Origin of the sequence: Streptomyces sp. NPDC008137 (genome assembly GCF_042957035.1) — a bacterium.
Classification (GTDB): Bacteria; Actinomycetota; Actinomycetes; order Streptomycetales; family Streptomycetaceae; genus Streptomyces.
The window spans coordinates 1-55,198 of sequence record NZ_JBIBHN010000035.1 but is presented as its reverse complement, the minus strand read 5'-3'; the positions used below and the strand labels follow the sequence as shown (position 1 = coordinate 55,198).

General features: G+C 73.5%; 51 protein-coding genes. 22 read left to right on the top strand and 29 right to left on the bottom strand.

The features are described 5' to 3' along the window. The first annotated feature begins 153 nt into the window (after nucleotides 1-153). On the top strand, nucleotides 154-603 hold the full coding sequence (locus tag ACFZBT_RS35475; protein ID WP_391112815.1) for a hypothetical protein: 450 nt from the start codon (nucleotides 154-156) through the stop codon (nucleotides 601-603). Nucleotides 604-644: 41 nt separating this feature from the next. Further along, the gene (locus ACFZBT_RS35470; RefSeq protein ID WP_391112812.1) at nucleotides 645-992 is read left to right on the top strand and encodes a hypothetical protein; all 348 of its coding nucleotides are present in this window, start codon (nucleotides 645-647) and stop codon (nucleotides 990-992) included. 70 nt (nucleotides 993-1,062) lie between these two features. On the opposite strand, the gene ACFZBT_RS35465 is transcribed toward ACFZBT_RS35470, so the two are convergent. Next, the gene (locus tag ACFZBT_RS35465; RefSeq protein WP_391112809.1) at nucleotides 1,063-1,440 is read right to left on the bottom strand and encodes a peptidase M23; all 378 of its coding nucleotides are present in this window, start codon (nucleotides 1,438-1,440) and stop codon (nucleotides 1,063-1,065) included. A 52-nt stretch (nucleotides 1,441-1,492) separates the two neighbouring features. Next, entirely contained in the window at nucleotides 1,493-1,867 is a 375-nt protein-coding gene (locus ACFZBT_RS35460) for an SH3 domain-containing protein (RefSeq protein WP_189722426.1), read from the bottom strand. Between the two features lie 273 nt (nucleotides 1,868-2,140). Between ACFZBT_RS35460 and ACFZBT_RS35455 the strand changes: the two genes are divergently transcribed. Genes ACFZBT_RS35455 through ACFZBT_RS35445 form a run of 3 tightly spaced genes read left to right on the top strand, consistent with a single transcriptional unit; the run spans nucleotide 2,141 to nucleotide 3,539 of the window. Then, nucleotides 2,141-2,569 carry a VOC family protein gene (locus ACFZBT_RS35455; protein ID WP_391112804.1) on the top strand — a complete coding sequence of 143 codons (429 nt, stop codon included), beginning with the start codon at nucleotides 2,141-2,143 and terminating at the stop codon, nucleotides 2,567-2,569. A gap of 52 nt (nucleotides 2,570-2,621) precedes the next feature. Next, a complete protein-coding gene (locus tag ACFZBT_RS35450; protein WP_391112801.1) occupies nucleotides 2,622-2,975 on the top strand; it encodes a hypothetical protein in 354 nt (117 codons plus the stop codon). Between the two features lie 6 nt (nucleotides 2,976-2,981). Next, the gene (locus ACFZBT_RS35445; RefSeq protein ID WP_391112798.1) at nucleotides 2,982-3,539 is read left to right on the top strand and encodes a hypothetical protein; all 558 of its coding nucleotides are present in this window, start codon (nucleotides 2,982-2,984) and stop codon (nucleotides 3,537-3,539) included. A gap of 9 nt (nucleotides 3,540-3,548) precedes the next feature. Here the strand turns inward: ACFZBT_RS35445 and ACFZBT_RS35440 are convergent, their stop codons facing one another. From ACFZBT_RS35440 to ACFZBT_RS35415, 6 genes are all read right to left on the bottom strand, one after another. Next, a complete protein-coding gene (locus tag ACFZBT_RS35440) occupies nucleotides 3,549-4,814 on the bottom strand; it encodes an MFS transporter (protein ID WP_391112795.1) in 1,266 nt (421 codons plus the stop codon). A 153-nt stretch (nucleotides 4,815-4,967) separates the two neighbouring features. Next, a complete protein-coding gene (locus tag ACFZBT_RS35435; protein WP_391112791.1) occupies nucleotides 4,968-5,420 on the bottom strand; it encodes a YbhB/YbcL family Raf kinase inhibitor-like protein in 453 nt (150 codons plus the stop codon). 87 nt (nucleotides 5,421-5,507) lie between these two features. Next, nucleotides 5,508-6,614: a CapA family protein gene (locus ACFZBT_RS35430; protein ID WP_391112788.1), complete on the bottom strand. Its 1,107-nt coding sequence runs from the start codon at nucleotides 6,612-6,614 to the stop codon at nucleotides 5,508-5,510. Nucleotides 6,615-6,672: 58 nt separating this feature from the next. Beyond that, nucleotides 6,673-7,128: an archease gene (locus ACFZBT_RS35425; RefSeq protein WP_391112785.1), complete on the bottom strand. Its 456-nt coding sequence runs from the start codon at nucleotides 7,126-7,128 to the stop codon at nucleotides 6,673-6,675. A gap of 54 nt (nucleotides 7,129-7,182) precedes the next feature. Further along, on the bottom strand, nucleotides 7,183-7,785 hold the full coding sequence (locus ACFZBT_RS35420) for a DJ-1/PfpI family protein (protein WP_391112782.1): 603 nt from the start codon (nucleotides 7,783-7,785) through the stop codon (nucleotides 7,183-7,185). Continuing rightward, nucleotides 7,782-8,777, bottom strand: coding sequence for a DJ-1/PfpI family protein (locus ACFZBT_RS35415; RefSeq protein ID WP_391112779.1), 996 nt, complete (start codon nucleotides 8,775-8,777; stop codon nucleotides 7,782-7,784). Before ACFZBT_RS35415 ends, ACFZBT_RS35420 begins: the two co-directional genes overlap by 4 nt. A gap of 240 nt (nucleotides 8,778-9,017) precedes the next feature. On the opposite strand from ACFZBT_RS35415, the gene ACFZBT_RS35410 reads away from it, so the two are divergent. The 3 genes from ACFZBT_RS35410 (at nucleotide 9,018) to ACFZBT_RS35400 (ending at nucleotide 11,492) form a co-directional block, all read left to right on the top strand. Next, a complete protein-coding gene (locus ACFZBT_RS35410) occupies nucleotides 9,018-9,674 on the top strand; it encodes an alpha/beta family hydrolase (RefSeq protein WP_391112776.1) in 657 nt (218 codons plus the stop codon). A 107-nt stretch (nucleotides 9,675-9,781) separates the two neighbouring features. After that, entirely contained in the window at nucleotides 9,782-10,426 is a 645-nt protein-coding gene (locus tag ACFZBT_RS35405) for a phosphoribosyltransferase family protein (RefSeq protein ID WP_391112772.1), read from the top strand. A gap of 85 nt (nucleotides 10,427-10,511) precedes the next feature. Then, entirely contained in the window at nucleotides 10,512-11,492 is a 981-nt protein-coding gene (locus tag ACFZBT_RS35400) for a TerC/Alx family metal homeostasis membrane protein (protein WP_391112769.1), read from the top strand. 4 nt (nucleotides 11,493-11,496) lie between these two features. Here ACFZBT_RS35400 and ACFZBT_RS35395 read toward each other — a convergent pair whose 3' ends face one another. The 4 genes from ACFZBT_RS35395 to ACFZBT_RS35380 form a co-directional block, all read right to left on the bottom strand. Beyond that, nucleotides 11,497-12,687, bottom strand: a complete 1,191-nt coding sequence (locus ACFZBT_RS35395; protein WP_391112766.1) for a CoA transferase — start codon at nucleotides 12,685-12,687, stop codon at nucleotides 11,497-11,499. A 139-nt stretch (nucleotides 12,688-12,826) separates the two neighbouring features. Next, complete coding sequence (locus ACFZBT_RS35390; RefSeq protein WP_391112763.1) at nucleotides 12,827-14,080, bottom strand: helix-turn-helix domain-containing protein; 1,254 nt, start codon at nucleotides 14,078-14,080, stop codon at nucleotides 12,827-12,829. A gap of 22 nt (nucleotides 14,081-14,102) precedes the next feature. After that, entirely contained in the window at nucleotides 14,103-15,077 is a 975-nt protein-coding gene (locus ACFZBT_RS35385) for an alpha/beta hydrolase fold domain-containing protein (RefSeq protein WP_391112759.1), read from the bottom strand. Nucleotides 15,078-15,096: 19 nt separating this feature from the next. After that, nucleotides 15,097-16,392 (bottom strand): MFS transporter, encoded by a 1,296-nt coding sequence (locus ACFZBT_RS35380; protein ID WP_391112756.1) that lies wholly within the window; start codon nucleotides 16,390-16,392, stop codon nucleotides 15,097-15,099. A 56-nt stretch (nucleotides 16,393-16,448) separates the two neighbouring features. Here ACFZBT_RS35380 and ACFZBT_RS35375 point away from each other — a divergent pair, with 56 nt between their 5' ends. Next, nucleotides 16,449-17,435 carry a metalloregulator ArsR/SmtB family transcription factor gene (locus tag ACFZBT_RS35375; RefSeq protein ID WP_391112899.1) on the top strand — a complete coding sequence of 329 codons (987 nt, stop codon included), beginning with the start codon at nucleotides 16,449-16,451 and terminating at the stop codon, nucleotides 17,433-17,435. Between the two features lie 4 nt (nucleotides 17,436-17,439). Here ACFZBT_RS35375 and ACFZBT_RS35370 read toward each other — a convergent pair whose 3' ends face one another. Further along, complete coding sequence (locus tag ACFZBT_RS35370; RefSeq protein ID WP_391112753.1) at nucleotides 17,440-17,670, bottom strand: hypothetical protein; 231 nt, start codon at nucleotides 17,668-17,670, stop codon at nucleotides 17,440-17,442. Between the two features lie 115 nt (nucleotides 17,671-17,785). Here ACFZBT_RS35370 and ACFZBT_RS35365 point away from each other — a divergent pair, with 115 nt between their 5' ends. Continuing rightward, on the top strand, nucleotides 17,786-18,691 hold the full coding sequence (locus ACFZBT_RS35365; RefSeq protein WP_391112750.1) for a LysR substrate-binding domain-containing protein: 906 nt from the start codon (nucleotides 17,786-17,788) through the stop codon (nucleotides 18,689-18,691). Between the two features lie 44 nt (nucleotides 18,692-18,735). Here ACFZBT_RS35365 and ACFZBT_RS35360 read toward each other — a convergent pair whose 3' ends face one another. Then, a complete protein-coding gene (locus tag ACFZBT_RS35360; protein WP_391112747.1) occupies nucleotides 18,736-19,314 on the bottom strand; it encodes a TetR family transcriptional regulator in 579 nt (192 codons plus the stop codon). 242 nt (nucleotides 19,315-19,556) lie between these two features. On the opposite strand from ACFZBT_RS35360, the gene ACFZBT_RS35355 reads away from it, so the two are divergent. From ACFZBT_RS35355 to ACFZBT_RS35340, 4 genes are read left to right on the top strand one after another with little or no spacing between them, the layout of a single operon-like run. Further along, a complete protein-coding gene (locus tag ACFZBT_RS35355) occupies nucleotides 19,557-20,099 on the top strand; it encodes a 2Fe-2S iron-sulfur cluster-binding protein (protein ID WP_391112744.1) in 543 nt (180 codons plus the stop codon). Next, the gene (locus ACFZBT_RS35350; RefSeq protein ID WP_391112741.1) at nucleotides 20,096-21,088 is read left to right on the top strand and encodes an FAD binding domain-containing protein; all 993 of its coding nucleotides are present in this window, start codon (nucleotides 20,096-20,098) and stop codon (nucleotides 21,086-21,088) included. The genes ACFZBT_RS35355 and ACFZBT_RS35350 overlap by 4 nt, the downstream gene beginning before the upstream one ends. After that, complete coding sequence (locus ACFZBT_RS35345; RefSeq protein ID WP_391112738.1) at nucleotides 21,085-23,217, top strand: molybdopterin cofactor-binding domain-containing protein; 2,133 nt, start codon at nucleotides 21,085-21,087, stop codon at nucleotides 23,215-23,217. The genes ACFZBT_RS35350 and ACFZBT_RS35345 overlap by 4 nt, the downstream gene beginning before the upstream one ends. Then, the gene (locus tag ACFZBT_RS35340; protein WP_391112734.1) at nucleotides 23,210-24,334 is read left to right on the top strand and encodes an XdhC family protein; all 1,125 of its coding nucleotides are present in this window, start codon (nucleotides 23,210-23,212) and stop codon (nucleotides 24,332-24,334) included. Before ACFZBT_RS35345 ends, ACFZBT_RS35340 begins: the two co-directional genes overlap by 8 nt. 84 nt (nucleotides 24,335-24,418) lie before the next feature. Here the strand turns inward: ACFZBT_RS35340 and ACFZBT_RS35335 are convergent, their stop codons facing one another. Next, a complete protein-coding gene (locus ACFZBT_RS35335) occupies nucleotides 24,419-24,982 on the bottom strand; it encodes an NAD(P)H-dependent oxidoreductase (RefSeq protein WP_391112731.1) in 564 nt (187 codons plus the stop codon). Between the two features lie 130 nt (nucleotides 24,983-25,112). Here ACFZBT_RS35335 and ACFZBT_RS35330 point away from each other — a divergent pair, with 130 nt between their 5' ends. The 3 genes from ACFZBT_RS35330 (at nucleotide 25,113) to ACFZBT_RS35320 (ending at nucleotide 28,606) form a co-directional block, all read left to right on the top strand. Continuing rightward, nucleotides 25,113-25,781, top strand: coding sequence for a TetR family transcriptional regulator (locus ACFZBT_RS35330; RefSeq protein WP_391112728.1), 669 nt, complete (start codon nucleotides 25,113-25,115; stop codon nucleotides 25,779-25,781). 106 nt (nucleotides 25,782-25,887) lie between these two features. Next, nucleotides 25,888-26,925, top strand: a complete 1,038-nt coding sequence (locus tag ACFZBT_RS35325) for a substrate-binding domain-containing protein (RefSeq protein WP_391112725.1) — start codon at nucleotides 25,888-25,890, stop codon at nucleotides 26,923-26,925. Between the two features lie 244 nt (nucleotides 26,926-27,169). Continuing rightward, on the top strand, nucleotides 27,170-28,606 hold the full coding sequence (locus ACFZBT_RS35320; RefSeq protein ID WP_391112722.1) for an aldehyde dehydrogenase family protein: 1,437 nt from the start codon (nucleotides 27,170-27,172) through the stop codon (nucleotides 28,604-28,606). Between the two features lie 120 nt (nucleotides 28,607-28,726). Here ACFZBT_RS35320 and trxA read toward each other — a convergent pair whose 3' ends face one another. Continuing rightward, nucleotides 28,727-29,113 carry a thioredoxin gene (gene trxA / locus ACFZBT_RS35315; RefSeq protein WP_391112718.1) on the bottom strand — a complete coding sequence of 129 codons (387 nt, stop codon included), beginning with the start codon at nucleotides 29,111-29,113 and terminating at the stop codon, nucleotides 28,727-28,729. A gap of 119 nt (nucleotides 29,114-29,232) precedes the next feature. Between trxA and ACFZBT_RS35310 the strand changes: the two genes are divergently transcribed. Next, nucleotides 29,233-30,663: an FAD-dependent oxidoreductase gene (locus ACFZBT_RS35310; RefSeq protein WP_391112715.1), complete on the top strand. Its 1,431-nt coding sequence runs from the start codon at nucleotides 29,233-29,235 to the stop codon at nucleotides 30,661-30,663. Between the two features lie 106 nt (nucleotides 30,664-30,769). Here ACFZBT_RS35310 and ACFZBT_RS35305 read toward each other — a convergent pair whose 3' ends face one another. Further along, nucleotides 30,770-32,362 (bottom strand): ATP-binding cassette domain-containing protein, encoded by a 1,593-nt coding sequence (locus ACFZBT_RS35305; protein WP_391112712.1) that lies wholly within the window; start codon nucleotides 32,360-32,362, stop codon nucleotides 30,770-30,772. 159 nt (nucleotides 32,363-32,521) lie between these two features. Beyond that, nucleotides 32,522-33,166: a peptide deformylase gene (locus ACFZBT_RS35300; protein WP_391112709.1), complete on the bottom strand. Its 645-nt coding sequence runs from the start codon at nucleotides 33,164-33,166 to the stop codon at nucleotides 32,522-32,524. A gap of 166 nt (nucleotides 33,167-33,332) precedes the next feature. Between ACFZBT_RS35300 and ACFZBT_RS35295 the strand changes: the two genes are divergently transcribed. Further along, nucleotides 33,333-34,742 carry a PepSY domain-containing protein gene (locus ACFZBT_RS35295; protein WP_391112705.1) on the top strand — a complete coding sequence of 470 codons (1,410 nt, stop codon included), beginning with the start codon at nucleotides 33,333-33,335 and terminating at the stop codon, nucleotides 34,740-34,742. 67 nt (nucleotides 34,743-34,809) lie between these two features. Here the strand turns inward: ACFZBT_RS35295 and ACFZBT_RS35290 are convergent, their stop codons facing one another. The 3 genes from ACFZBT_RS35290 to ACFZBT_RS35280 are packed head-to-tail and all read right to left on the bottom strand — an operon-like array spanning nucleotide 34,810 to nucleotide 36,160. Beyond that, nucleotides 34,810-35,169: a tetratricopeptide repeat protein gene (locus ACFZBT_RS35290; protein ID WP_391112702.1), complete on the bottom strand. Its 360-nt coding sequence runs from the start codon at nucleotides 35,167-35,169 to the stop codon at nucleotides 34,810-34,812. Nucleotides 35,170-35,219: 50 nt separating this feature from the next. Further along, nucleotides 35,220-35,681 (bottom strand): MarR family transcriptional regulator, encoded by a 462-nt coding sequence (locus ACFZBT_RS35285; RefSeq protein WP_391112699.1) that lies wholly within the window; start codon nucleotides 35,679-35,681, stop codon nucleotides 35,220-35,222. Then, nucleotides 35,678-36,160 carry a MarR family transcriptional regulator gene (locus ACFZBT_RS35280; RefSeq protein ID WP_391112896.1) on the bottom strand — a complete coding sequence of 161 codons (483 nt, stop codon included), beginning with the start codon at nucleotides 36,158-36,160 and terminating at the stop codon, nucleotides 35,678-35,680. The genes ACFZBT_RS35285 and ACFZBT_RS35280 overlap by 4 nt, the downstream gene beginning before the upstream one ends. Before the next feature lie 154 nt (nucleotides 36,161-36,314). On the opposite strand from ACFZBT_RS35280, the gene ACFZBT_RS35275 reads away from it, so the two are divergent. Further along, on the top strand, nucleotides 36,315-37,280 hold the full coding sequence (locus ACFZBT_RS35275) for a pirin family protein (RefSeq protein WP_391112696.1): 966 nt from the start codon (nucleotides 36,315-36,317) through the stop codon (nucleotides 37,278-37,280). Between the two features lie 986 nt (nucleotides 37,281-38,266). Here the strand turns inward: ACFZBT_RS35275 and ACFZBT_RS35270 are convergent. The 7 genes from ACFZBT_RS35270 to ACFZBT_RS35240 are packed head-to-tail and all read right to left on the bottom strand — an operon-like array spanning nucleotide 38,267 to nucleotide 53,302. Then, the gene (locus ACFZBT_RS35270; protein WP_391112693.1) at nucleotides 38,267-39,382 is read right to left on the bottom strand and encodes a methyltransferase domain-containing protein; all 1,116 of its coding nucleotides are present in this window, start codon (nucleotides 39,380-39,382) and stop codon (nucleotides 38,267-38,269) included. A gap of 59 nt (nucleotides 39,383-39,441) precedes the next feature. Further along, nucleotides 39,442-40,626: a nucleotide disphospho-sugar-binding domain-containing protein gene (locus ACFZBT_RS35265; protein WP_391112690.1), complete on the bottom strand. Its 1,185-nt coding sequence runs from the start codon at nucleotides 40,624-40,626 to the stop codon at nucleotides 39,442-39,444. Continuing rightward, complete coding sequence (locus ACFZBT_RS35260) at nucleotides 40,623-41,432, bottom strand: alpha/beta fold hydrolase (RefSeq protein ID WP_366736747.1); 810 nt, start codon at nucleotides 41,430-41,432, stop codon at nucleotides 40,623-40,625. Before ACFZBT_RS35260 ends, ACFZBT_RS35265 begins: the two co-directional genes overlap by 4 nt. After that, a complete protein-coding gene (locus tag ACFZBT_RS35255; RefSeq protein WP_391112686.1) occupies nucleotides 41,429-41,728 on the bottom strand; it encodes a phosphopantetheine-binding protein in 300 nt (99 codons plus the stop codon). The genes ACFZBT_RS35260 and ACFZBT_RS35255 overlap by 4 nt, the downstream gene beginning before the upstream one ends. Continuing rightward, entirely contained in the window at nucleotides 41,725-46,407 is a 4,683-nt protein-coding gene (locus ACFZBT_RS35250) for a beta-ketoacyl synthase N-terminal-like domain-containing protein (RefSeq protein ID WP_391112683.1), read from the bottom strand. The genes ACFZBT_RS35255 and ACFZBT_RS35250 overlap by 4 nt, the downstream gene beginning before the upstream one ends. A gap of 8 nt (nucleotides 46,408-46,415) precedes the next feature. Next, complete coding sequence (locus tag ACFZBT_RS35245) at nucleotides 46,416-48,218, bottom strand: SDR family NAD(P)-dependent oxidoreductase (RefSeq protein WP_391112679.1); 1,803 nt, start codon at nucleotides 48,216-48,218, stop codon at nucleotides 46,416-46,418. Beyond that, nucleotides 48,194-53,302 (bottom strand): beta-ketoacyl synthase N-terminal-like domain-containing protein, encoded by a 5,109-nt coding sequence (locus tag ACFZBT_RS35240; protein WP_391112676.1) that lies wholly within the window; start codon nucleotides 53,300-53,302, stop codon nucleotides 48,194-48,196. The genes ACFZBT_RS35245 and ACFZBT_RS35240 overlap by 25 nt, the downstream gene beginning before the upstream one ends. A gap of 319 nt (nucleotides 53,303-53,621) precedes the next feature. Here ACFZBT_RS35240 and ACFZBT_RS35235 point away from each other — a divergent pair, with 319 nt between their 5' ends. Both ACFZBT_RS35235 and ACFZBT_RS35230 read left to right on the top strand, forming a co-directional pair. Beyond that, complete coding sequence (locus tag ACFZBT_RS35235; protein ID WP_391112673.1) at nucleotides 53,622-53,759, top strand: hypothetical protein; 138 nt, start codon at nucleotides 53,622-53,624, stop codon at nucleotides 53,757-53,759. A 204-nt stretch (nucleotides 53,760-53,963) separates the two neighbouring features. Then, nucleotides 53,964-54,353, top strand: coding sequence for a hypothetical protein (locus ACFZBT_RS35230; protein ID WP_391112670.1), 390 nt, complete (start codon nucleotides 53,964-53,966; stop codon nucleotides 54,351-54,353). 348 nt (nucleotides 54,354-54,701) lie between these two features. On the opposite strand, the gene ACFZBT_RS35225 is transcribed toward ACFZBT_RS35230, so the two are convergent. Beyond that, nucleotides 54,702-54,950, bottom strand: a complete 249-nt coding sequence (locus ACFZBT_RS35225; protein WP_391112667.1) for a suppressor of fused domain protein — start codon at nucleotides 54,948-54,950, stop codon at nucleotides 54,702-54,704. Between the last annotated feature and the right edge of the window lie 248 nt (nucleotides 54,951-55,198).

Here is a 55,198-nt window from a genome sequence, read left to right as displayed (position 1 = left end):
GGAGGCGGGGTGCGGGCGGTCCTGACGTATGTCAGGGAGTCCCTCGAACGAGACGACGTGGGGCTTCGACCCTGATAAGTGTCAGGTGTCGGGGATGTGGTGACGGCCCTTACGGTCACGACCAGACCACCCGTCGACGACGAAAGAGAGCTCATGAGCCGCCGATCGCTCAGGACACTGCTGGCCGCCGGGGGCGCCGCCGCGCTGATGGCGCTCCTCCCCACCTCCGCCCAGGCCGCGCCGTACTCGGGCGGCAACTACGGGGCCTACGGCCAGGAGGGGCAGTACCCCACCACCTCGTTCTGCTCGGGCTCGTTCCGGCAGATCGGGCCCACCAAGTACGCCGAAGGCATGGCCCTGAAGTACTTCTACTCCGACAAGTGCGGTTCTTTCGCCCGGATCGAGAGTTCCCGGCCCGGCTGTGCGGCCGTGCTGCAGCGATCCAACAGTGGCGCGGCGCGGGTCGACGGATGGGTCTCCGAGACCGTCGACTCCGGCATCAACTACGCCTACACACAGATGGGCAACAACCTCAACGGCCGCGTCTCGCGCGCGCTGCTCTCGTGCGACGGCCACGACCTGACCTCGACCGGCTGGTACTGAGCCGCACCCACACCACACAGGACGACAAGAAGGAGTCAGTCATGCGCAGACACCTCCGGCACGCGGCATGTCTCGCCCTGGCGGGCGCGGCCCTGATGCTGTCGCCCGTCACCGCCAACGCCCGTGAGCAGGCGCCCGATTCGGGTATGTCTACCCAGCAAGTACAGTCCCGGGGCGGCTACTTCCTCGGTGACGGCGTCAACATCCGCAGCAGGCCCGTGGACGGAACGATCCACGGCCAGGGGTATTTCCGCGAGACGTTCACCGCGCACTGCTGGAACGGCGACGGCCACTGGATCTACCTGACCACCCACCGGGGCAACGTCACCGGGTGGGTCAAGGTCGACTACGTCTTCTACACGGACATGGGCCCGATGGGCTACTGCTGACCGGCAGGGGCCTGCGGCGGGGCACCGATCACCCGGTGACCCGCCGCGGGCTTGTGGAGCGAAGGGCGCGTCAGCAGTCCGGGACTCCGGCGATCTTCTCGCCGCCCCGGATGTACAGGTTGTTCACCCAGGCGATGTCACTGCCCGAGAACTCCATGACGGCGGTCCACCAGTTGTTGGTGCCCACGGCCGGGTCGTGCACCCGCTGGCCCTGCGTCTGGCACACGGCGTCCCCCCACCACTTCGAACGGACCGCGAGACGCGGGGACTCGGTGGTCGGCTGCTGGCGCAGGTTGACGTCGGTGGCCCAGATGTAGACGTCGGTGAGGGTCGGGTCGCCGCTGTTCGCCGCGGCGGCCGGGGCCGCGTGGGCGGTGCCGGCGAGCGCGCCGACGGTGAGCGCGACGGCGGCGAGGCCCATGGTGGTACGGCTGATCAGTCGCTTCATGTGTCTGTCCCCCGTAGGACGTTGATGTGGTCGGGAGTGGTCATGGCCCGGGTCAGCAGCGCGCCGAGGACGGCAGGTCGCCGTACTCGTTGCCCTTGAGGTACACGGCGCTGACATATCCCTCCAGGAGCTTCACCCAGACGTCGTTGCTGTAGCCGTTGTCGGTGATGCGCTCGCCACGGGTCCAGCAGTAGGCGCCGAGCGGCTGACCCGCCGGGCTCGTGGTGATCTTGCCGTAGGAAGTCCCCGGCCCGTAGCGGACGTTGACGTTCTCGTACGGCACGACCGCGTAGGGTGCCGCCTTGACGCGGGCGACGCCCTCCTGGCCGGCGGCCGACGCCGCGGCGGTTCCCGCGGTGAGCGGGCCGAGCAGCGCGAGCGCCCCGGCGCCGACGAGCGCGGCCCTGGCGAAGATGCGAGTGGACATGTCGAGTTCCCCCTGAACTGATGTGCGGCGGTGCGGCTCGTGGCCGACGCTCAGTAATGTAGGGAGACCCGGGGCGACACGGTCCCTGACAATTGTCAGGGTCGGCCGGGACGGCAGGGACGGGGGCGTTCGGCCACCCTGCCGTAAGCGGCCGAAAACCGCTCGACGCCCCTCACGACCTCTGTCTACGATCCACGGCGCGGCATCGCGTGCCGGTCACCGTCCGGGTGAGGCATGGAGGCGCCGCGGAGATGCCCGTGGAGGCATTGACCAGTGTCAGTCGAGTTCAATCACACCATCGTTCTGTCCCGGGACCGGGAGAAGTCCGCTCGTTTCCTCGCGGAGATCCTGGGACTCGAGGTCGGGGCACCGGCCGGAGTGTTCCTGCCGGTGACGACCGCCAACGGCGTCACGCTGGACTTCCTCACCATCGACGCCGACATTCCCATGCAGCACTACGCGTTCCTCGTCTCCGAGGAAGAGTTCGACGAGGCCCTCGCCCGTCTCGTCGCGGCCCGGATCCCCATCCAGGCCGACCCGCACGGCAACCAGCCGCGCCGGATCAACCGCCACGACGGGGGCCGGGGCGTGTACTTCCTCGACCCGGCGGGCCACGGCCTGGAGATCATCACCCGCCCCTACGGCGCCGACCCGGCCTCCCCGCTGAACGGCGTCACGGAGGACGTGCCCGGGGCGGTCTGAGCCGGGCCCCGGACGAGGGGCGTTGTCAGTGGCTGCTGGCAGCATCGCGGTCATGACGGATGCGATGTTCGACTGGCGGCCCTTCCTCGTCCGGTGGAGCGAGGAGTGGGGGGACGCGTTACGCCCCGACGACTCGCGAGGCGAGCCGGACGAGGAAGCCCGGCGGGCCGGATGGCTGGGCTTCGCTCCGGCACCGAATGCCCGGATCGCGGCCCTGGAGGAACGGCTCGGCCTCCGACTGCCGCTGCAGGAGGAGCTGGACGAGGACTCCACGCCGGAGGACGGCGAGGAGAGATACGCCTTGGCCACACTGGCCTGGACCCGGCCACCGAAACCCGGGGACGTGTGCCCGTTCGCCACCGTCACACCGGCTGGGCGGACCGGCGAAGACACGATGGGGAGCTGACCGGGGATGGCCATGCGCACTGTGTACAGCGGCGAACTGCACGTTCACTACGGCCAGTTCTACGTGGAGAGCCGCCCGGACGGGATGGGTGAGGGCGACGCGGACCCCCTGGCCGGGCAGCGCAACGGGCTGTGCGGGGCCGCCGTGCCCGGGTATCTCTTCCTGACCACCGGCCTGCACACCGGCCGTGTGTATCTGACCGTCGAGGTGCACGGGGTGGAGCCGCCGCAGGCCGACGAGTGGGAGGAGGTGGTGGAGGTCTCCTTCCGGCCCGCTGCCGCCGAGGTGGAGGTGCGGCCGTGGGGCGACGCGCCCCTCTGCGTCTTCGAGTTGCCCGAGGCCGACTACCGGGTGCGGTACTGCGGTCGTGACCTGGACCGGGCGCAGGACGAGGAGATCTCCGTCCTGGAGGGCGGCGAGCCGATCGACCACTACCTGCTCCAGTTCTGGCCGGCCCCGCCGGACGCGGACCGGGTGATCAGGCAGACGTCCCGCAGTGCCGAGTACTGGCATCAGCGCGCCCGGAGCCTGCCGCCGCCCCCGGCGTCGCGGGAGGCACGCTGAGCGGACGGGTCAGCCGCTGTCCGGCTTCGACGCCAGAGGAGCCGGCTCGGGGTCGGCGTCCGGCGCGCGGTCGCGGCGGGGGAGCAGGAACGGGGTGGTGAGGAGGAGGACACCGGCGAGGGCGATGGCCGTGCGGGGGCCGGTCAGACCCGCCAGGACGCCCCACAGCGCGGTCACGGCCGCGAGGGCGGCCTTGCCGGTGGCGGACCAGGCGGAGAGGGTGCGGGTGACCCGGCCCGCGGGGGTGCGGTCGAGACGGTAGGTGGCGAACACCGGGTTGAACACGGCGCAGCAGGTGATCAGCCCGAACTCGACCGCCATGACCAGCGCCAGCCCGGCCGCGCCGGGACCGACGAAGGCCAGTCCCAGGGACCAGCCCGACCGGAGCACCCCCGCCGTGAGCAGGACCCGGTGCCGGCCGAACCGCGCGACGAGCCGCGGCGCCAGCCGGGAGCCGAGCAGTCCGCCGCCGCAGGGCACCGCGAAGGCCAGGGCGTACTGCCAGGGGGCGAAGTGCAGCTGGTCGACCATCAGGACCAGGAGCGGCGGCGAGGCCGCCAGGACCAGGGCGTTGAACAGGACGGTGTTGAAGAACAGCGGGCGCAGGCCCGGATCCTCCAGGATGTACCGCCAGCCGTCGAGCAGGTCGCCCGCCCGGGGCCGGGTCTCGACGGACAGGGGCGGGGCAGGGGGTCTCTCGCCGCCGCCGATCGCCCCGAGCCCGCACGCCGAGAGCAGAAAGCTCACCGCGTTGGCCACCACGCTCGTCACCGGGCCGAACAGCCCGATCGCGGCCCCGCCCAGCGGCGGTCCGACCATGCTCGCGGTCCAGTTCGCCGCCTCGAACCGCCCGTTCGCGACGAGCAGGTCCCGCCGGGGCACCAAGTCCTTCAGAAACGCCCCGGCAGCCGCGTTGAAGGTGATGTCGGCCGCCGCCACGGCCACCGACACCAGCAGCAACTGACCGAAGGTCAGCCGGTCCAGCGCGAACGCCACGGGGACGCTCAGCAGCACCACGCACCGCACCAGGTCCGCCGCGATCATCACCGGCCGTTTGCGGCGGGCCTCCGCCCACGGTCCGAGCGGCACCGACACCACCGCGCCGACCGCCGGTCCCACCGCGGCCAGCAGCGCCACCTGCGTCGGCCCGGCGTGCAGCACGAGGACCGCGATCAGGGCGAACGCGTCGAACGCGAGCCAGGTCCCGGCCGTGCTGACCGCGTACGCACCCCACAGCCACCCGAACCGCCGTCCCAGCGACCGTCTGCCCGCCATACCCGGCGCACACCCCCAGCTCCCGTGGACAACCCGGTGTTGTCCGGGAGTCATCCAAGCGAGGACCGGGCCAGGCGGGCAAACAACCGTCCGGCACCCGAGCCACAACCAATCGTTGTGCCTCGGTCAGGTGGGTGGAGCCTGACTTCCGCGTCAGCGCTGGTACAGCCCCACCAGCGTCCCGTCCGCCAGCCGGCGCCTCTCGACCTCCTCGTGCACCTGGTCCGCACCGGGCGCGTCGGGCAGGACGCACGGTTCGGACAGGGCGTAGAGCCGGAAGAAGTAGTGATGGGCGTCGTCACCCGGCGGGGGATGCGGCCCGCCCCAGCCCTGCTGCCCGTAGCCGTTGACGAGCTCCGTGCCGCCCGGCGGGCAGTGCCCGGCCTCGACGCCGTCGCTGTGCGGGTCGATGCCGACCACGACCCAGTGCGCGAAGGTGCCCGACGGGGCGTCGGGATCCTCGCAGAGCAGGAGCAGCTCCGCCGCGTCGTCCGGTACGCCGCTCCAGGTCAGCGGCGGGGAGACGTTCGGTCCCTCGTACGAGTACCGGCGCGCGATGAAGGAGTGGTCGTTGAACGCGTTGCTGCTGAGTTCGATGCCGGTCATGTGGCCCGGGGTACCCCTGCGGGACCCGGACATGCGGTTCGGGACCGATCGCCAGGGCCGCTCGGGCGGCTGGGCGGCCCTGGCGGATCATCCGTCCGCCAGGGCCAGCGAGCCGTCGGGCTCCAGCGTCACGCCCACCCCGCCGCTGATCCTGTCGAGCGTCGTCCGCAGCCAGGCACGGTCCACCCCGGACGCGGGCTCCAGCCGCATCCGCCGGGCCCGCAGCGGCACCATGCGCAGCCCGGCCAGCCGTCCGCTGTCCGCCTCGACCGAGACGAGGAACGCGAGCCGCAGATCGTCGCGGTACTCCTCGTAGCCGGAGATGCCCTCGTAGTCGTCGACGAAGTCGCCGCAGCCGTAGAGGATCAGCCGGTCCCGGTACACCTCCAGCGGGCGGGGGTGGTGCGAGGAGTGGCCGTGGACGACGTCGACACCGCCGTCCACCAGGGCGCGTGCGAAACGGACCTGCTCCCGGGGGACGTGGAAGCCCCAGTTGGAGCCCCAGTGCACGGACACGACGGTGAGATCACCGGCCCGTACGGTCCGCCGGACATGCCGCACCACGGCGTCGGCCGCGGCGGGCGAGAGCGCGGGCACGTACGCGACCCCCGGCAGCTCCGCCGTCGCCGCCCAGCCGGACGGGATGCCGCTGGACCGTGCCCCGAGGGCGAACACCAGCAGACGCCGCCCGCCCGGGAGAGGCACCGCGGCGGGTGCGTACGCCTCTGCGGCGGCCCGCCCCGCTCCCGCTGTCCGCAGGCCCGTCCGGGCCAGCGCTGCCAGCGTCTCCAGCAGGCCCGGACGGCCGAAGTCCAGGACGTGGTTGTTGGCGAGGACGGTCACATCGGGCCGGGCCACGGCCAGGGCCGGCAGGTTGGCCGGGTGCATCCGGTAGTGGATCTCCTTGTCCGGCGCGAACGTCTCGCCGCTCGTCACCGACGTCTCCAGGTTCACGATCCGGGCGTCCGGCGCGGACTCGTCCAGCACGCGCAGCGCCTCGCCCCACGGCCAGGACGGCGGGACGGGCGCGGGCACCGGGCCGTGTGCCGACTCCGCCAGCCGGACGTAGGAACGCGCGTCCTCGACGTACGCCTCCCGCAGTTCCGGAGGGCAGGGATGCGCCAGGATCTGGTCCACGCCGCGCCCGAGCATCACGTCACCGCACAGGAACAGCGTCACGATGCCGCCGACCACACCTCCACGGTAGGACGACCGCACAGACCACTCATACCGCTCAGCCCGCTCGGGTCTCTCAGGCGTCGACCCTCACCGCACACGACCACCCGTACGGATCCGGCCCGATCCGCAGCTCCTCCCACGCGACCGCCGTAGGGACCGACCCGGTGATCTCCACGTCCGTGAGCCCGATGACCGCGAGCCGCACGTCCAGGCCGCCGTCGGCCTCGTCAGCCTCCACGTCCACGGGCACCTGGCCGTACTCCTCCCACCGGAAGATGACCTCGTCCAGCAGCGTGGCCAGCAGATCGTCGTCGCTGGCCTCGGCCAGCCGCACCCGGTCCACGGCGGTGGCCCGCACCCCGGAGACGTCCGCGAAGCACTCCACCAACGCCAGGACGGCTTCCGCCAGACAGTGCTCCCGGCACGCCGCCCACGCCTCGATCCGGACATCACCCGGATGCGGCACCGCCCGGTGCCCGCACTCGCCCGGCTGCCGACCCTGCCCGCCGTCGCCCGTGTCACCGCCCATGAACTGCGCTTGCCCGACACCGGCCCACCCATGCAGCGACGGCCGCAGCGGCCGTCAGAGAGGCTCGTCCGCGAGGTACGGAGGCGCCGGGTCGTACTGGATGTAGCGGCGCACGGCCCGCGCGTGGTCCCGGCCGTGCAGCCGGCCGACGAGCCACAGCGCGCTGTCGATGCCGGCCGAGACGCCCTGGCTGGTGACCAGGTTGCCGTCCACGACGTAGCGGACGTCCCGGACGACGGTCACGTCGCCCAGCGCCTCCAAGGTGTCCTCCTGACTCCAGTGCGTGGCCACCCGGCGTCCGCGGGCGGGACCCGCCGCGTGCAGCAGGAAGGTGCCGGTGCACACGCCGTGCACCCAGGCGGCCCGCTCCGCCGCCCTCCCGATCCAGTCGGTGAGCACCGGGTTGTGCGGCTGGACCTCACGCGCGCCCCGCCCGCCCGGCACATGCAGCACGTCCAGGGGCGGATGGTCGTCCAGGGTGTGGTCGGGCAGCACACGCAGGCCCTTGTTGCAGCGCACCGGGCCGGGACGCTCGGCGATCAGTACGGCCGTGTCGGAGTCGTCGCGCAGCCGGGCGGAGACGGTGAAGACCTCCCAGGGCCCCACGAAGTCGAGTTCCTCGGCTTCCTCGAAGACCAGCAGTCCGTAGGTCGTCATACGGTTTCCCCTTCCTCTGAGACGTGATGGGCGCCGGCGGGTCCCGTGGTGGAGCGGAACCGGGCGCGGTAGTCCGACGGCGCGACGCCGAGCCGGCGGTGGAACGTGCGGCGCAGGGTCTCAGCCGTGGCGAAGCCGCAGCGGCGGGCGATCGCCTCGACCGGTTCGTCGCCCCCGGTCAGCGCGCGCTGGGCGGCCTCGACGCGCACCCGCTCGACATACGCGGCGGGCGGCACGCCCAGCTCGGCGGTGAAGCGCCGCTGGAGGTGACGCGGGCTCAGCCCGGCGTGGGCGGCGAGGGCGGCGATGTCGTGCCGGGCGCCCGGATCGGCGTGGATCGCCCCGACGGCGGCCCGCACCGGGTCCGTCGCCGGCTGCCGCGACCAGAGCGCCACGCTGAACTGCGACTGGCCGCCCGGGCGGCGCAGGAACAGCACCAGCCGGCGGGCCACCGCGTGCGCGGCGTCCCGGCCCAGGTCGTCCTCCACCAGGGCGAGCGCCAGATCCATGCCGGAAGTCACCCCGGCCGAGGTCCACACCCGCCCGTCCCGCACGAAGATCGGGTCGCAGTCCACGCGCACCTCGGGATGCTCCCGGGCCAGCTGCTCCTCCCGGGCCCAGTGCGTGGTGACCCGCCGTCCGTCCAGCAGTCCCGCGGCCGCCAGCAGGAACACCCCGCTGCACACCGAGGCGACGCGCCGGGCACCGGCCGCGGCGGCGGCGATCCAGGAGACCAACGCCGCGTCCTCCCGGGCCCGGTCGACCCCGTGGCCGCCGACCACCACCAGGGTGTCCGTCGCGGCCGGGTCGAGGTCCGCCACGCCGTGCCCGGCGTGCACGAGCAGCCCGCCGGCCGACCTGACCGGTCCGGCCCGGGTCGCCACGATCTCGCAGGCATAGCCGCCCGCGCCGTGGAACACCTCGTGCGGGCCGGTGAGATCGAGCGGCTGGAAGCCGTCGAAAACGACGAAGACGATACGACGTGGAGTCACGCTTCCACGCTCCGTCCGCCGGGGCATGGCGTCAACGACAGGCATCCCACAGATCGCGCCACGCCGCACGCGGGACGCCCGCCGGGGCGTGGGTAGGCGGACGGCAGGACCCACCGAGGGAACCGGAACCAACGGGAACCGAGGGAACCGGGGGAACCGAGGGAACCGGGGGAACCGGGGGAACCGGGGGAACCGGGGGAACCGGGGGAACCGAAGGAACCGGGGGAGAGGAGGCCTCCGATGATCACCCAGACGGTCACCGTGCCCGTCGGCGGCGCAGCGCTCACCGGCGATCTGAACCTGCCGCCGGACTCCCGCGCGGTCGTGCTGTTCGCGCACGGCAGCGGCAGCTCCCGGCACAGCCCCCGCAACCGCGAGGTCGCCGCCGGACTGCGCACCGCCGGACTCGGCACCCTGCTGATCGACCTGCTCACCGAGGAGGAGGAGCGGCGGGACCTGCGCACCGCCGAACTCCGCTTCGACATCCCCCTGCTGGGACGCCGGCTGGTGGCCGCCATCGACTGGCTGGAGCAGTGGTACGCCACCCACGGCCTGCCCGTCGTCCTGTTCGGCGCCAGCACCGGCGCGGGCGCGGCCCTGGTCGCCGCCGCCGAACGGCCCGGCCGGGTGCCGGCGGTCGTCTCGCGCGGCGGCCGGCCCGACCTGGCGGGCGACGCCCTGGCCGCCGTCCGGTCCCCGGTGCTGCTCATCGTGGGCGGCCGGGACCAGCACGTGCTGCGACTCAACGAGGAAGCGGCCCGGCGGCTGAGCGCCCCGCACACCCTCCACGTGGTGCCCGGCGCCACGCATCTGTTCGAGGAGCCGGGCACGCTGGACCAGGTCACCGAGGCGGCCCGGCAGTGGTGCGACGAACGGCTGAGCACCACGGCGGGCTGACGGCCCCGCTCGGCCCGCCCGCCGGTGCGTCGTCCGCCGGGCAGGGGGTACGCGGAGCCCGGGCCGGCCGAGGGCCCCTCTCCGTGCGGGAAGCAGAGGTGACCGTCATGCGGTTCCGCGATCGCCGGCAGGCAGGCCGCGAACTGGCCGAGAAGCTGCGCACCCGGCAGGACGCGGGGGCCCTGCCCCACCCGCTCGTCCTCGCCCTGCCCCGCGGCGGGGTCGCCGTGGCGAGCGAGGTCGCGGCGGCGCTGGACGCCCCGCTCGACGTGCTCGTCGTACGGAAGATCGGGGCGCCCTTCCAGGAGGAGTACGGCGTCGGCGCGATGGCCGGGGACGAGGTCCCGCTCCTCGACGAGGACGCCCTGCGTCACCTGGGCCTCGGCGTGGCCGACCTCGCCCCCGTCATCGAGCGGGAGCGGGCGGAACTGCGCCGCCGCGAGCGGCTGTACCGGCAGGGCCGCCCCGGGCCCGACCTGCGGGGACGGACGGTGATCGTCGTCGACGACGGCCTGGCGACGGGTTCCACGGCCCGCGCCGCGCTGCGCTCCGTACACCGTCAGGAGCCCGCACGGGTGGTGCTGGCCGCGCCGGTGTGCTCGCCGGAGGCGGCCGAGCTGATGCGCGCCGAGGCCGACGAGGTGCTCTGCCTGCACCAGCCGGCGGCGTTCATGGCCGTGGGCCTCTGGTACGAGAACTTCGACCAGCTGACGGACCAGGACGTCCTGGAGGCGCTCCACGTGCAGCTTTGACCATTTGTTCACCTTGTAGGACTGGCGGAAATCGGCCAGGACAGATGACTATGTGCCATCCCCACACCTGCACCAGGAGTAACAAGTGAACGTCTCGCTGTCCGTGTGGCTGCTGACGGTGGCAGTACTGTGCGTGCTCGTCGCCGTCGATTTCTTCGTCGGCCGCAGGCCCCACGACGTGTCGATCAAGGAAGCCGGGACGTGGACGGTGGTGTGGATCGTCCTGGCCGTGCTGTTCGGGCTGGGGCTCTGGTACTTCGGTGGGAGCGGGCCCACGGGTGAGTTCTTCGCCGGGTACATCACGGAGAAGTCGCTCAGCGTGGACAACCTCTTCGTGTTCGTCCTGATCATGGGGAAGTTCGCGGTGCCGTCGCAGTACCAGCAGCGGGTGCTGATGGTCGGTGTGCTGATGGCCCTGGTACTCCGGGCGATCTTCATCGCGGCCGGCGCGGCGATCATCTCCGCCTTCTCCTGGGTGTTCTACATCTTCGGCGCCTTCCTGATCTGGACCGCGTGGAAGCTGGTCCAGGACGCGCGCAAGCAGGACCACGAGGAGGAGTACCAGGAGAACAAGCTGCTGAAGATGGCGGAGGAGCGCTTCGGGGTGGCCGACCGCTACCACGGCACGAAGCTCTTCATCACCGAGAACGGCAAGCGGATCATGACCCCGATGCTGGTCGTGATGCTCGCGATCGGCTCCACGGACGTGCTGTTCGCCCTCGACTCCATCCCCGCGATCTACGGCCTCACCCAGGACCCGTACATCGTGTTCACCGCGAACGCCTTCGCCCTGATGGGCCTGCGGCAGCTGTACTTCCTCATCGGCGGTCTGCTGAAGAGGCTGGTCCACCTCTCGTACGGGCTGTCGATCATCCTCGGCTTCATCGGCGTGAAGCTGGTGCTGCACGCCCTGCACGAGTCGGGCGTCCATGTGCCCGAGATCAGCATCCCCTTCTCGCTGGGTTTCATCGTGCTGGTCCTGACCATCACGACGATCACCAGCCTGCGCGCCTCGAAGGAGCAGGAGGCCGCGGAGGAGGCACGGCGGGCGGCCGAATCCCGCTGAGCGTCTAGACGACACCGTCCGCGCGCAGTGCCGCCACCTCCTCGTCGGTGCGGCCCAGTTCGGTGAGGATCGCCCCGGTGTGCTCGCCGGGTGCCGGTACGGGGTCCATGCGCGCGGGCAGGCCCGCGAGGTCGGCCGGCGGGAGCAGGGCCTCGACGGTGGCGCCCGGCACCGCGACCTCGGTCCAGCGGTCGCGGCCGGCCAGCACCGGATGGTCCAGGAACGCGGCGACGTCGTTGACCCCGGCGCAGGCGATGCCGATGTGCTCCAGGTCCTTGAGGATCTCGTCGGAGCCGGAGCGGGCGATACGGCCCGCGACGACGGTGTTGAGCTCCTCGCGGTGCGCGACGCGGTCGGAGGCGGTGGCGAAGCGCGGGTCGTCTACCAGCTCCGGCCGGCCGAGGAACTCCGCGCACAGGGCCGCCCATTCCCGCTCGTTCTGGATGGAGAACAACACCTCTTTCCCGTCGGCGGCCGGGTAGGTCCCGTACGGCGCGATGGTGGCGTGCTGGGTGCCGAGGCGCGGGGGCTGGGTGCCGCCGTGCCGGGTGTAGTAGGCGGGCTGGCCCATCCACTCCGCGAGCGCCTCGAACAGGGACACCTCCACCGGGTGGGCCTCGCCGGTGGTGGCGCGGGTGTACAGGGCGGTGAGGACGCCGCTGTAGGCGTACATCCCGGCGGCGATGTCGGCCACGGAGATCCCGGTCCGGGCGGTCCCCTCCGGCGTTCCCGTCAGGGACACCAGCCCGGTCTGGCACTGCACGAGCAGGTCGTAGGCCTTGCGGTCGGCCCAGGGGCCGGTCGTGCCGTAGCCGGAGATCGTGCAGGGGATCAGGCCGGGGCGGTGGCTCGTGACGGTGGCCGCGTCCAGGCCGAGCCGGGCGGCGGCGCCCGGGGCGAGGTTCTGCACGAACACGTCGGCGCCGTCGAGGAGGTCGTGCAGGATCTCCCGGCCGCGCGGGTCTTTCAGATCCAGCGTGAGGGACTCCTTGGACCGGTTGAGCCACACGAAATAGCTGGAGAGGCCGTGCACGGTCGTGTCGTAACGGCGGGCGAAATCGCCGCCGCCCGGCCGCTCCACCTTGATCACCCGGGCGCCGAGGTCGGCGAGCTGCCGGGTGGCGTACGGCGCGGCCACGGCCTGCTCCACGCTGACCACCGTGACCCCGGACAGGGGATAGCGCTGCACGCTCATGCCTCATGCTCCTGAACCTCGTACGGACGGCGCCCGGACAGTCTCTCCCGGGCGGTGGGCCGTGGCACGGGCCAGGGGCGCGATCTGGATCACGCCGGGGGGTATCACAACCGGGTGGCCGCCGGGCGCGGCCGGTCGGCTACGGGCGGGCCAGGTGCCGCATGGCCAGGGCCAGTTGGAGCCGGAGCCGGCCCTGCGGGGTGCGCAGCGGCCAGCCGAGCTGATGCTCCGCGTGTGTCAGCCGGTCCTGGAGCGTGGAGTGGTGGACGTTGATCCCGGCCGCGGCCGCCCGCAGGCTCGTCGTGGACGCGACCGCGTGCAGGGTGGCGGGCAACCAGGGCGTGGCCGCCGCGGCCGCTTCCAGCGCACGGACGTCGGGCGGCGGCTCGGCTCCCGGTACGACGAGGTCGGCGAGCAGGGCGATCCCGCCCAGCTCATCGGCGTACACGACGCGCGGACCGGGGTCCTGCGGGGTGCCCTCGGCGGTGAACCGCAGGGCGGTACGGGCCGCCGCCCATGACCGGGGCAGCTCGAGCACGGGCACGGCGGGCCCGACCCCGAGGCGGGCGCCCGGGGGAGCCGGGCGGGACTCCGCGACGCCCGCACCCTCCGCCCCGGCGGGTACGACCCGGGGCCGGTCGTTCAGCCGCACGAGAACCCGGGCCGGTGCCGTGAGGTCCAGACCGAGGCTCCGGGCGGCGTACAGACGGGCCTGCTCCGGGGCCGTGGCATCGAGGAGTGTCTCGACCAACGCCGGATCATCGGCCGGGGCCCGCCCGCGAGTACGGTCGAGAACGAGCCGCAGGGCAGCGGCGGCGCGTTCGAGGATCACGGCGTCGACGACACTGGGCGGGGGCACGGCATCGGGGCCGGGTTCGGCCGCGCCCTGCCGCGCGTCGACCCTGCCGGGCGTCGCCCCGGCGTGTCCTGCGATGGCTGTGGCGGGTTGTGCTCCGGCCTGCTCCGTGACTGCCGTACCGGGCGTGGTCCCGGCCCGATCCGCATCGCCCGGGGTGGATGCGGCCCCGGTGGCCTCCGTGCCGACCGGCCCGGGGTGGGCTACGGCGCCCTGCGCGATGCCACTGTCACCCTCCGCCCTGCCCCGTTCCAGCCACAGCGTCGCGGGCCCGTCCGGGCTCAGTCGGGCGGAGGGCCAAGTGGGGTTCGGTGGGGTCTCGGTGTCCTGGCGGGTGCCGTCGGGCGTTACGCGGACGTGGACGCGGCGCTCGGGGTCCACGAGGCGGGCCGGGCAGCCGGACAGTACGGCGGCGCCGCGTACGAGGGCCTCGACACCGGCCCTGGACTCGGCCAGGCGGTCGAAGTAGGCGATGACCCGGACCGCCGCACCGGCATCCGGGTCGAGCGCGGTCAGGCGTCCGGCCAGCTCTTTCATAGGCCTATGGTGCGCCCTGCCGTCACCCGTTCAGAAGCCTCCGCAGCCAGTCCACGTGCGCGGCCCTGGCCGACTGGGACAGCGCCGCCTGGGGTGCGAAACCGTCGAAGCCGTGGAAGCCGCCCGGCCACACGTGGAGTTCGGCCACGCCCCCCGCCTGCCAGATGCGCGAGGCGTAGGCGACGACCTCGTCGCGGAAGGTCTCCGCCGAGCCGACGTCGAGGAAGGCCGGGGGCAACCCGGTCAGGTCCTCGGCACGGGCCGGTGCCGCGTACGCCGGTACGTCGGGCCCGCCGCGCCGTGAGCCCAGCAGCGCGGTCCAGCCGGTCTCGTTGGCGGTGCGGTCCCACACCCCGAGGCCCGCCATCTGGTACGTCGACGGCGTGTCGTTGCGGTCGTCGAGCATCGGGCACATCAGGACCTGCCCGATCGGCTGCGGCCCCTTGCGGTCCCGGGTGAGCAGGGCGAGCGCCGCGCACAGCCCGCCGCCCGCGCTCGCCCCCGCGATGACGATCCGCTCGGGGTCCGCGCCCAGCTCGGCGGCGTGGTCGGCCGTCCACAGCAGCCCTGCGTACACGTCCTCGACCGGTGCGGGATGCGGATGCTCCGGCGCCAGCCGGTACTCCACGGACACCACGACCGCGTCCAGCGCCCGCGCCCACGCCAGCGGGACGTCGACCCCGACCCGGTTGTTCCCGATGACCATGCCGCCGCCGTGCACGTGGTAGATGACGGGCCGGGCACCGGCGGGCGCCGGAGCGGCCGGTCTGCAGATCAGCAGCGAGATGTCGGGCGCGCCCTGCGGACCGGGCACCCGCCGGTCCTCCACCTCGAACGTCCCGCCCATCGTCAGGTCCAGCTCGGCGAGCAGCTCGATGCCCGGGCCCTGGCGCACCTCGGCGATCTGGTCCGGCGTGAGTCCCGGGCTGATCATGTCCTTGATCAGCTCCAGGGCACCGGCGAGTTCGGGGTCGAACGGCGGCGGAACATGCGTCATGGCGTCTCCTCACGCGAGGTCACGGCGGCTCGGGCTGCCATGGTCGGTCCGCCGCCCCGGCCGCGGGCGCCGCCGGGCGGCGGAACCTGCCCGCCGTACGGCGGGTGGCGGTCCGGAGTCCGGTGGCACACAGGTGACGGGTGAGAGCGACCGTGGTGAGCGCGGCGACCAGCACGCACACCCCCGGCCACCCGAAGCGGCCGTACGCACGCATGCCCAGCCACGAGCCGCCGGCGCCACCAAGATACGCGCAGGTCATGTACGCGGTGGTGAGCCGGCTGCGCACCTCGGCCCGCAGCGTCTGGATCCGCACCTGGTTGGCCACCATCCCGGACTGCATGCCGACGTCGAGCAGCAGTGTGCCCACGACCAGGGCCGCCGCCCCCACCGCCCCACCGAGACCGCCCAGGGCCAGCACTGCGGCCGAGACCCCCACCACCAGGAAGCACACCCGGTTGACCGCGTCCGGCCCATGCCGGTCGACCTGGCGGCCCGCGACCGGCGTGCACACCATGGTCACCGCGTTGACCAGGGCGAGCAGCCCCACGGCCCCCGCGCCCCTGTCGTACATCGGACCCGTGAGCAGCGGGGCCACCCCCGTCCACACGGCGGAGAAGCCGGCGAACACCAGGGCCTGGTAGAGGCAGGAGCGGCGCAGCAGGGCTTCCGTGCGCAGCAGCCGCAGCGGCTCGGCCAGGAGCGCCGGACAGCGCTGGGCGGAGGGCGGGACCGTCCGTGGCAGGAGGCGGGCCGACAGGGCGGCCACCGCCAGGGACAGCGCGGCGGCCAGGACGTACGGCGCCCGCCAGCCCAACCAGTCGCCGAGGGCACCGCCGACGGTGCGCGACAGCAGCATGCCCGCGAGGGAGCCGCTCAGCAGTGTGCCGCCGGTGACGCCGAGCCGCTCCTTCGGCACCAGGCGGGCGGCGAGCGGCCCGGTGAGCGGCGCCACCACAGTCGTCACACCCACCAGGGCACTGGCCCCCACCAGCGACACCAGCCCCGGCGCGACGCTCGCGGCGAGCAGCCCCAGCCCGGTGACCGTGAGGAGCGTGACCAGCAGCGGGCGGTGCGGGAGGCGGTCGCCGAGCGGTACGAGCAGCCAGATCCCGGCCGCGTAGCCGAACTGGGTCGCGGTGACCACGGCGGCGGCCGCGTCGGGCGAGACACCCAGGCCGGACGCCACCAACGGGCTGACGGCCTGCGGGAAGTACACATTGCCCACGGCCGCGCCGCAGACCAGGGCCAGCACCAGGATCAGCCGGGGGCTCGCGCCCTGGTGCGCTGTACGCTTCCGGTGGTCGTGATCCGTCATGGGCCGAAGTCCACGCCACGGCCGGGCGGTTGCCAAAGGATGTAGCGGGGGCCTTGATGATCAGCTTCCGGCTCGGCGTCGAGGACCTCGCCGACACCCGCTTCGCGATCTCGCCCCTGCGCGAGGTGATGGGCAGCCTGCGTGCCTTGCGCGCCCCCGCCCTCTACCCGCTGCACGTGCGGTGGCGCGCCTCCGTGCTCCAGGGGCTCGACCCGGCCGACGCCCGGTCGCTGGCCGCCCTGGTGGGGGACACCCTGGCCCTGCCCGACTTCCTGACCCCGAGGCCGATGTCCTTCGCGCCCACCCTCGACGAGCAGCTCACCGTCGTACGCGCCACACCCCCGGAGACGGTACGCCGCGACCTGTTCGCCGCTCATGCGCCCCGGCCCCTGCCGGAGGTGCTGCGGGCGGTCACCGTGCCCGGTGACGCGCCGGTCGCGGAGCTGCTGGAGGAGCTGTGCGTCCTCCTGCGCCGCTACTGGGAGTCGGCGCTGCTGCCGTACTGGCCCCGGATGCGGCTCGTCCTGGAGGCCGACATCACCCACCGGGCACGGCAGCTTGCCACCGGCGGCGCCCGGCTGCTCTTCGACGATCTGCACCGCAACCTGCGCTGGGACGACGGAGTCCTGCGCGTCGACCGGATGCGCGGACGCCACCACGTGGACGGCTCGGGGCGGGGCCTGCGCCTGGTCCCCTCCGTGTTCGCGCATCAGCCGGCGCCTCCGGTCAGTGCCGCGGAACCGCCGATGCTCGCCTACCCGAGCCGGGGCGCCGCGACCCTGTGGGAGCCGGAACCCGAGCCGGCGGCCCCCGTGCTCGCGGCCCTGCTCGGCGCACCCCGCACCACACTGCTGCGGCTGCTGGCCGAGCCGCTCCCGACGGTGGAACTGGCCCGGCGCCTGGGTGTGACCCCGAGCGCCGTGTCCCAGCACCTGCGTGTCCTGCACGCGACGGGCCTGGTCACCCGGGCCCGCGACGGCCGCCGAGTGCTCTACCGGCGCAGCCCGCTGGGGGAGCGGCTCGCGCGGCACGGCGGGTCCTGAGCGCTCAGCGGCTCGCCGTGTCCGACCGCGCCGGAGCGGAGCCCGAGGCCGGCCCGCCGCGGGAGACGACGCGCGTCCCGCGGCCGTCGACGACCCGGACCTGCAGCGAGCCGCACCAGCAGCGCGTCCACTCCGTGCGGCCCGTCGCGGTGGTGTGCCGCGACAGCCCCCGGAACGGCTCGCCCCCGTCCGGCCAGCCGCAGTGCGGGCAGGCCGTGGCGTTGGTGCTGGTCATGACTGACTCCTCGTACCTCGTGGCTGGTTGACCGTCGCGACACAGCCAGGGTGCGTCGAGATCTCCTTACACGTCCAGGTTGACTTTGTGCACGTCATTGTGAAGCGTGGACTGCATGATTGACCTGCGCAGGCTGCACGTCCTCAGGGCCGTCTCCCACTACGGCACGGTCACCGCGGCCGCCCGGGCCCTGCACTTCACTCCGTCCGCCGCCTCCCAGCAGATCCGGCAGCTCGCCCGCGACCTGGACGTCGACCTGCTGGAGCCCCAGGGGCGCGGAGTGCGCCTCACCCCGGCCGCCGAGAGCCTCCTGGCACACGCCGACGCCATCCAGGCCCGCTGGGACCTGGCCGAACTGGATCTACGCGCCGACCACGGAGCGCCCTCGGGGGTACTGCGCGTGACCGGATTCCCCGTGGCCATCTCGGTGCTGCTGGCCCCGATGGCAGCCCGGCTGGGCGAGCGGCATCCGCGGCTGTCCGTCCGGATCGCCGAGATGGGCGTCCCGGAGAGCTTCGACCTGCTCTTCGAGGGGGAGACCGACCTGGCGATCGTCGAGGCCACCCCGCTCAACCCGCCGCTGAGCGACACGCGGTTCGACCAGCGGCCGCTGCTGGACGACCCGTTCGACCTGGTCGTCCCCGAAGGACACCGGCTCGCCGGGCGGGCCCGGATCGACCTCGCCGAGGCGGCGCACGAGGCGTGGATCGCGCCGGTGGAGGAGAGTCCCTGCCGCCCGCACGTGCTGTCCGCCTGCGGCGCGGCGGGATTCACCCCCGACGTCGTCCATCACGCCCTGGACTGGAACGTCGCCGCCCACCTCGTCGCCCACCGGCTCGGCGTCGCCCTCGTCCCGCGCCTGGCCCACCTGACCCCGCACCTCCCGATCACCCGGGTCCGCTGCACGGGCAACCCCCACCGCAAGCTCCTGACCTGCACCCGGGGCGGCGGCCACGCCCGCCCGGCGGTCGCGGCGGCCCTCCAGGAGCTGCGCGAACTCGCCCCCACGGCGGTCGCCTGACCGCCCGCCGCGCATGCGCCGGGCATCGTCCGAGGGACTGACCCTCAGCGCCCCGGCGCCCCCACCCGCAGCGCGTCCATGACGAGGTCCAGCAGCCGGGTGGCGCGCGGTTGCCAGTCGGTGTGGGGATCGATCGTCCAGAGGCCGCCGATCGTGAGGAAGAGGTCGTCCGCGGTGATACCCGGGCGGATGGTGCCGGCCTGCTCGGCTGCGCGCAGCAGCAGTTCGGCCGCCTCCGTCACCGGGGTGTGTCCCGGCTTCGCGGGCTGCCCCGGTGCGCTGGTGGCCTGGCGGATGGCGTCGGCCAAGCCCGCCTTGGCCATGGCGAAGCGCGCGAGCCGGTCCATCCACTCGCGCAGCGCCCGGTCGGGCTCCCGGCTCTCGAGCAGCAGTTCGGCGGAGTCGGCGACCTGCTGCATCTCGTGGCGGTAGATCTCCAGGACGAGTGCCTCACGACTGGGGAAGTGGCGGTAGAAGGTTCCCTGCCCGACGCACGCCTTCTTGGCGATCGAGCTCAGCGGCGCGTCCGCCGATCGCGTCAGTTCGACCAGCGCCACTTCCAGGATGCGCTCGCGATTGCGCTGCGCGTCCGAGCGCAGCGGAGCGTCCTTCTTCTGCCGCACTCGCCCTCCTCGCGATCCCTTGGCCGAAACCCGGCCCTTGTTAAGCGGACAGTTGTCCGTTACGTTTCCGGGTAACGGACAACTGTCCGCTTGCTCCATCGTATCGGTGTGCCGTCCGCGCGGACAGCCCGCGACGGCCGCGCCCCGGCCGACCCGCCCCGCATCCTGCCCCGTCACGAACCGGTACGGCCCCCCGCAGCGTTCCCGCCTCCTGGCCTCACGACCTGAGAGAGAAGGCTTCCATGCCCCCATCGACGTCCAGCGACCTCACCCTGTCCGTCAACGGCGAGAAGTACACGCTGACCGTCGACCACCGCACCACGCTGCTCGACGCCCTGCGCGAACGACTCGATATGACCGGCACGAAAAAAGGCTGTGATCAAGGCCAGTGCGGCGCGTGCACGGTCCTGGTCGACGGCCGCCGGAGCGTGGCCTGTCTGCAACTGGCCGTGGCGGCCGAAGGGCGCGAGATCACCACCATCGAGGGCGTGGCCGAGGGCGACCGACTGCACCCCGTGCAGCAGGCGTTCCTCGAACTGGACGGCTACCAGTGCGGCTACTGCACGCCGGGACAGATCTGTTCGGCCATCGCCGTGATCGAGGAGCACGCGGCCGGCTGGCCGAGCGCGGCCACCGGCGACGTACGGCCCGAGGCGGGACCACCACCCCTCACGCCGGAGGAGATACGGGAGCGCATGAGCGGCAACCTCTGCCGCTGCGGCGCGTACGTGTCGATCGTCCAGGCCGTGGCCCGCGCCGCGGAGTCCAAAGGAGCGGCGGCATGAGGGAGTTCGGCTACCAGCGGGCGTACGACGTCTCCGGCGCCGTGGCGCTGCTCGACGGCGACCGGGAAGCCCGCTTCCTGGGCGGCGGCACCAACCTGGTCGACCTGATGAAGACCGGCGTCGAGCGGCCCGCCCTCCTCGTCGACGTACGCGAACTGCCCCTGAACCGCGTCGAGCCCACCGAGGACGGCGGGCTGCGCATCGGGGCGACCGTCACCAACAGCGACCTCGCGGCGCACCCCGAGGTCCGGCGCCGCTACCCGGCGCTGGCACAGGCCGTACTGGCCGGTGCCTCCGGGCAGCTGCGCAACATGGCCACCGTCGGCGGCAACCTGCTCCAGCGCACCCGCTGCGGCTACTTCGCCGACGTCACCTCCCCGTGCAACAAGCGCAGCCCGGGCAGCGGCTGTCCGGCGATCGAGGGCGAGCATCACAACCACGCCGTCCTCGGCGCCTCCGGCCACTGCGTGGCCACCCATCCCTCCGACATGGGCGTGGCCCTGGCCGCCTTCGACGCGACCGTGTCGTACGAGACGGCGGACGGGCCGGGGGAGGTGCCGCTCGCCGACTTCTACCTGCCGGTGGGGGAGACCCCGCATCTGGAGACCGCCCTGCCGCCCGGCGCGCTGATCACCGGCGTCACCCTGCCGCCCACCACCACAGCGGCCAACTCCCGCTACCGCAAGGTCCGCGAGCGCGCCTCGTACGCCTTCGCCATCGGCTCGATCGCCGCCGCGCTCGACGTCCGGGAGGGCGTCGTGCACGACGTGCGCGTGGCCTTCGGGGCCGTCGCCTCCCGCCCCTGGCGGGCCCGCGCGGCCGAGGGCGTCCTGCTCGGCGCACCCGCCGACGCCGAGACCTTCGCGGCCGCGGCGGAGCTGGAACTGGCCGCCGCCAGGCCCCTGCCCCACAACGGATACAAGGTGACCCTGATGCGCAACCTCGTCGTGGCCGTGCTGAGCGAACTCGCCGAGGAGGCCACCCGATGACCACCGCCACGACCGGTACCAGGGCGGTCAAGGGCTCCGTCGGCTCCTCGCACTCCCGCGTGGAAGGCCGCGACAAGGTCACCGGCGCCGCCCGCTACGCCGGGGAGATCCCGTTCGCCGACCTCGCCCACGGCTGGCTGGTGCTGTCCACCGTCGCCCGCGGCCGCGTCCGCGCCCTGGACACCGAGGCCGTGCTCGGCATGCCCGGTGTCCTCGCCGTGCTCCACCACCAGAACGCCCCGCGCGTCGACACCGACTACGTCGGGCTGATGGGCATGGCCCCGGACCCGAGCATCGCCCTCTTCCAGCACGACCGGGTCGCCCACCTGGGCTGGCCGGTGGCGCTGGTCGTCGCCGAGACGTCCGAGCAGGCCCGGGAGGCCGCAGAGTCCCTCCGGGTCCACTACGACCAGGAGCCGCACGACGTCGCGTTCTCCGCCGAGCGGGAGAGCGAGGCGTACGCGCTCGACAGCCACATGCCGGCCGTGGTCGAGAAGGGCGACCTGGAGGCCGAACTCGCGGCGTCCGCCGTCGTGCTGGACGCGGAGTACACCACTCCGGAGGAACACCACAACCCGATGGAGCCGCACGCGGCGACGGCCCGTTGGGAGGGCGGGCGGCTCGAGGTCGTCGACTCCAACCAGGGCACCACCTGGGTCGCCGGCGAGCTCGCCGGCCTGTTCTCCCTCGACCCGGCCTCCGTGCGGGTGCGCTCCGAGCATGTCGGCGGCGGCTTCGGCAGCAAGGGCGTCCGCGCGCACCAGGTGGGCGCCGTGATGGCCGCGACCGTCCTGCAGCGCCCGGTCCGGGTCGTCATGACCCGACGGCAGATGTTCTCGCTCGCCGGGTACCGCAGCCCCACGGCCCAGCGGGTCAGGCTCGGCGCGGACCCGGACGGGCGGCTGCGCGCGCTGGAGCACCGGTCCCTGAACCTCACCTCGGCTGTACACGAGTTCGTCGAGCCGAGCGCCGCGGCGAGCCGGTCGATGTACGCCGCGGACGCCCACCACACGGCCAGCCGGATCGTCCGGCTCGACGTGCCCACCCCGACGTGGATGCGCGCCCCGGGTGAGGCTCCGGGCTCGTTCGCGCTGGAGTCGGCACTCGACGAACTCGCCGAGCGGTGCGGCCTCGACCCGATCGAGCTGCGCGTACGCAACGAGCCCGAGGTGGGCCCGGTGTCCGGCCTGCCGTTCGCCGGCCGCAACCTGATCGCCTGCTTCCGGGAGGGCGCCCGCCGGTTCGGCTGGGCGGACCGGGATCCGCGACCGGGGGTGCGCCGCGACGGCCGCTGGCTGCTCGGCACGGGCACCGCCGCCGCCTCCTTCCCGGCCGGTGCCATGCCCTCCACGGCGGCCGTCACCGCGGAGGCGGACGGCACCTTCACGGTGCGGATCAACGCCGCGGACATCGGCACCGGCGCCAGGACGGCGCTCACGCTGGTCGCCGCCGACGCCCTGGCAGTGGCGACGGACCGCGTCCGGGTGCGCCTCGGGGACAGCGATCTCGGCCCGGCGATGATCGCCGGCGGCTCGATGGGCACCCGCTCCTGGGCCTGGGCGGTCACGGCCGCCGCCGACGAGCTGCGCCAGAGTCTCGCGCCGGGTGCCGACATCCCGCCGGAGGGCATCACCGTACGGTCCGACACGACCGAGGCCATCGGCGTCCTCGCCCAGAAGGAGCGGCATTCCTTCGGGGCGCAGTTCGCCGAGGTCGCCGTCGATCCGGCCACCGGCGAGGTCCGCGTCCGCCGCATGCTGGGCATCTTCGCGGCCGGCCGGATCGTCAACCCGCTCACCGCCCGCAACCAGTTCGTCGGCGGCATGACCTGGGGCATCTCCATGGCCCTGCACGAGGAGGCCGTACGGGACCGGGCAGGCGGCGGCCTCTATGGCGCCGACCTCGCGGGCTATCACGTCGCCGCGCACGCCGACGTGCCCCACATCGAGGCCGACTGGATCGACGACCCCGACCCGGACGACCCCGTGGGCATCAAGGGCATCGGTGAGATCGGCATCGTGGGTGCCGCGGCGGCGGTCGCCAACGCCGTGTGGCACGCGACCGGCGTCCGCCACCGGAACCTGCCGATCCGGCCCGACCGTGTCCTGATGGCGGGCGGCGATGCTTGACCTGGCCGGGCAGCTGCACGAGTGGATCGAGGAGGGCCGGGAGTTCGCCGTCGCCACGGTCGTCGACGTCGGCGGCAGCGCCCCGCGCCCTCCCGGTGCCGCCCTGGCCGTCCGCGCCGACGGCACCGCCATCGGCTCGGTCTCCGGGGGCTGTGTGGAAGGCGCCGTGTACGACCTCTGCCTCCAGGCACTCCAGGAGGGCGAGACGCTCGTCGAGCGGTTCGGCTACAGCGACGAGGACGCCTTCGCCGTCGGTCTGACCTGCGGCGGAACCATCGACGTCATGATCACCCCGTACGACGCCTCCCAGACACCCCAGGCGGCCGCGCTGTCGGCCGCCGCCCGTGGCGAGCCGGTGGCTCTCGCCCGGGTGGCCCGGGGGCCCGCCGGCCTCCTCGGCCGGGCGGTGCTCGTACGCCCCGACGGCTCGCACGAGGGCGGTCTCGGCGGCGCCCCGGACCTGGACCGCACGGCGATCGCGCAGGCCCGCGCCCTGCTGGACGGCGGCCGCACGGGCACGGTCGAGCTCTCCGAGGACGGCTCGCACTGCCCGGGCGGTCTCACCCTGCTCGTGGAGTCGGCCGTGCCGCCGCCCCGCATGATCGTCTTCGGCGCGATCGACTTCGCGGCGGCCCTGGTACGGGCGGGCAAGCTCCTCGGCCATCACGTCACCGTGTGCGACGCCCGCCCCGTCTTCGCCACCCGGGCCCGCTTCCCCGACGCCGACGAGATCGTCGTGGACTGGCCCCACCGCTATCTGCGGTCGACGGAGACCGACGGGCGCACGGTGCTGTGCGTGCTCACCCACGACGCGAAGTTCGACGTGCCCCTGCTGACGGAGGCCCTGCGGCTGCCGGTCGCCTACGTCGGCGCCATGGGCTCCCGCCGCACCCACCAGGACCGCGACCGGCGCCTGCGGGAAGCGGGCGTCGGCGAGCGCGAGCTGGCCCGGCTGAGATCGCCGATCGGACTCGACCTGGGCGCCCGTACGCCCGAGGAGACCGCCGTGTCCATCGCGGCGGAGATCGTCGCGGCACGGCGCGGTGGTACGGGCCTGCCGCTCACCGGCTCGGGGACCCCGATCCACCGGACCGAGCAGCTGCCCCGAGCGGTCTGACACGGTTGAGAACACGCCGGAAGGGCCGCGGCCTGAAACGGCTGCGGCCCCTCCCCGGCACGTTCGCACCGGTCGCGTGACGGGTCAGGCGGCGGCCGGCTCCGTGGCCTGGCCGTGCAGACGGGCGATGACCTCGGTCAGCTGCTCGGCGACCTCGGCGTCGTCCGCCGGGTGCGTCTCGGCGAAGCGGGTCATCGAGCCGGGGATGGACAGCTTGACGTCCTCCAGCACCCTGCCGCCGGCCACACCCACGGACTTGCGGGTCTCGTCGTGCGCCCAGACACCGCCGAACTGGCCGAAGGCGGTACCGACCACGGCGACCGGCAGGCCGCTGAGGGCGCCGGCGCCGTACGGGCGGGACAGCCAGTCGATGGCGTTCTTCAGGACGGCCGGGATGGTGCCGTTGTACTCGGGCGTGAACAGGATCAGACCGTCGGCCGCCCCGGCGGCCTCGCGCAGCTTCACGGCGGCGGCCGGAACGCTGCCCTCGACGTCGATGTCCTCGTTGTAGAAGGGGATCTCGGCGAGGCCCTCGAACAGGTTCACCTCGGCACCCTCGGGGGCGAGCTTGACGGCCGCCTCGGCGAGCTGGCGGTTGTGCGACCCGGCGCGAAGGCTGCCGACGAGCGCGAGGATGCGAACAGACATGCTGACTCCCACGTAGAGAAAGACTGCTGCGAAACACAGCCGTTACGATCCGGACCGAGGTCCGTTTAATGTTCTAGCACCCTAACCGGACCGCGGTCCAGTTTTGTTCCCGATGCTTTACGCTGGCTTCATGTCCACCGCCCCGCCGCCCTTCCCGACGCCCCAGGAGCCCGTCGCCCGTCCCGAGCTGATCCAGCTCGACAGCGCCCCGGAGGCCGACGAGCCGTGCCTGCGCGCCGACGCCGCGCGCAACCGGGCCCGGCTGCTGGAGGCCGCCGGGCGGCTGGTGGCGGAGCGCGGCGCGGACGCCGTCACGATGGAGGCGGTGGCGACGGCGGCCTGCGTCGGCAAGGGCACGGTCTTCCGCCGGTTCGGCGACCGCACCGGTCTGCTGACGGCGCTGCTCGACCACTCCGAGAAGAAGTTCCAGGCCGCGTTCCTCAGCGGCCCGCCGCCGCTCGGCCCCGGGGCGCCGCCCGCGGAGCGGCTGCGGGCGTTCGGGCGCGCGATGCTGCGCCGGTCGGTCGACGAACTGGAACTCCAGCTGGCGGCCGAGCCGGGCGCGAACCGCCGCTTCGTCGTCCCGGCCCGCCGTGTGCTGCGCCATCACGTGGCCGTGCTTCTGCGGCAGGCGGCCCCCGACGCGGACTGCGAGCTCCTCTCCCACACGCTGATGGGCCAGCTCGACCCGGCCCTGATCCACCACCTGACCAAGCAGTGCGGGATACCCCTGGCCCGCCTCGAGTCGGCGTGGACCGACCTGGTCGACCGGCTCACGGGCGCGGAATCCACCCGCTAGCGCAGCCCCTTGAGGTGCCCCCCCGCCCCTCGTGAACGCTCACGGCTTCGTCACAACTCCCCCGCTGGAAGCGCGCATTGAGGCTTCTGCCAAGATGCCGTACGTCATGGTGCAGATACCGAAAACGCCCGCGCCCCCGTCCCCCGCACCGATGCGCTCCGTGCCCACGAGCGCCGATGTGGCCCGCCTGGCCGGCGTCTCGCGCGCGACCGTCTCCTACGTCCTCAACAACACCAGCGCCGTACGGATCAGCGAGCCCACCCGCCGCCGGGTCCACCAGGCCGCGAAGGAACTCGGGTACGTGCCGCACGCGGCGGCCCGCTCCCTGCGCGCCGGGCACAGCCGCATGGTCCTGATCCCCGCGCCGACCTTCCCGGTCGGCCCGCTCTACAGCCGGTTCCTCACCGACCTCCAGGTCGCGCTCGGCGGCCTCGACTACACGGTGGTGCAGTACGGCACCGGCGGCCCGCACGGCGACGACGCCGCCCGAGCCTGGGCCGAACTCCGGCCCGTGGCCGTGCTGGTGCCCGGTTCCGGACTCGGCCCACGCGGAGTGGCGGTGCTCAAGCGCTCCGGGGCCCGGGCCGTGGTCACCCTCGGCCCCGAGACCATCGAGGGCGCGCACGCCCTGCTCATGGACCACGATGTCGTCGGCTACAGCGCGGGCGCTCACCTCTACGACCGCGGCCGTCGCCGGATCGGCGTCGTCGTCCCGCAGGAACCCGGCCTCGAGGCGTTCTCCGCGCCCCGGCTCGAAGGGGTGCGCCACGCCCTGCGGGGCACCGACGCCACGGTGACCGAACTGCCCCTCGCCCACGAGGAACAGGACGCGGCGCGTCTCGCCGCCCGCTGGCGGACCCTCGGTCTGGACGCCGTGTTCACCTACAACGACGAGTACGCGATGCTGCTGATGCGGGCCCTGCAGGACGAGGACATCCGCGTCCCGGAGGAGACGGCCGTGGTCGGCGCCGACGATCTGATGCTCGGCCGGCTGCTGCGACCCCGGCTGAGCACGGTCCACCTGGAACTGCCCTCCGGCCGTGAACTCGCCGAACTGGTCGACCGGGCCGTGCGCAAGCCCATGACCGAGCCCGAGACGCACAAGGTGCTGGGCGCGACGGTGCTGCACCGCGACTCGAGTTGACCCGGCCGGAAGGCAACTCCCCGGCAGACGGCCGCAGCCATCAGGCCGGCGGTGCCGGTCACCGCCCGGCGCATGACTAGGATGTTGCATCATCAACAAAATGGGGGCGCGTGCGAACGTGGCCGCGGCACACACGGCTGCCCCGGATCGCCGTGCCCCCGCCCTGTGACCGCCGAACCGGCCACGCTCCAACGGGAGTTCCATCCACCCCGTACGCCGGTGACCGATCGATCGGAGAGCCGTCATGCCGCTGCTCGACCCCAGGACCTGGCAGCCCCGAGCCCTGTCCGGGCCCGGGTACACCGTCACCGAGCCCGCCACCGGCGGGGACCTCGGCGCCCTCGCCCTCGCCACCCCGGAGGACGTCGGGGCCGCCGCCGGGAGAGCAGCCGCCGCCCAGCGAGAGTGGGCCCGCGCCCCCCACTTCGCCCGCGCCGCCGTACTCCGCAAGGCGGGCGACCTGTTCACCGCGCACGCCGCCGAACTGCGCGAATGGATCGTCCGCGAGTCCGGTTCCGTCCCGGGCAAGGCCGACTTCGAACTGCACGTCGCCGCCCAGGAGTGCTACGAGGCCGCCGCGCTCGCCTCCCGCCCGGCCGGGCAGGTCCTGCCCAGCGAGGCGCCGCGCCTCTCGTACACGCGCCGCGTCCCGGCCGGTGTGGTGGGCGTCATCTCACCCTTCAACGCCCCGCTGATCCTGTCCATCCGCTCCGTCGCACCGGCCCTGGCCCTGGGCAACGGCGTCCTGCTGAAGCCGGACCCGCGCACGGCCGTCTGCGGAGGCCTGGCCCTGGCCGCGGTCTTCGCCGCCGCGGGCCTGCCCGAGGACCTGCTGCACGTGCTCCCCGGCGGCCCGGACGCCGGACAGGCCCTGGTCTCCGACCCGCGCGTGCCGGTCATCTCCTTCACCGGCTCCACCGCCGCCGGACGGGCCGTCGGCGAGGCCGCCGGACGTCACCTCAAGCGGGCCCACCTGGAACTGGGCGGCAACTCGGCCATGATCGTGCTGGCGGACGCCGACCTCGACGCGGTGATCTCCACCGCCGCCTGGGGCTCGTTCTTCCACCAGGGCCAGATCTGCATGACGACCGGACGCCACCTGGTGCACGCGTCCCTGTACGACGAGTACGTCGAGCGGCTGGCCGCCAAGGCGGACTCGCTCGCGGTCGGCGACCCGTACCGCGACCACGTGCACCTGGGCCCCATCATCGACTCCGGCCAGCTCGCCAAGATCAGCGGCCTGGTGGAGTCCAGCAGGGCGGCGGGCGCCAAGATAGCGGCGGGCGGCACGCACGACCGGCTCTTCTACCGGCCCACGGTCCTCGCCAACGTCGACGACCGCACCCCGGCCTACGCGGAGGAGGTCTTCGGCCCGGTGGCGCCCGTACGCTCCTTCAACACCGCCGACGAGGCGGCGGCCCTGGCCGCGCAGAGCCCGTACGGCCTCTCCCTGGGCATCGTCACCAGGGACACCGCCCGCGGCCTTGACCTCGCCGAGCGCATACCGACCGGCATCGTCCACATCAACGACCAGACCGTGAACGACGAGGCCGTGGCGCCGTTCGGCGGAGTGGCCGCCTCCGGCACCGGCGCCCGCTTCGGCGGCGAGGCCAATCTGGAGGCCTTCACCGAACTGCGCTGGACGACGGTACGCGCGGACGTGGCCCCGTACCCCTTCTAGGCGGGACACGGCTTCCGGGCCGGACACGACCTGGGGCCGGACACGACCTGGGGCCGGGCCCGGCCGACAGGCCCGGCCCCGGAGCCGGTTTCCCGGGGGCGTCCGATCGCCCCGGGCGGCTTACTCGGTCCCCTGCGGCTGCTGGGCCTGCTGCTCGGCGACGGCCTTGCGGACCTCGTCCATGTCCAGGCCCCGGGCCTGGCCGATGACGTCGGTCAGCGCGGCCTCGGGCAGGGCGCCCGGCTGGGCGAACACGGCGACCTGGTCGCGGACGATCATCAGCGTGGGAATCGACTGGATGCCGAAGGCCGCGGCCAGCTCCGGCTGCGCCTCGGTGTCCACCTTGCCGAACACCAGGTCCGGGTTCTCGCCCGCCGCCTTCTCGTACACCGGGGCGAACTGCTTGCACGGCCCGCACCAGTCGGCCCAGAAGTCGATCAGGACGAACTCGTTGTCCGTGACCGTCTGGTCGAAGTTCTCCTTGGTGAGCTCCACGGTGCTGCTCATGGTGTAAATCCCTCTTCCTGGTGTGGGGGCGAACCGTCGGCACAACACGGCCGACCTGGTAGGTATTCCGCGCCCCTACCCGTGTGGCCAGGGCGCACACCACCCACCAGACTGACCCCATGACGGAAACGGAAACCAACGCGTACGACGTCGTGGTGCTCGGGGCCGGGCCCGTGGGGGAGAACGTCGCAGACCGCGCCCGCGCGGCCGGGCTGACCACCGCGGTCGTGGAGAGCGAACTGGTCGGCGGCGAGTGCTCGTACTGGGCGTGCATGCCCAGCAAGGCCCTGCTGCGGCCGGTCATCGCCCGGGCGGACGCCCGCCGGGTACCCGGCCTGCGCCAGTCGGTGCAGGGCCCCCTCGACGCCTCCGCCGTCCTCGCCCACCGGGACTACTACACCTCCCACTGGAAGGACGACGGGCAGGTCGGGTGGCTCGACAGCATCGGCGCCGACCTGTACCGCGGCCACGGCCGGCTCGCCGGCCCCCGTACGGTGACGGTCACCGGCCCCGACGGCGCCGAGCACCTCCTGACCGCCCGGCACGCCGTCGCCGTCTGCACCGGCAGTCGCGCGTCCCTCCCGAAACTGCCCGGGCTGGACGAGGTCAAGCCGTGGACCAGCCGGGAGGCCACCAGCTCCCCGAGCGTTCCGGGCCGGCTGATCGTGGTCGGCGGCGGCGTGGTCGCCACCGAGATGGCCACGGTCTGGCGTGCCCTCGGCTCCGAGGTCACCATGCTGGTCCGTGGCAAGGGCCTGCTGCCCCGGATGGAGCCCTTCGCCGGGGAACTGATCGCCGAGGCGCTCACCGAGGCCGGCACGGACGTCCGCACCGGCACGTCGATCGAGTCGGTGACCCGCGAGAACGGCACCGTCGTGGCCGTCACCGACACCGGCGACCGCGTCGAGGCCGACGAGATCCTCTTCGCCACCGGCCGCGCGCCGCGCACCGACGACATCGGCCTGGAGACGATCGGCCTGGACCCCGGCTCCTGGCTGCCGGTCGACGACAGCCTCCGCGTCACCGGCCACGACTGGCTGTACGCGGTCGGCGACGTCAACCACCGCGCCCTGCTCACCCACCAGGGCAAGTACCAGGCGCGCATCGCGGGCGCCGCCATCGCCGCCCGGGCCACGGGGGAGACCCTCCTCGCCGAGCCCTGGGGCGCGCATGCCGCGACCGCCGACAACGCCGCCGTACCTCAAGTCGTCTTCACCGACCCGGAGGCGGCCGCGGTGGGCCTGTCCCTGGCAGAAGCGGAACAGGCCGGCCACCGCGTGCAGGCCGTCGACGTCGACCTGTCCACCGTCGCGGGGGCCGGCCTGTACGCCGACGGTTACAAGGGCCGCGCCCGCATGGTCGTCGACGTCGAGGCCGAGATCATCCGCGGCGTGACCCTCGTGGGCCCGGGTGTGGGCGAACTCATCCACTCCGCGACGATCGCCGTGGCCGGTGAGGTCCCCGTCAGCCGCCTGTGGCACGCGGTCCCGTCCTACCCGACGATCAGCGAGGTGTGGCTCCGGCTGCTGGAGGCGTACCGGGACGCCTGACCGGCCCGGCCGGGCCGGTCAGTGGTGTCCGCCCGGCGGCACAGGTCGCCGGGACGGCCTCCTCCTGGCGGGGCACGACCGGCAGCCAACGGTCGCCGGGACGCGATCACGCGTGCGCGGGCACCACCAGCTCCCGGTAGTCGTCGCTCCACAGGTCCTCCTCCGCCTCGGGCAGCAGCAGCACCCGGTCCGGCCGCAGCGCGTCCACCGCCCCCTCGTCGTGGGTGACCATGACGATCGCGCCCGGGTAGGTGCCCACCGCGGCCAGGACCTCGGCGCGGGAGGCCGGGTCCAGGTTGTTGGTGGGCTCGTCCAGGAGCAGGACGTTGGCGCCCGAGTGCACCAGGCCGGCGAGGGCGAGCCGGGTCTTCTCGCCACCGGACAGGACGCCGACGCGCTTGCCCGTGTCGTCACCGGTGAACAGGAACGAGCCCAGCACCTGGCGGACTTCGCCGTCGGCGAGGTGCGGGGCGGCCCCGGTCAGGTGCTCACGCACCGTCAGCTCCGGGTCCAGGGTGTCGTGTTCCTGGGCGAAGTAGCCGAGCCGCAGCCCGTGCCCGTGGACCACCCGGCCGCCGTCGGGTGTGTCTCGGCCCGCGAGGAGGCGCAACAGGGTCGTCTTTCCCGCACCGTTGGGGCCGAGTACGACCAGGCGACTGCCCCGGTCGACGGCCAGATCCACCCCCCGCAGGACGTGCTGCCCGCCGTACGACCTGGTCAGGCTCACGGCGCCGAGCGGGATCCGGCCGCAGGGCGCCGGCTCGGGCAGCCGGATCCTGGCCGTCTTCTCGGCGCGCCGGGCCGGTTCGAGGCCGGCGAGCATACGGTCGGCGCGGCGGGCCATGTTCCGGGCCGCCACCGCGGTCGACACCCGGGCCCGCATCCGGTCGGCCTGCGCGTGCAACGACGCGGCCTTGCGCTCGGCGTTCGCCCGCTCGCGCGCCCGTCGCCGCTCGTCGGCTTCCCGCTGGGCCATATAGGCGTCCCAGCCGGTGTTGTGGACGTCCAGTGCGGCCCGTCCCGGATCCAGGTGGAACACCCGGTTCACGGTGCCGGCCAGCAGGGACGTATCGTGACTGATCATCACAAGACCGCCCTGATGGCTCGTGAGGAATCCGCGCAGCCAGGCGACCGAGTCCGCGTCCAGGTGGTTCGTCGGCTCGTCCAGCAGCAGGGTGCCGTGCCCGGCGAACAGGATGCGGGCCAGCTCCACGCGTCGGCGCTGCCCGCCCGACAGGGCACTGAGCGGCCGGTCCATCAGGCCCGCCGGCAGTCCGACCCCGGCGGCGACCCGGGCCGCCTCCGCCTCGGCCGCGTAGCCGCCGCGCGCCTGGAACTCGGCCTCGGCCCGCACATAGGCGTTCATCGACCGCTCCGCGCCGTCGGCCATCGCGGCCTCGGCGCGGCGCAGCTCCCGCACCGCGCGGTCCAGGCCGCGCGCGGACAGGATCCGGTCGGTGACCGTGACCGACTGGTCGGCCGCGCGGGAGTCCTGCGGGAGATGGCCGACGTCGCCGGTGCGGGCGACCGTTCCGGCGGCGGGCCGCAGGACACCCGCCAGGGTGTGCAACAGGGTGGTCTTTCCCGCGCCGTTGCGGCCGACCAGGCCGACGCGGTCGCCGGGGGAGACATGGAGGGAAACTCCGGACAGCAGCAGACGCGCGCCCACGCGCACGTCGACGTCACGAACGGTGATCATGAGAAAACGCTCCGAACAAGATTCCAGGCAGAGGACACACGGGTGGTGTGGAAGCGGGTCCTCGGTTAGGAAATTCGGGGCGTAGACATGCGGGCCACGGTAACGGAGCCCTCTGCAGAGCGCCTCCGGTTTTCCGTGCCCTACGGCGTCCGAGTGGCCCTACGGCAGCTCGAACCCGAGTGCCCGCGCGGCCTCCTCCGGCGTCGGCTGAGCCCAGCGCTCCGCCATCGCCAGATCGGACGACAGCGAACGCGGCTCGGCCCGGTCCAGATACAGCACGCCGTCGAGGTGGTCCGTCTCGTGCTGCACGATCCGCGCCGGCCAGCCGGAGAACACCTCGTCCAGCGCCCGCCCGTGCTCGTCCTGCCCGGTCAGCCGCACCTCGGCAGGCCGCGCCACCACCGCCTGCCAGCCCGGCACGCTCAGACAGCCCTCGAAGAACGCGGCCCGCGCGTCGCCGACGGGCTCATAGGCGGGATTGACCAGCACCCGGAAGGGCTGTGGCACGCGCCCGCGCGCGAGACGCACCGTTTCCGGCACCGGAGCGGGGTCCTCGATCACCGCGATCCTGAGCGGCACACCGACCTGGGGCGCCGCCAGACCGACCCCGGGTGCCGCGCGCATGGTGACCCGCAGGGCCTCGACGAACCGGGCCAGCAGCGCGGGCTCCAGCTGACCGTCGTACGGCTCGGTGCCGCGCCGCAGCACCGGGTCACCGGCCGCGAAGACGGCCAACGGGACGCCGTCCGCGAGGAGTTCCTCGACCCGCTCGGCCAGCGGTGCGCGATCACTCGGAGTTGCCATCGCGTCAGGATGACACGGCACCCTCCCCGTAGGCGTGATGCACGTCACATGCACTCCTCGGGAACTGAACGCCCCGCCGCCCCGACTACTGCACCGCAACACCACCACCGCCGCGAACGACGACCACCGCAACAGCCGACAAGACGTCCCCCGGAGAAGCCCGCCGATGACCACCGCTCCCTCGACCACCACGGACGAGGCCCCGAAATCAGCCACCCCGGCACCGTCGAAGAGCAGCTGGGCCCCCTTGCGCCCGCTGGTCCTTCGCCTGCACTTCTACGCCGGGGTGCTGGTGGCGCCGTTCCTCCTCGTCGCCGCCGTCACCGGCCTGCTGTACGCCGCCTCCTTCCAGGCCGAGAAGATCGTGTACGACCACGAACTGACCGTCCCGGTCGGCGAGCGGAAGCTGCCGATCAGCGAGCAGGTGGCCGCAGCCCGCAAGGCCCACCCCGAGGGCACCATCTCGGCCGTACGCCCCTCACCCGAGGCGGACGCGACGACCAGGGTCATGCTGTCCGGCGTCCCGGGCGTCGACGAGGGCCACGCGCTCGCCGTGTTCGTCGACCCCTACACCGCGAAGGTGCGCGGCTCCCTCGAACAGTACGGCTCGACCGGCGCGCTGCCGCTGCGCACCTGGATCGACGAGTTCCACCGTGACCTCCACCTGGGCGAGACGGGGCGGCTCTACAGCGAGCTGGCGGCCAGCTGGCTGGGGGTGATCTCGGCCGGCGGTCTGGTGCTGTGGTTCTCCCGCCGCCGGGCCCTGCGCAAGGTGCGGGGCACGAACGGACGGCGCCGCACGCTCGGACTGCACGGCAGCGTCGGCGTCTGGGCGGCGGCCGGGTTCTTCTTCCTCTCGGCGACGGGTCTCACCTGGTCGGCCTACGCCGGGGCCAACATCGACGAACTGCGCACCTCGCTGGGCCACGCCACCCCGTCGGTGTCGGCGGCGGCGGGCGGTGAACACTCCGGCCACGGCGCCGCTGCCGGGCAGGCGGGAGACGCCGCGCACGGAGTGGGCCTGGACAAGGTCCTCACGGCGGCGCGGGCCGAGGGCCTCGGCGACCCGGTGGAGATCGTGCCGCCGGCCGACGCGACCTCGGCGTACGTCGTCAAGCAGGTACAGCGCGGCTGGCCCACGAAGCAGGACTCCGTCGCGATCGACCCGTCCAGCGGCGAGGTCATGGATGTGCTGCGGTTCGCCGACTACCCCCTGCTCGCGAAGCTCACCCGGTGGGGCATCGACCTGCACACCGGCATCCTGTTCGGCCTGGCCAACCAGATCGTCCTGATGCTGCTCACGCTCTCCCTGATCCTGCTGATCGTGTGGGGCTACCGCATGTGGTGGCAGCGTGGCCGAGGCTCGGCCTTCGGCCGACCGATCCCGCGCGGCGCCTGGCAGCAGGTACCGCCGCAGATCCTGGTCCCGCTGCTCGCCGGCGTGGCCGTGCTCGGCTACTTCCTGCCGCTGTTCGGCATCCCGCTGGCGGCCTTCCTCGCCGTCGACATCCTGCTGGGCGAGATCGCCTACCGGCGGGGACGGCGGTCGTACGGAGCCGGGACGCCGGCGAAGTAGCCGACGGCCCGCAGACACCGGTGCCCGGCTCCGCACGGAGCCGGGCACCGGTGTCTGTCACCGGCGGTCAGCGCTGCTCGAAGTCACCCGCGAGCGCCGAGGCGATCCGCAGATGCGACTCCGCCTCCTCGTGCCGCCCCTGCCGCTGGAGCGTGCGGCCGAGCATCAGCCGGGCATAGTGCTCGACGGGGTCGCGTTCCACGATCGTCCGCAACTCGGTCTCCGCACGCCACAGTTGGGCCGAGTGGTAGTAGGAACGCGCCAGCAGCAGCCGCGGCCCGGTCTGCTCGGGCACCTCCTCGACCAGCCCGACCAGGACACGCGCGGCGGCGGCGTAGTCCTTGGCGTCGAAGAACAACCGCGCGCGCTCCCAGCGCTCCGCAGGGGTTCCGTGGGCGTAGTACGTGGCGTCGTAGGTCGTGTTCACTCGGGGCCTCCTTCGAGGCCGACAACCGGGCGGGTTGGTTCAATATTCCACTACCTGTGCGGGCCCTGCTCGGTCAGGGCCGCCAGCTCGGCATCGGCCCGTTCGGTGATCAGGCTCAGCACCCGGCCGGCGACGGCCAGGTCCTCCGCCGGAATGCCGTCGTAGATCCGGGCCGTGATGGGCGCTGTCTCGCCGGAGGTCCTGTCGTAGAGCTCCCGTCCGGCGTCCGTGATCCGCACGCCCGATGCCCCGCTCGGGGCCAGCAACCGCGCGGCGATCAGCTCTTCGATCACGGTGTGCACCTCCGTCGCGCCGGCCTTCAGCGCGCCGGTGACCTCGTCGACGAGCCGCTCGCGCCCGACCGGGCCCTCGGCGAGCGCCGCGAGGCGGAGGGTGACGGACTGCTGGAAGGTGATGCCGTGCCGGGCCAGTACGTTCTCCAGGATCGCCCGGCCGGCGTAGTGCGCCAGGGCGATGACGCGGGGGCCGACGAGGGGTGCGGTGGTCGTCATGACTGCTCCGTCTCGTTCTCGCTGAAGGGATCAAGAGGTGCGTCGAGCAAGGTCGTCAGATCGCGCGCGAACTCCCTTGTACGCGCGCTGTCGAGGCCGCCCAGCGGCTCCAGGAGCTGCTGAAGCAGCCCGCGTACGACGGTGATCGCCCGCGCGGCGACCTCGTGCCCCTGCCCGGTGAGCGCGAGCTGCACCGCGCGCGGGTCGCGCGGGTCACGGGTGCGCTCCAGAAGGCCGGCGGTCTCCAGTGTGCGGGCGAGCTTGGACACGTAGAGCGGCTCGAGCCCCGTGTGGTCGGCGAGGCGCCGCTGGCTGGGCCGTTCGCCGGACCGCCGCATGCCGTACAGCGAGGCCACGAGCGCGTACTGCGCATGGGTCAGCCCCAGCGGGGCGACGGCCCGGTCGACGGCCACCCGCCACTTCGTCGACAGCCGCCACACCAGGAACCCGGGCGTCGCGCCCTCGGACTCATTGCTCATCGCCGAACCCTTGCTCATGGCGGATACGGTACATGGCTACCATATGCATGGCTACTATATTCGGAAGGTGCGAGAGCGGGGCATGGCCGCCCGGATGACGCAGTGGCGCGGTGACGCGCTGACGCAAGGCCTCCCGCCGGACTAGGTTGTGGCCATGAGCAATCTTGAGCGCGAGGCGGTCCCCGCTCTGTGCGGTGGCCGGGGCTTCGTGGTGGCGGAGCCGGTGCGTGAACTCCTGAGTCCCCGGCGCGTCAAGCTGGGCGAGTCCAGCGAGGTCCGCCGGCTGCTGCCCAACCTCGGCCGCCGGATGGTGGGAGCCTGGTGCTTCGTCGACCACTACGGTCCCGACGACATCGCCGACGAACCCGGAATGCAGGTGCCGCCGCACCCCCACATGGGTCTGCAGACGGTGAGCTGGCTGCATGAGGGGGAGGTGCTGCACCGTGACTCCACCGGCAGCCTCCAGACGATCCGCCCGCGCGAACTGGGCCTGATGACCTCCGGCCGGGCGATCAGCCACTCCGAGGAGAGCCCCCGCTCGCACGCCCGCTTCCTGCACGGCGCGCAGCTCTGGGTCGCGCTCCCCGACGGCCACCGCCACACCGACCCGCGCTTCGAACACCACGCCGACCTGCCGACCGTCACGGCGCCGGGCCTCACGGCCACGCTGATCCTCGGCGACCTCGACGGCGCGACCTCGCCCGGCACGGCGTACACGCCGATCGTCGGCGCCGACCTGAGCCTGTCCCGAGGTGCGGACGTACGTCTCCCCCTGGAACCGGACTTCGAGTACGCCGTCCTGTCCATGTCCGGCGAGGCCCACGTCGACGGCGTCCCGGTCCTGCCCGGCTCGATGCTCTACCTCGGCTGCGGCCGCAGCGAACTGCCCCTGCGGGCCGAGTCGGACGCGGGCCTGATGCTCCTGGGCGGCGAGCCGTTCGAGGAGGAGTTGATCATGTTCTGGAACTGGATCGGACGGTCGCAGGAGGAGATCGTGCAGGCGCGTCAGGACTGGATGGAAGGGACACGGTTCGGAGAGGTGAAGGGGTACGACGGAGACCCGTTGCCGGCTCCCGTACTGCCGGCCACGCCTCTGAAGCCACGGGGAAGGGCCCGTTGACCTGCGCAAATAGCTGACTGGGCGGTGGCAGACGGTGGCTCGCCGCCTGTGTTGCCTCCGTGGCTCCACGGTGTTCGGGAGGGCGGCTGGGGCGCCGTTGCAAGCCCGATGCGCGGTGCTGCGCCACTCCACGGTGTCTCCGTGTGTGGGTGGCTGTGGCAGGACACTTGCTAACCCTTTGCGACCTCTACTGACACGTCATCAGATGGAGGCTGAGTTATGTCCCTGCCCTTGCGACGGCGGCGCAGTCACTACAGGCTCGGTGGCCACCGGCCAGATCCCGGCCTGGCGATTGACCCAGTCACACGTCGGCACGGGGACTTTGACGGCCGGCCTGTCGCCTTGTGGAAGGTCCACAACGTGTAGGCGGCTGTAGCGGGAGCGCCAAGAAGGTTGGAAACGTCTGATGCGAGGCCGAGTTGGTCCGCGCCTGGTCCGGATCTCGGTGAGTGGTCCGTGGTGCTGGCGAGCGGGGCTCGCGGTACCACATGGCACAGGTAGTCGGAACCGTCTTCTGGCGTCCGCGTGGTACGAAACGGTGCGGTTTGCGTGGGCGGAATCCTTGAGATCCGGGAGCGTCTACGGGGTTGGTGACACCGGCGTGACACCTGAGGTGCTTCTGCCGCCGTGCACCGACGGGGAGTCTGCGTGGACGGGGACCTGATGCGACGGGCATCGCGGGGCTGCTCCGGAGATGCCCGTCGTGCAGTTGGACAAGGTGCCCCGGCAGGACCCGTCTGTGCAGCTCGTGCCGATCAATGCCGTTTCCCTGGCTTGCATTCCCTGATGTGCTCTTGGGGCCCGCTCACCAGAGGGCGCCCTGCTCGGCTGACGGGCTGGGCGCCGGAGGTGTCGCGGCCAGGTGCACGCGCGTCTTGGTGTTGAGGGCGCGAGGTTCCCTGGTTACGGCACCCGCGTCGCGTAGCTGTCGGACGGCATCGAACACCTTGCCGGGCTGGTAGACGGTGCAGCTCGTGCTGGGCTGGTCACTCCTCGCGGCGGGCGATCACCCGGAAGGCGTTGGAGAAGCGGCTGCGGCGGACCAGCGGGGCGAGGAGCCGGTCCAGGGCGTACATCGGGAAGCAGAACGGTATGCCCGCCCAGAAGACCGTCTTGGTGACCGCGGCGCCGAGACGGCCCGGAGGCTCGGGCAGCCAGGGTTCGTCGCGGAACGGCAGCAGCCGCAGCACGTACAGCCCCACGAGCGCGGTGAAGTCCACGGGGATATGGGACTCCTCGCGGTCCGTCGCCACCACCGTGAAGCCCAGCTCGGTGAGGGCCCGGCGCAGGTTCCCCTTGGTCACGAAGTGCTGGTGCTGAGGCTGGAACCACGGCAGCCAGTACCGGCCGAAGAGGCGGCCGAAGGGCGACTCCGGATTGGGTACCTCGATGATCAGGTGGCCGCCGGGGCGGAGCACGGTGTGAACCGCGGCCAGTTGGGCCTTCGGGTCCGTGGTGTGCTCCAGGCAGTGGAACATGCTCACCGCGTCGTACTGGCCGGCGAGTTCGTCCGCGAGGTCGGGCAGAAAGCCCTGGAAGGCCCGCTCGATGCGCCCCGACTGCTGCGCCCCGAGCACATGGGCGCCGATGTCGAGCCCGTCGAAGGCGGTGCCGGGCAGTGCTTCCTTGGCCGCCAGGCAGAAGTCACCGCCCGCCGTGCCGACGTCCAGCCAGCGCTTCGGCCGGGCGTGCCGCCGCATGGCCACGGCCCGCTCGTGGTTGCGTTCCCTCGCGGCGTCGCTGTCCAGGGCGCCGCCGATCTTCTCGGCGTACAGGCCGTCGTAGAAGTCCCGGTAGTAGAAGTCCAGCCCGGCCGCGCTGAGCTGCGGGTTCTGGAACGTGTGTCCGCAGTCGCGGCACTGGTCCAGGGTGAAGGTGCCGGGCTTTCGCTGCAGGTGGTCCTTGGTGCGCAGGCGGCGACGCAGCTGCTGCGCGCCGCACCAGGGACAGTCGGTGCGGCGCGGCTCGAAGAACCGGGCGATGCCGTCGGCCAGCTCTGCCTGGTACGCGGGGCGCAGGCGGGCGACGCGTTCGGCGTCGGAAGCAGGGGGCGGTGGGGCGGGTATGCCGGGGGTGTCAGCGGGCTGGTTCGTGGTGGCCATGTCCGTGGTCTCCTCTCGTTCCACTCTTCGGCACGGCGGTCGCCCTGCCGGTCGGTCGCTCACCGCTGCCGTGACTCCTGCGGCTCCCGTGGCTTCTGTGCCGCGAACTTCTCCAGGTACGCCGCCGCGGCAGCTGCCCCGCCCGCCGCGCGGAAGGAGTCCCCGACGCGCCGGGCCGCCGCGCGGTAGGCGGGCTCGTCGAGTACGGCGTCGAGGGCGGCACCGATCCGCCGGCGGTCGGCGCGCCCGAAGCGCACCCGCACTCCGGCGCCGGCGCCGGTGACCTGGCCGGCGATCAGTGGCTGGTCGTCCCGGATGGGCGCGACCACCAGCGGTACGCCGTGCCACAGGCACTCGGCGACGGTGTTCTGCCCGGCGTGGCTGATCATCGCGGACGCCCGGCGCAGGAGCGGCAGTTGGGGGATCCGGGGCAGCACCAGGAGGTCGGCGTCGGACTCTTGACCGAGTACCCCTCCGGGGTCGGCGACCACCGCCTGCAGCCGCCGCCCGCGCTCCCGCGCGGCGGCCGCGCACTCGGCGAGGAAACGCGCCCCCAGGTCGGTGTTGGCGGTGCCGAGTGAGACCAGGACGGTGGCCCGGTGCTCGTCCAGCCACTCCCAGGGGAAGTCGGCCGCCGGGCGCCCGGTGAACGCCGGACCGACGTACCGCAGCTGCGGCAGCCGAGGGCCCGGGCCCGCGAGTTCGGGGGTGGTGAAGGAGAGCACCAGGTCGGGGGAGAAGCGCGGATCGTGGGTGCGCCCCGGGGCGCCGAGGCGGGCGCGCAGCTCCGCGACGAGCCCGGCGGTCCACTGAGCCACCTTCGGCATGCCGTCCAGGGCGTCGCTGAACTCCGCCGGGGTGGTCGACGCGGTGGCGTACGGCACCCCGAGGCGCTCGGCGACGAGGGCACCGGCGAGGGTCTGCTGGTCGGCGACGACGACATCGGGCCGGAACTTCTCGACCGCGCGGCGCACACCGGGCGCCATCGCCCCGGCGAGCGGCACGAGGAACTCCTCCCACAGGAAGCGCAAGGCTGCGGCACCGCGCAGGGCAGCCGGACGTTCCGGGAGCGGGGGCACGTCGCACGGGTACACCTCGGCGTCGGGCCCGGCCAGTTCCCCGACGAACCCGGGCAGTCCGGCCCAGGCGGCCCGGTGCCCGGATCTGGTCAGCTCGGCGGCCACGCTGACCGCCGGGTTGACGTGCCCGACCAGGGGCGGCACGACGAACAGAAAGCGGCTCACGGCGCGACCAGCTCCCGGTGGCCGTCCCGTAGCCAGTCGAGCAGCAGCGGGACGACCGTCTCGGGGGTGCCGACGAGCACGGAGTGCCCGTGCCCGGGCACCGTCAGGGTGCGGCAGCGGGGCAGCAGCGATTCCAGCCAGGGCGCCGTGTCGGCCAGGTCGGAGGTGGCGCCGTACACCGCGCAGACCGGCACGTGCAGGCTCTGCCAGGACTCCTCGGCGGGGACGGGGCAGGATGCGATGTCCTCGGCGATGGAGGTGCCGTGCAGCAGCCGGGTGGCCCAGCGCACCAGGCGGGCCTCGTGGCGGCCGTAGGTCTCCTCGATCCACGGCAGGGTGCGCTCGTCGTGGAGCTGGTGGGCGGAGCCGGCCAGGATGCCGCTCATCTTCTTGGCCCAGGCGGCGGTCGGCGGCTCGGACTCGAGCATCAGGATGCCGGCGACCCGCTCGGGGCGGCGCAGCGCGTAGGCGAGGGCGACTGTGCCGCCGAAGGAGTTGCCGACCAGGTGGACGGGCCCTTCCAGGGCGAGGGCGTCGAGCAGCGCGTCCAGGTCGCCGCTGAAGTCCTCGACGCCGTAGCCGCGCGGCGGGCGGGAGCTGCGGCCGTGGCCGCGCTGGTCGTACATCACGACGTCGTGTCCGGCTGCGGCGAGCGCGGGCGCGATGGTGAAGTAGTAGCTGGTCAGGTTGTCGGTGGCGATTCCGTGCACGAGGACGACCGTCTGGGGCGGGCCCGGTGCCGGGGTGGGTGCGCCGCTCAGCCGCTCCACGTTCAGCCGGATCCCGCCCGCCTCGATCGTGGTCACCGCAGGCACCCCGCGATGTACTGGACGAGTTGTCCGACGGTCAGTCCGATGATGTCGGAGAGTTCGAGCGAGGCGAACCAGGCGGGGAAGTCGACCCGGTCGCCGTAGCGCCCGCCCAGCTCGGCGGTGAGCGTGACCAGGTCGATGGACTCCAGGTCGAGGTCCTCCACGAAGCGGGTGTCGGAGGTGATCGGGGTGTCGTCCAGTTCGAGGTCGTCGAGGACCGTGTGCAGCGCGTCGGTGATCTCGGTGAGGACGGTGGCGTACGCGTGGCCGGTGGTGGCGGGGCTGGTCATGACGGGCTCTCCTCGGTCCAAGCGACGGTGTAGGTACGGGTGGGCAGCCCCGGCGGGTTGGTCACATCGGCGAGCTGGATGCGCCGCAGCCGGCCGGAGGGCGCCCGGACCGTGAGGGCACGGGCGCCGTCTTCGACCTCGACCGCTGTGAAGTCCCGCGGCCGGCCGCCCAGTCCGGTGCCCTCGGCCTTGGCCGCGGCCTCCTTGGCGGCCCAGAACCGGGTCAGCGGGCCGGGGCCGCCGCCGAGCCCGGTGAAGAGCGCCCGCTCGTCCGGGGCGAGGATGGCGTCGTAGGCCGTTTCGGGGCGCTCGACGATCTCCTCGATGTCGATGCCGGTGCAGGTGCCAGGGCTGTCGGCGGCGGGGCGGACGAGTGCGACGGCGGCCTCCCGGCAGTGCGCCAGCGACAGTTCCAGAGGCGGGAGTTCTCTGCCGTGTACGCCCTCGGGGCGCGGTCTGCCGCCAGGGTCGTTGGCGACCCGTATCTCGGCGGGGAAGACGGGGCCCGCGCCGTGCGCCCACAGGTGGCGGCGTACGGCGTCCTTGGCGGCGATCCGGCCGAGCAGCCACTGGCGCCGGCCGCGCGGGGGGCGTCCTGCGTACTGCTCGCGCTCAGGGCCCGCGAGCTGGCTGCGCATGTATATCTCGCGGGATGCGGGGTCGGGCCAGCGTTCGAAGACCAGCTGCCAGCCGCCATCCTGGGTGACCGACAGAGTGTTGTGCTCGGGCCATCGTTTGACCGGATCGACCTCGGGCGGCGAGTCGAAGCGCCGGTCCCGCCAGCCGCGGATCTCGGCCCAGACCTCGCCGTCGCGGGCGAGCTGCGCGTCAGCCACCAGGGCGGTGTCCGTCACGGTGGTGACCCTGATGTGGCAGTCGAGTGCGGTGCCCTGTTGCGGGGGCGGGCCGTGGAAACGGATCTCCTCGACGCCCGTCGGGAAGACGATGGTGCGGTCGGGGTGCGTGGCCATCAGCCAGTAGCCCAGCAGCTGACCGACGTTGTCGAGGAGCGCGCCGGGCGCGGACGGGGTGGTCAGGACACCGCGGACGTGCCGCTCGCCGAGCGCGCCGATCTCGGTGACACCGCGGAACCGCGGCCCGTGGAACATCCAGCGGTCGTCGTACATCTGCCGCGCGGACACAGCCGGACGGCTCTCCGGGGCGTCCGTCCGCCACGGCTGTGGGCGGGGCGCGGTGCCGTGCCCGTGGGCGGTCTCGACCGTGGCGCGGGCGAAGCGCCCGAACTCCACGGCGAACCGACCCTCTCCCTCGGGCCGGGCCGTGACCGTGGCCTCGGTGGGCGGGGCGGCGACGGTCCACTGCAGGAACCGGGCGTCGTGCACGGCCACGGCCCTCCCCGGGCCGGGCACGGCGTCGATCATGTGCTGCACCAGGGTGGTGGCGGGCACCACGGGCCAGCGGTCGGCGATCTCGGGCCAGTGCGCGGGCTGCCGGAAGAAGCAGTGGTCGGCGAGGTACGGCATGGTGTCGAGTGAGATGCGCAGGGTGGTGGCGCGGGGTGTGGCGGCAGGCGGCGGCACCGCCCCGGTCGCCGAGGGCCCGGGGGGCGGCGCCGCGGGCGCGGTGCGGCGCGGGGCCGCTGCCGCGGCGAAAAGTTCCGCCAGTTCCGCTGCCGTGTCCGCCGTCTCGCCGAGCAGCGAGCGCAGTTCGGCCGCCACGGGGCTCCGCGCGGCCACGGCCGCGAGCCGGTCCAGCCCGGGTGCGGGTGCCGCGCGCAGGGTGCTGCGGAGCCGGTCCCGGGTGGCGGCGTCGAGTGAGACGAGCCCGGAGCCGAGGGTGAGGGGGACGGTGACGGGGGCGGGGGCGGGGACGGCTCGCGGGCTCTCCGCGGCCGTACGGACGGTCTGCGCCGTAGGGTCGGTCTGCGCCGTAGGGTCGGTCTCCGCCGTACGGGCAGGTGCCGCCGTCGACCGAGGCGTGGCCCCCGCCCGCAGCGCCGCGAAGTCCGGCTCGGCACCGTGCGACCAAAGTCCGGCCGCCACCCGGTACAGCTGCGAAAGCCCGCTGTGCCGGGGCGTGTTGGCGCTGAGCGTCAGGCACGCGTGGCTGGTGAGGGTGTCGTCCACGAGAGCCGGCAGCTGGCCCTGGCCCAGCTGGACGAAGGCCCGGAACCCGGTGTCGTACAGGGCCGTGGTGAGATGCCGGAAGCGGACCGGTTCGAGCAGGTGGCGCAGGAAGAGGGCGCGCGCCGCGGCCTCGTCGGCCGGGAAGGGCGCGGCGGTCGTGGCGGACCAGACGGGCACCCGGGGCGGGTGCAGCGTGAAGCCGCGCGCGGCCTTCTCGATGGAGGTGAGGTACGGGGCGAGCATCGGCGTGTGGAAGCCGGACTCGAAGGGCAGCAGCCGACCGAGCACTCCCGCGCCGCGCAGCCGCCCGGTGAGCGCCTCGACCTGGTCGTGAGGCCCGCAGACGACGGTCTGGTGGGGCGCGTTGTCGTGCGAGACGACGACGTCCGGGTACGCCGCGAGCTCGGGATCCACCTGGTCCGCACCGGTGCCGAACGCGGCGAAGGCGAGCCCTGGGACGCGCAGCGTGGCCGGGTCGAAGTCCCGCAGGAAGGCGTCGACCTCGGCGTCCGCGTACATCCCGCCGACCGCCATCGCCGTCCATTCCCCCACACTGTGCCCGGCCAGCGCGTCCGGCCGGACGCCGATCCGGGCGAGCGCTCCGGCGAGCAGCCGGCCGAGGCCGACGACGGCCGCGCCGTGCCGGGCGACGTCGCCCACGCGGGCGTCCGGCCAGTGCGGCGCCGGCAGGCCGAAGTGGCGGGCGACGTCCTCGGCCCGCGGCTCGAACTCGGCCTCCAGCCCTGGGCAGAGGAAGGCGATCTTCCCGCCGCCCGTGCCGAGCACCGGCCGCGGCGCGCACCAGACGTCGCTCCGGCCGCCCCAGGTCCGGGCGCGGGCGACGGCCTTGCGGGCCAGGGCGAGGCGGCGGCCGGTGGGGTCCAGGACGGCGACGCGGGCGCCCCCGGCTCCTCTCGCTCCGCCCTCCGCGGCGGCCGCGCGCAGCGCGGTGTCGTCGGCGTCGAGCAGTTCGGCGAGGTCCTGCGGGGTCGCGGCGGCGAGCCGCAACAGCCGGGGCGGCTCGGCCACTTCGGCACGGTCCGCGCAGGCCGCAGGCCCCGCGCCCGGGCCGCCGGGTGCCGGGGCCGCAGGCGCGACGGCCGGGGCCGATGCCGGTGCGGGAGCCGACGCCGGGGCAGGCGCCCATGCGGGGGCAGGCACGGGCTCCGGTACCGACTCCAGGACGACGTGGGCGTTGATCCCGCCGAAGCCGAAGGCGCTGACCGCCGCACGCCGGACGTCCCCGCCCCAGCCCCGGGCGTGCTGGGCCGGAGCGAAGCGGGTGACGCGGAGCGCCGGGTGCGGGTCGTCGCAGTGCAGGGTCGGCAGGAGCATGCCGTGGTGCACCGCCAGGGCCGCCTTGACGAGGCCCGCCACACCCGCCGCCGGCATCGTGTGGCCGATCATCGACTTCACGGAGCCGATCACGGCGTCGGGCCCGGCGTCCGGGTCCGGCGGCCCGAACACCTCGGCCAGCGCGGCCAGTTCGGCCCGGTCGCCGCCGGGGGTTCCGGTGCCGTGCGCCTCCAGGAGGCCGAGCGACCCCGGTGCCGCCGGGTCGAGCCCCGCCGCCGCCCAGGCGAGCCGGACGGCGCGGGCCTGGCCGCCGGGGTCCGGGTTGACCAGGGAGCCGGCCCGGCCGTCGCCGGCCACGCCGACGCCGCGGACCACGGCGTAGATCCGGTCGCCGTCGCGCCGCGCGTCCGCGAGCCGTTTGAGTACGACCACGCCGGTGCCCTCGCCCATCAGCACGCCGTCCGCGTCCCGGTGGAACGGGCGGATCCGCTGGGACGGCGACAGCGCCCGCAGCCGGCTGAAGACGGACCAGAGCGTGATGTCGTGGCAGTGGTGTACGCCGCCCGCGAGCATCACGTCGCAACTGCCCGCGGCGAGCGTGCCGACGGCCTGGTCGAGTGCGACGAGCGAGGAGGCGCAGGCCGCGTCCACGGTGTAGGCGGGGCCACGCAGATCGAGCCGGTTGGCGACCCGGGACGCCGCGAAGTTGGGCACGAGGCCGATCACCGACTCGGGGCTCTGCTCCCCGCCGAGCGCGGCCGTGAACGCCGTCCGTACCGCGTCGAGTCGCTCGCCGTCCAGCTCGGGCAGTAACTCGTGCAGGGTGCGCACCAGTTGGGCGGACGTACGCATCCGCTGGTCGAGTCGGGCGAGTCCGTCGCTCAGATAACCGCCGCGGCCGAGCACGACACCGACCCGGGAGCGGTCTTCGGGCAGTGCGGCCTCTCCCGCGTCGGCGAGCGCGGCCGCGGCGGTGCGCAGTGCGATCAGCTGGTCGGGTTCGGTGCCGGGCACGGAGTCCGGCATGAGTCCGAAGACGGTCGGGTCGAAGGCGGCGAGCGCGTCGAGCCCGTCGACGAAGCCGCCGCGGCGGCAGTAGACGCCATCGAGGCCGCGCCGTCCGTCCGGGTCGTAGTAGGTGTCCGCGTCCCAGCGGGCCTTGGGCACCTCGGAGATGGCGTCTGCGCCGGTGACGAGGTTGTGCCAGTACGCGCCCAGGTCACAGGCGCCGGGCAGGGTCACCGCCATGCCGACGATGGCGACGGGCTGCCGGTGCCGCGGGGCGGTCGGTCGCATCGTGGGGCTCACCGGCCCGACGCCGTCAGGACGACCTCGTCGGTCTCCGGCTCGCCCCAGGCCAGCTCCCGCAGCAGCGCGAGCACGCCCTCCTCCGGGTCGATCAGCTCGATGCCGCGGCGCGCGTACTCCCGGCCCAGCTCAGGGCCGACCATGCCGCCGTGCACCCCGACCGGCGCCCACGGGCCCCAGTGCACGGTGACGGTACGGCTGCCGGTGTCGGCGCGCCAGAGGCGGCCAAGGCGGGCGAGTGCGTCGTTGGCGGCGGCGTAGTCGGCCTGGCCGCGGTTGCCGTACACCGCCGCGACGGAGCCGAACATGACGGTGAAGGCGGGCAGTTGAGGAAGTCGCCGGAGAGCCGAGAGCAGTGCGCGGGCGCCGTCCACCTTGGTGCCGTAGACCCGCTCGAAGGAGACGGGGTCCTTCTCGGCGAGCAGCCGGTCCTCGATCACTCCGGCGGCGTGTACGACCCCGTCGATCCGGCCGTACGTCGCGTACGTCTCCTTGACCGCCTGCTGCACGGCCTCCGCGTCCCGCAGGTCGAGTGCCCGGTACCCGGCCCGGCCGCCCGCGTCGTGTACCTCGGCCAGGGTCGCGGCGATCTCGCGGCGGGCCAGGACGCGGCCCGCTTCGCGGTCGATCTCGGCGGTGCTCAGACCGCCCCTGGCGGCGAGCGCCGCACGCAGCGCGGGCAGGTCGATGGCGTGGGCCAGCTCGTGGTGCCCGCCCGTGCCGCCGTCGAGCGGCGTACGCCCGAGCAGTTCGACCCGGCAGCGTGCGGCGGCGGCAAGGGCGAGGGTGAACCGCGCTGTGATGCCGCGTGCGCCGCCCGCGAGGACGACGACCGACTCCGGGCCGAGCCCGAGTGCCGCGGCAGCGGCGGCCCCGGAGGAGGCGGGCCCGGCGCCGGAGGAGACGGGCGGGCCCAGAGGGCTCTCGTACGGTACCGGGGCGCGGCGGAGCCCGCAGGTGCGCAGCACGACGGGCTCCCGGTCGGGCGCCAGCAGTTCCCCGACGAGCGCCTCGGCCTGCTCGGTGGCGGGCTCGTCGGGGTCGAGCTCCACGGCGCGGACCACGGTGTCGGGGTATTCGCGGGCCGCGGTGCGCACGAAGCCGTCGAGGCCGCTGGTGTCGTCGGGGAGGCGAGGGCAGAGCAGCCGGCGCGGGCCGCGCAGCAGCAGTTCCTGGAGCACGGTGAGCTTGGCGGGCAGCAGTTGCTGTTCCGTACCCGCGAGAGCGCCCAGGTGCAGCACTCCGTCGACCGGGCCGGTGTGCCCGGCGAGCTGTGCGGTGTCCGGGCCGCCCCGGGCGGCGAGCGTGCCGAGTGCGGTGAGCAGAGTGACAAGTGCCCGTGCGAGTGGCGTGTCGTCCGCGACGATCAGGAACCGCTTCCCGCGCAGCTGTGCCGCGCCTTCGGCGCCGGGCACGGGCGGCGGGTCGAGCGGGGCGGGCCGCAGCAGATAGCGGCGGGGAGCCTGGCCGGTGAGCGGGTCGGGGGGCTCCCCGGCTACGGGGGCCGAGGTGGCGAGGGCGGGTGCCGGGTCCGGATCGGCGAGCGCCTTCACGCGGGCCCGCAGCCAGTCGGCGATCCCGGCGGCGGTGCGCTCCCGGGTCAGTTCCTCCAGGTCCGCGTCCGGCAACGACCGCAGATCCGCACCCGAGCCCAGCAGCCGCCGTCCCAGCTCCCCGGCGATCTCCGTCCGCTTGATCGAGTCCACACTCAGATCCGCCTCCAGATCCGACTCCGCCCCCACCATCTCCACCGGATATCCCGTACGTTCCGCGATCACCGCCAGCACCTCGGCCAGCACATCCACTCCCACCGGAGCGGGAGCGGGGGCCGGAGCCGCAGCGAGAGCGGCCGGAGCCGGGGCCGGAAGGGGCTCGGGGGTCGGGGGAGCCGCCTGCGGCGCGGGCGTAGCCCCGAAGTAGCCGAGGAGCACGTCCCGTTGTGCGGCCAGCATCTCCCGGCTGTTGCGCAGGAACTCCCGGAGCAGTTCTTCCCGGTCGCCCATCGTTGTCGCCTCACCGGTCCGCTCTCCGGCCCGCAGGATGCCCGAGATGCGCCGGGCCGGGCGCAGCGCTCCCGGCACCGGCCGGCCGTCCGCCGTGCGTACGAGGTGGCCGTCGACCGTCCAGCCGGGCCGCTCCGGCACGGCGGCCGGGTCGGCGAGTACCGTGTCGCGTCCGGTGAAGAGCCGTGCGGGCGCCACCGGGACACCGGCCGCGGCGAGCCGGGCCAGGGCTTCGAGGTGGCCGCGCAGGCCCGCGTCGGGACGGGGTTCGAAAGGGACGGCGACGTGCGGCCGGTCGCCGAGGATCTGGCCGACCAGACCGGTGAGCACGGTGCCGGGCCCGCACTCGACGAAGATCCGCGCCCCGGCGTCGTACATCGCCTCGATCTGCTCGGCGAAACGGACGGGGGCGGCGATCTGCTCGGCCAGGCCGGCCCGTATCCGGGCGGGGTCCCCGGTATAGCGGGTGCCGGTGAGATTGGCCCAGACCGGGAACTCTGGGCCGCGCACGGCGTCGCCGTCAGGATCTCGGCGAAGCGGGACACGGCCCCGGCGACCAGCGGGCTGTGGAAGGCGCAGGCGACGGGCAGCGGGCGGACGGCGAACCCGGCGGCGGTGAGCGCGTCGACGGCTTCGGCGACGGCGTCCCTCGGGCCCGAGAGCACGCTCTGCGCGGGCGCGTTGTGGTTGGCGACGACGACCCGCTCGGCCAGGCCTGCCCCGGCGAGCACCCGGGTCACCTGCTCGGCGGAGGCCACGGCGGCGGCCATGGTGCCGGGATCGGACCCCTGTGCGCCGATCGCGGCGAGGATCGCCTCGGCCCGCTCCCGGCTGAGGTCACCGAGCGTGTCGGGGTCGAGGGCGCCCGCGGCGCAGAGCGCGACGAGTTCGCCGTAGGAGTGCCCTGCCGCCATGTCCGGGCGGACATTGACCGCGGTGAGGGTGTCGTACGCGGCGAGGCCGACCGCCCCGAGCGCGGGCTGGGCGTGGCGGGTGTCGGTGAGCCGGGCGACCTGTGCGGCGCGTTCGGCGGCGTCGAAGGCGGCGGGCGGGAAGAGGGCGGCGGCCGGGGCGTGGTACAGGTGGCGGCCGAGTTCGGGGAAGGCGGTGAACAACTCGGCGAACATGCCGGGTCGCTGGCTGCCCTGGCCGGGGAAGAGGAACGCCACCTTGCCACTGCCACTGCCACTGCCACTGCCACCGTCACCGTCGGCCGCCCCGGCGGGGGCGCCCGTGGCCGGGAACACTCCGCTTCTCCCGGGCGTGCCGTCGAGGAGGTCCCGTATCAGGTGCGGGAGTTCGGTGACGGACCCGGCGACCACGGCACCGAGGAGCGGGCCCGGGCCGGTCTCCGCGCGCTGTGCGGCGGTACGCGCCAGGTCCCGCAGCCGCCAGTGGCCGCTCGCCGCGAGGCCGGCGATTTCCTCGGCCGCTGCGCGGGTACGGAAGACCAACAGCTCGGCGGGCCAGACGTCGTGGCTCTGGCGCGGCGGCGCTCCGGCGTCGGCGTGGGCCCGCAGCACCACGTGGAAGTTGGTGCCGCCGAATCCGAAGGCGCTCACCCCGGCGACGCGGCGGGCGGCGGGCTCGGCCCAGGGCCGGGCCTCGCTGTGGAAGACGAACGGGCTGTCGGGGCCGGTCCAGACGGGGTTGGGCACGTCGATGTGCAGGGTGGGCGGGCGCACCCCGGTATGCAGGGCGAGCGCGGTCTTGATCAGTCCGGCGAGACCGGCGGCGCACTTGGTGTGCCCGATCTGGGACTTGACGGAGCCCACGACGCAGTTGCCGGGCGCGGCCCCGGCCTCCTCGAACAGCCGGGTGAGCGTGCTGAGTTCGGTGCGGTCGCCGACGACAGTGCCGGTGCCGTGGGCCTCGATCAGGCCGACCTCGGCGGGCGAGACGCGGGCCTGCGCGTAGGCGCGTTCCAGGGCGGCGCGCTGGCCCTCGGGGCGGGGCGCGGTCAGGCCGAGGGAGCGGCCGTCGCTGGCGCTGCCGACGCCCTCGATGACGGCGTAGATCCGGTCGCCGTCCCGCTCGGCATCGGCGCGGCGCTTGAGTACGAGACAGGCGACGCCCTCGCCCAGTGCGATGCCGTCGGCGGCCGCGTCGAACGGGCGGCAGCGGCCGGTGGGCGACAGCGCGTGCGCGGAGGAGAAGAGCAGGTAGTCGTTGATGCCGTTGTGCAGGTCGGCGCCGCCGCACAGGGCCACGTCGGCGGCACCGCAGGCCAGTTCCTTGCAGGCGGCGTCGACGGCGGCCAGGGAGGAGGCGCAGGCGGCGTCGACGGTGTAGTTGGCGCCGCCGAGGTCGAGCCGGTTGGCGATCCGGCCGGCGATGACGTTGGCGAGCATGCCGGGGAAGGAGTCCTCGGTGAGCTTCGGGAGCTGCTCCTCCAGGTCCTCGGGAAGACGGCCGACGTACGAGGGCAGGACGCTGCGCAGCGTCGCGGCGCCGGAGATGTCGCTGCCCGCCTCGGCACCGAAGACGACGCAGGTCCGCTCGCGCGGAAAGGCCCGGCGGTCGAGCCCGGCGTCGGCGAGCGCCCGCCTGGCCGCCTCCAGGGCGAGGAGCTGGACGGGCTCGATGGCGGCCAGGGAGGCGGGCGGGATTCCGTAGGCCAGCGGGTCGAAGGGGATCGGGGGCAGGAAACCGCCCCACTTGGACGCGGACACGTCGTCCGCCTCGGCGTCCGCGCCGAAGTGCAGCGCGGGATCCCAGCGGGTGTCCGGGACCTCGGTGATCGCGTCGGCGCCGGCGAGCACCTGGGCCCAGTAGGCGCGCAGGTCGGCGGCGCCGGGGAACATGCCGGCCATGCCGACGACGGCGATGTCGAGCGGTTCGGGAGCGGGGGCCGGGTTCCGTGCGGGTACCGTACCGCCCGCGTCGCGTACGTCTGCGGCGAGTTCGGCGGTGCGGCGCCCGTAGAAGTCGGCGGCCCCGTCGGTGACCGCGTGGTGCAGGGCGGCGACGGTGGTGACGGCGGAGCGGAGCACGGCGACCTCGCCGGCCATGAACATGCCCGCTTCGCGCTGGCGCTCCTCGTCGACGTCGAGCAGCTCGTCGCCGACCCGCTCGACGCCCTTGCTGGCGATGCGCAGGCGGCCGACGTTGAGCCGCTCCAGCTCCTGCCAGACCTGCCGCTCGGGTATCGCCTGGGTCCGCAGCTCGTCCTTGACCCCCTGGTACGTGTCGCTGAACGCGCTGGGCAGGCAGCGGGTGGTGTGTCCGGGTGCGGTGTGCAGGAGCGTGGTCGACCCGGCGTCCAGGGCCGCGCGCTGGAACAGCGGCCGGATGGCGCCGCACTCGACGGCCTCCTCGGTGAAGAGGTAGCCGGTGCCCATCAGAACGCCGACGACGGCACCGCGGGTGGTGAGCGGGGAGGCGAGCGCGGCGACCATGGCGGCGGAGCGCTCGTCGTGGATGCCGCCCGCGAACAGCACCTGTACGTCCTGTGGGTCGGCGGCGTCACCGCCATCGGCGTGACCGTCGTCGGCCGCCGCGTCGAGGAAGTCCTCCAGGACGGCCAGTTGCGCCTCCCAGAGAGGGAAGCTGTTGCGCGGCCCGATGTGCCCGCCGCACTCGGCGCCCTCGAAGACGAAGCGCCGGACGCCGGCCGCCAGGAACTGGCCGAGCAGCCCGGGCGACGGCACGTGCAGAAAGGTACGGATGCCCTCGGCCTCCAGAGCGGCCGCCTGGGAGGGACGGCCGCCCGCGATGACGGCGTGGCTGGGGCGCAGCTCACGGATGGCCTCCAGTTGGGCGGTGCGTATCTCTTCCGGAACGAAGCCGAGGATGCCGACGCCCCAGGAGCGGTCGCCGAGCGCGGACCTGGTCTGCTCGAGCAGGGTGCGGGTCTGATCGGGCCCGGCCAGGGCGAGCGCGACGACCGGCAGTCCGCCGCCGTCCGCGACGGCCGCCGCGAACCGCGCCTGGTCGCTGACTCGGGTCATCGGGCCCTGGACGACCGGCAGCGCGGTGCCGAGCGGCCGGCACATCGGTGAGCCGCCGCGCAGCACGGCGCCGTCGTCCGCCACGGCGGCGTCGATGCCCGCCGTGACGGCGGCGAGGGCGCGGTCCACGGTGCCGTACCGCTCGGCGAACCGGGCGGCGAGAAAGGCATCCTGGCCCAGCGGCAGGGGCCGCTCGCGCAGGGCGGCCGGGAGGCCGGGGCGGCTCCGGTCGAGCACCCGGCAGCCGTCGACGACGACGGTCTCGGTGCCGTCGGCGGCGCGCAGCAGACCGGCGGCCGCGGGGGCCGTACCGGCCTCGTCGAGCAGTGCGAGCTGGATGTCCAGTACGACTCCGCGGGCGCCCGCGAGCACGGCGGCGGCCGCGGTGTGCGGCCCGATGCCGCCGCAGGCCCACACCGGCAGGTCGGCCGGTACGGCGCCGAGTACGCGCTGGAGCAGCACGAAGGTGGAGTGTTCGCCGCAGGGGCCGCCGGACTCCTCGCCGCGCAAAACGAGCCCGGTGACACCGTCGGCCGCGGCCCGGTCGGCCTCGTCGGGACCGCGGACCTCGGCGAGCACGGCGGGGTCCGCGGCGGCGGCGCGGGCGGCGGCCCGGACCTCGGCGACGGTCCAGGGCGCGTCGGGGGCGAGGAGCACGGTGCACGGTCCGGCGGCGGCCGGGTCCGCGGCGCGCCGCGTTCCGGCGGGCGCCGGGGCCCACAGCTCTTCGGGGCGCAGTGCACAGTCGGCGGGGACCCGCACGCCGTGGCGGCCGGGCGCCCACTGCCGCAAGAGGGTCAGGGCCTCGCGGGCGGCGCGCGCGCCCGGGCCGAGGTCGAGGACACCGGACCCACCGGCCCGGCAGACGGCGGCGACGAGACGGGGGTCCGGTGCACCCAACGGGCTGACGCCGATAACGGTGTGCGTCATGGGGGGAGGCTCCTCTGTGCGATCGAGGGGGGTGTGCGATCGGGACGAGCGGATTCGGCGCACGCCGCGCGCTTTGGAGCTGATGACCCGTCAGATACTAATGGGTAGTCAGTTATCTGGCTGCACCCCCGACACCGATCGGTGAACAGGAACCGCAAGGAGCCGGACCCGGTCGCCGCACCGGGCACCCTCCGGGACGACCAGCAGCGCCGCGAGTTCCGCCACCCGCCGACAGCACCGTTTCGGAGATCACCGCCGGGGCGGGGCGTTGGGGTCCTTGCGGCGGGTCAGCCATATCGGCTCCGGGAACCGGGCGTTGGTGGGTGCTCTCTGCCAAGGCCGGGGGCTGCGGGCCGTGCACGGCTGTGTCCGCTCCACCCTGCGCAACTACCAGGGCTCGGTACGGCAGTTCTGCGACTTCCTGACCAACCCCGCCTATGGCTGGGGCGACGAGTGACTGCGGCTCTTCGGGACCCACCCAGTCCAGGTGGTCTACGACTGGAATGCCGCTGCGTACGCCGATGAAGCCGAGGGTGAGCCAGAACGCCGGGCCTTCACCAGGCCCGAGCTGGAAGCGTTCTTCGACCATGCTGACGAGGAAGTCCTTCGCGTTCGCGGCAAGGGCCGCACGGGCTGGCTGCCAGCATTCCGGGATGCCGCTTTGTTCAAGACCGCGTACGCCTACGGCCTGCGCCGAAACGACACCCGGATGCTGGACCTCACCGACTTCGGCCGCAATCCGGACGGCCGGGAGCTCGGCCAGTACGGCACCCTGCTGGTCCGCCACGGCAAGGCCACGAAGGGCTCGCCGCCCAAGCGCCGCAGCGTGCTGACCGTCTGGACCTGGACACCCGGCACGATCGAGGAATGGATCACCGAGGTGCGGCCCGGGATGCGGCATTCGACCAGCCGGGCCCTCTGGCCCTCCGAGCGAGGCGCACGGATCGGGGTCCAACGCTTGGACTCCCGTTTCGCCGCCTACCGGGACGCCGTCGGCCTGGACCCCGCGCTGGAGTTCCACTCGCTGCGCAGGTCCTCATCACCCACCTGATCGAGGACGGCCACGACCCGCTGTTCGTCCAGCAGCAGGTCGGCCACGACCACGCCTCCACCACCGCGATCTACACCTGCGTCTCCTCCGACTTCCGCACCCGCTCCCTGCGACGCGTCCCGGACGCCACCATCAAGGCTGCTCTGCGGCCGGGAAGGACCTCCTCCCACCCCAGCGCGGCAGAGCCTTCGCGATCCGCCAACTCGTCCTCCAAGCGCCGGTCCCAGTCATCGCGAAAGCCCTCGGCTACCACGACAAGACCGCCACGCGCCTCGTCACCGAGGCCGGCGGAACCTGGAGCCGATACGCCTGGGAGACCACAAACGGTGACCGCCGGAGGCCGGAAACTCAGGCGACCGACGCCCTGAAGGGATCGGTGGGGATGATTTCTGCCTCGTCGAAGAGCTGCTCCAACGCCTCGTGGCCGTGACTCCTGCGGAACTCGATCTCGGCTGTCGTCACGGGCAGCGTCCACACGATGCGGGCGTGACCCCCGGGAACGGCACAGTGTTCAAGGTCGGGTCCGTGGAGACAGGGCAGGCTGATCAGTAGGTGATCGCAGATTGAACCCGGCACCCACGGGTCACCGATCGGCATGCTGTGCTCCAGGTCGAGCTGATGTCCTCCGCAGTGGTAGTAGGCGATCTCGCCATGAGTTCGATGAACCGCTGGTGGCGGACATGGGCAGTCATGACGAACTCGAGTCCATGACCGTCCTTCTCCATCGCGGCCCAGCACCCGGCGGTCACTTAGGGCCTGTCGTTTGGATCACGCCGCAGACGCGGGGCCTGGCACGCACATCTGCCGCGTTCTCGTCGGTCGCCGACTCCCCCACGCTCGGCTTC

Excerpts from the sequence above, each read along its gene's own strand:
- ACFZBT_RS35475 (WP_391112815.1), top strand. The coding sequence starts at position 154 with ATGAGCCGCCGATCGCTCAGGACACTGCTGGCCGCCGGGGGCGCCGCC.
- ACFZBT_RS35470 (WP_391112812.1), top strand. The coding sequence starts at position 645 with ATGCGCAGACACCTCCGGCACGCGGCATGTCTCGCCCTGGCGGGCGCG.
- ACFZBT_RS35465 (WP_391112809.1), bottom strand. The coding sequence starts at position 1,440 with ATGAAGCGACTGATCAGCCGTACCACCATGGGCCTCGCCGCCGTCGCG.
- ACFZBT_RS35460 (WP_189722426.1), bottom strand. The coding sequence starts at position 1,867 with ATGTCCACTCGCATCTTCGCCAGGGCCGCGCTCGTCGGCGCCGGGGCG.
- ACFZBT_RS35450 (WP_391112801.1), top strand. The coding sequence starts at position 2,622 with ATGACGGATGCGATGTTCGACTGGCGGCCCTTCCTCGTCCGGTGGAGC.
- ACFZBT_RS35445 (WP_391112798.1), top strand. The coding sequence starts at position 2,982 with ATGGCCATGCGCACTGTGTACAGCGGCGAACTGCACGTTCACTACGGC.
- ACFZBT_RS35440 (WP_391112795.1), bottom strand. The coding sequence starts at position 4,814 with ATGGCGGGCAGACGGTCGCTGGGACGGCGGTTCGGGTGGCTGTGGGGT.
- ACFZBT_RS35435 (WP_391112791.1), bottom strand. The coding sequence starts at position 5,420 with ATGACCGGCATCGAACTCAGCAGCAACGCGTTCAACGACCACTCCTTC.
- ACFZBT_RS35425 (WP_391112785.1), bottom strand. The coding sequence starts at position 7,128 with ATGGGCGGTGACACGGGCGACGGCGGGCAGGGTCGGCAGCCGGGCGAG.
- ACFZBT_RS35420 (WP_391112782.1), bottom strand. The coding sequence starts at position 7,785 with ATGACGACCTACGGACTGCTGGTCTTCGAGGAAGCCGAGGAACTCGAC.
- ACFZBT_RS35410 (WP_391112776.1), top strand. The coding sequence starts at position 9,018 with ATGATCACCCAGACGGTCACCGTGCCCGTCGGCGGCGCAGCGCTCACC.
- ACFZBT_RS35405 (WP_391112772.1), top strand. The coding sequence starts at position 9,782 with ATGCGGTTCCGCGATCGCCGGCAGGCAGGCCGCGAACTGGCCGAGAAG.
- ACFZBT_RS35395 (WP_391112766.1), bottom strand. The coding sequence starts at position 12,687 with ATGAGCGTGCAGCGCTATCCCCTGTCCGGGGTCACGGTGGTCAGCGTG.
- ACFZBT_RS35390 (WP_391112763.1), bottom strand. The coding sequence starts at position 14,080 with ATGAAAGAGCTGGCCGGACGCCTGACCGCGCTCGACCCGGATGCCGGT.
- ACFZBT_RS35385 (WP_391112759.1), bottom strand. The coding sequence starts at position 15,077 with ATGACGCATGTTCCGCCGCCGTTCGACCCCGAACTCGCCGGTGCCCTG.
- ACFZBT_RS35380 (WP_391112756.1), bottom strand. The coding sequence starts at position 16,392 with ATGACGGATCACGACCACCGGAAGCGTACAGCGCACCAGGGCGCGAGC.
- ACFZBT_RS35375 (WP_391112899.1), top strand. The coding sequence starts at position 16,449 with ATGATCAGCTTCCGGCTCGGCGTCGAGGACCTCGCCGACACCCGCTTC.
- ACFZBT_RS35370 (WP_391112753.1), bottom strand. The coding sequence starts at position 17,670 with ATGACCAGCACCAACGCCACGGCCTGCCCGCACTGCGGCTGGCCGGAC.
- ACFZBT_RS35365 (WP_391112750.1), top strand. The coding sequence starts at position 17,786 with ATGATTGACCTGCGCAGGCTGCACGTCCTCAGGGCCGTCTCCCACTAC.
- ACFZBT_RS35355 (WP_391112744.1), top strand. The coding sequence starts at position 19,557 with ATGCCCCCATCGACGTCCAGCGACCTCACCCTGTCCGTCAACGGCGAG.
- ACFZBT_RS35350 (WP_391112741.1), top strand. The coding sequence starts at position 20,096 with ATGAGGGAGTTCGGCTACCAGCGGGCGTACGACGTCTCCGGCGCCGTG.
- ACFZBT_RS35345 (WP_391112738.1), top strand. The coding sequence starts at position 21,085 with ATGACCACCGCCACGACCGGTACCAGGGCGGTCAAGGGCTCCGTCGGC.
- ACFZBT_RS35340 (WP_391112734.1), top strand. The coding sequence starts at position 23,210 with ATGCTTGACCTGGCCGGGCAGCTGCACGAGTGGATCGAGGAGGGCCGG.
- ACFZBT_RS35335 (WP_391112731.1), bottom strand. The coding sequence starts at position 24,982 with ATGTCTGTTCGCATCCTCGCGCTCGTCGGCAGCCTTCGCGCCGGGTCG.
- ACFZBT_RS35330 (WP_391112728.1), top strand. The coding sequence starts at position 25,113 with ATGTCCACCGCCCCGCCGCCCTTCCCGACGCCCCAGGAGCCCGTCGCC.
- ACFZBT_RS35325 (WP_391112725.1), top strand. The coding sequence starts at position 25,888 with ATGGTGCAGATACCGAAAACGCCCGCGCCCCCGTCCCCCGCACCGATG.
- ACFZBT_RS35320 (WP_391112722.1), top strand. The coding sequence starts at position 27,170 with ATGCCGCTGCTCGACCCCAGGACCTGGCAGCCCCGAGCCCTGTCCGGG.
- trxA (WP_391112718.1), bottom strand. The coding sequence starts at position 29,113 with ATGAGCAGCACCGTGGAGCTCACCAAGGAGAACTTCGACCAGACGGTC.
- ACFZBT_RS35310 (WP_391112715.1), top strand. The coding sequence starts at position 29,233 with ATGACGGAAACGGAAACCAACGCGTACGACGTCGTGGTGCTCGGGGCC.
- ACFZBT_RS35305 (WP_391112712.1), bottom strand. The coding sequence starts at position 32,362 with ATGATCACCGTTCGTGACGTCGACGTGCGCGTGGGCGCGCGTCTGCTG.
- ACFZBT_RS35300 (WP_391112709.1), bottom strand. The coding sequence starts at position 33,166 with ATGGCAACTCCGAGTGATCGCGCACCGCTGGCCGAGCGGGTCGAGGAA.
- ACFZBT_RS35295 (WP_391112705.1), top strand. The coding sequence starts at position 33,333 with ATGACCACCGCTCCCTCGACCACCACGGACGAGGCCCCGAAATCAGCC.
- ACFZBT_RS35285 (WP_391112699.1), bottom strand. The coding sequence starts at position 35,681 with ATGACGACCACCGCACCCCTCGTCGGCCCCCGCGTCATCGCCCTGGCG.
- ACFZBT_RS35280 (WP_391112896.1), bottom strand. The coding sequence starts at position 36,160 with ATGAGCAATGAGTCCGAGGGCGCGACGCCCGGGTTCCTGGTGTGGCGG.
- ACFZBT_RS35275 (WP_391112696.1), top strand. The coding sequence starts at position 36,315 with ATGAGCAATCTTGAGCGCGAGGCGGTCCCCGCTCTGTGCGGTGGCCGG.
- ACFZBT_RS35270 (WP_391112693.1), bottom strand. The coding sequence starts at position 39,382 with ATGGCCACCACGAACCAGCCCGCTGACACCCCCGGCATACCCGCCCCA.
- ACFZBT_RS35255 (WP_391112686.1), bottom strand. The coding sequence starts at position 41,728 with ATGACCAGCCCCGCCACCACCGGCCACGCGTACGCCACCGTCCTCACC.
- ACFZBT_RS35250 (WP_391112683.1), bottom strand. The coding sequence starts at position 46,407 with ATGCGACCGACCGCCCCGCGGCACCGGCAGCCCGTCGCCATCGTCGGC.
- ACFZBT_RS35240 (WP_391112676.1), bottom strand. The coding sequence starts at position 53,302 with ATGACGCACACCGTTATCGGCGTCAGCCCGTTGGGTGCACCGGACCCC.
- ACFZBT_RS35225 (WP_391112667.1), bottom strand. The coding sequence starts at position 54,950 with ATGCCGATCGGTGACCCGTGGGTGCCGGGTTCAATCTGCGATCACCTA.